The organism is Aliiroseovarius sp. D2-2, assembly GCF_055809455.1.
In genome coordinates this window covers 1-57,671 of the sequence record NZ_CM147913.1, presented here as the reverse complement: position 1 = coordinate 57,671, position 57,671 = coordinate 1, and the positions used below count along the sequence as shown (strand labels likewise).

Here is a 57,671-nt window from a genome sequence, read left to right as displayed (position 1 = left end):
GAACGCTATGACTATGACTGGCACAACGATCACGCATCAGACGTGTTGGACGGTGGGGACGGCAACGATACATTGATTTTTGGCGCATCGGACGTGGCGACCGGTGGCGAAGGCGACGATGTATTCTGGCTGTATCCCGAAGGTGATGATCACCAACGAGTCGCCGAGATTACGGATTTCGAAACGGGAAAAGACTTTCTGAAGAATCTCATTGGATCCAGAATCAGATAATTCTGACCTTAGTGTTGTGGTTCAGGCGTCTGAGAATGGGCAAGATGGCGAGGTGACAATCGGAGGCCAGATGGTCGCCATTCTGAAGGGGGCTCCCAACGCTTCGGTGCATGATATTTTCGTCGAAGTGCGGCCAGACGTATTTGCTTAGGAGATGCGCTCAGAACCAGCGTTCTGGCTGTTGGGCATAAGCGATATAGAGTGGATGTTTTGGATGCCCGGCTTTGGTTAGCCCAAGATGAAATGACGGACGGTTTGTGTTGCGCAGTAACGCTTCGACTTGCGGGCCACGTGACAGGTGTTCTCCGTGTGTGCCCCAACCGCATATGATCTGATCTGCCCAAGGGCAGCTGTCCAAAATGGCGGTATCATTCTCAGGCCCAACGGGATCAGACGCCGCGCGCATCTTTCGCGGATCAGTGTCGCGCCACGCGAAAATATTGGTGACCCGAAACGCCCCGAATCCAAGCGTGCGTGCACGACGCTCGCAACGCTCGACGGTGGGATCGTTCTGTACCTCGGTCGCGGTCGACGGGTTCAGCATAATGAACAACGCCTTGCGCCCTGCGGGTTCCCAAACGCGGGTCAAAGTATAGCGGTATTTCTCGCAATCCGAATAAACGGCGGTGGACTGGGCATCACCCTTTTGAAACTCTCGCGTAATCATGATTGCTTTGTGATCGGGGACTTGATCCTTGGCAACCCCTTGCGTTGCTGCGGGATTGGTCCGAAGGTGAAGAAAACGGAGCAGACAATGCTGATTTCCGAAGTCATCCGCAAGAAACGCGACGGTCAAATCCTGACCGGTGAAGACATCTCTGTCATGGTGGAAGGTATCGCCAAAGGTGGGGCCAGCGACGCGCAGGTTGCGGCGTTTGCCATGGCCAGTTGGCTAAAGGGCCTGACGCCGGACGAAACCGCAGCACTAACGTTAGCGATGCGCGATAGCGGTGATGTATTTTCCTGGCCAGATCTGCCAGGCCCGGTTGTCGACAAACACTCGACGGGCGGAGTGGGGGATAATGTCAGTCTGATGCTTGCCCCAATCTTAGCTGCTTGCGGTGCGTTTGTGCCGATGATTTCCGGGCGTGGGCTTGGTCATACTGGTGGTACATTGGATAAAATGGACGCGATTCCGGGGTATGTTTCGCAGCCAGATAACAAGCTGTTCGACCGGGTGGTGCGCGATGTGGGCTGCGCCATCATTGGCCAGACCGGCGACTTGGCCCCGGCGGACAAACGCCTTTATGCGATTCGCGATGTGACAGCGACGGTCGAAAGCATTCCTTTAATTACGGCCTCGATCCTATCGAAAAAACTGGCAGCCGGGCTGGGGTCACTGGTGATGGATGTGAAGTTCGGCAGTGGTGCGTTCATGTCCAATTATGAAGATGCGCGCGCGCTGGCGCTATCTATCCAAAGGGTGTCGAACCTTGCCGGGCTTCCGTGCCACGCGCTGTTGACCGATATGAATGAACCCCTTGCGGATGCAGCAGGGAATGCGGTCGAGACACTGAATGCGATCGAGTTCCTGACGGGTGCACGCCGCACAGAGCGGCTGGAGGCCGTTGTGATTGCACTTTGTGCACAGATGCTTTTGGCATCAGGGGTCGAGACTGAAACAGAACAGGCGCAAAGGCGGGTCCGCGCGGTGTTAGACAGCGGTGCCGCAGCAGAGAGGTTTGCAAAGATGGTGGCCGCACTTGGTGGCCCCTCGGACGTGATGGAGAGGCCAGAAAAATATCTGAGCGCCGCACCCGTCATCACTGAATTGCGCGCCGCGAAATCCGGTTTCGTCAACACCATCGACACAAGAGCTGTCGGGATGAGCGTTGTTGAACTTGGTGGCGGACGTCGCCGTTCATCGGACGTTATTGATCCGTCAGTGGGACTGACCAGATTGGCACCGCTGGGCGCGCAACTTGAACGCGGGGATGCCATTGCAGTGATCCATGCGGCCAACATGGATGATGCAGAGGCTGCGATGGAACAGCTATCGGCGGCTTATCACATTGGGGAAGCTCCAGAAGTGACCCCGGTCGTGAAAGAGATTCTGACCTGATTGGCTGGGTGGTGTTTTAGGCTGAAAGGCCCAGAACATCCAACATGCTGTATTCGCCGGGTTTTTTATCCTGACCCCAAAGCGCTGCCTTAACGGCGCCGCGCGCGAAGATGGCGCGATCTGTGGCCAGATGGCGCAGTACAATCCGTTCCCCTGCGGCGGCAAATAGCACGTCGTGCTCGCCCACGATGTCACCGCCACGTACTGCGTGGAATCCAATATCACCGCGTTTGCGCGCGCCGGTAATGCCATCGCGTCCACGGTCTGAAACCTCGGGCAGATCCACGCCGCGACCTTCCGCGGCGGCTTCGCCGAGCATTAATGCGGTGCCCGAGGGTGCGTCGACCTTGTGGTGGTGGTGAGCCTCAACGATCTCGATATCGAAATCTTCGTCCAATGCAGCGGCGACTTGCTTGGTCAATTGGACAAGAAGGTTGACCCCAAGGCTCATATTCCCAGCGCGAACAATGGTCGCGTGACGTCCTGCCAGCGCAATCTGTTCAAGATCGGCATCCGACAATCCGGTTGTACCAATCACATGCACAGCGCGGGCTTGGGCGGCAATTTCAGCCATGTCGACAGTTGCCGCGGGTGCGGTGAAATCGATTACGGCCTGTGCCTTGGACATGGTTTCAAGAGGGTCATCCGATACGGTGACACCCATTGGCTGACCACCCATGCATTCACCCACATCGCGGCCAACCCAGTCATTCCCTGGGCGCTCCAACGCGCCGACCAGACGGGCGCCATCGTTGGACTGTATCTCTTTGATCAGCATTTGACCCATTCGGCCAGATGCTCCCATCACCACAATGCCCGGCAAATCGCTCATGATTGGTCTCCGTTTTTTGTTGAAGCTGTCTAACCTGCGCAAGGCCACTTGGCAAAGCCCTGTTGCACCCGCGCCTTTCAGCGCATAAATGGCGCATATGGCAAAGAACAGATTTGATGACCAACGTGGCCCCAACCAGCGACAGCTGCGCGTGGCTGAACTGATCCGCCGGACCCTGTCCGAAGCCCTGATGCGTGGCGATGTGCATGACCCCGACCTGTCACGCATGTCCATCACCATTGGCGAGGTGCGTCTGTCCGCAGATCTATCGATTGCAACCGTCTATGCGCTGCCTTTGGGTGGCAAGGGCGGGGCCGAGGCCGTGAAGGCCTTGGCGCGCAACAAAGGTGAACTACGTCGCCTTGTTGGGCGTGCGATCAAGATCAAGCACACACCGGAACTGCGGTTCTTGATGGACGAGACGTTTGACCAGATGGATCACACCCATCGCCTGTTGCAGCAGGAAGATGTGCAGCGTGATCTGCGCAAGCCTGACACCGACGAGGCCGGAGAAGACTGATGGGACGCCGCAAGAAGGGGCGCGATATTCACGGCTGGCTGGTTGTGGACAAGCCCGCTGGTATCAGCTCGAGTGCTGTCGTGAACAAGGTGCGCTGGGCGATGGATGCCAAGAAGGCAGGCCATGCGGGCACGTTGGACCCTGAAGCGACGGGTGTTCTGGCGGTCGCGTTGGGTGAGGCTACGAAGACGGTGCCTTACATCACAGATGCGCTGAAAGCTTACGAATTTACGGTTCGGTTGGGGCAAGCCACCAACACCGATGACGCCGAAGGCAAGGTTGTTTCTGAAAGTGACCAACGCCCTTCGGATGACGAAATCACCGCTGCTTTGGGGCAATTCACTGGTGATATCATGCAGGTGCCGCCCAAGTTCTCGGCCGTGAAAATTGATGGCGAGCGTGCTTATAAGCTTGCCCGCGACGGTGAGGATGTGGAGATCGCAGCCCGCCCGTTGTGGGTCGAGGAACTTGTGATGGTGTCCCGCCCGGACGCTGATCATGTCACGCTTGCAATGACGTGCGGAAAGGGCGGCTATGTTCGTTCGATTGCGCGCGATCTTGGCGAAGCGCTGGGCTGTCACGGTCACGTGCGCAACCTGCGCCGCATCTGGTCCGGGCCGTTTGACGCAGAAGATGGTGTGACCATCGAGTTGATCGAGGAGCTGGCCAAAACCGGAGAGCTGGACGCCTATCTGCGCCCGCTCGAGGAAGGCTTGCAGGAGCTGCCTGAATTGAAAGCCAGTTCCGAAGGCGCAACCCGGTTGCGGCACGGCAATCCCGGTATGGTTCTAACGTCTGATGCCGAATATGGCGACGAGGCCTGGGCATCTTATGACGGCAAAGCTGTCGCCGTAGGTATCTATCGGGCAGGAGAGTTGCACCCCAGTCGGGTGTTCAACCAGTAACCCCATCACCATCGCTTAGAAGTCGATGGCGATGCCTTTCTTTTCCCAATCACCAAAGCGCACAGCCTCAGGGCCATCGCGACCGCCCAGTTCAGTGGGCAGAGGTTTCGCCTCGGCCTCGGCCTTTTTGCGACGTTCCTCTGCTTCGGCAAGGGCGCGAATAGCGGCGGGCGGCAAGTCGCGCTTTGAGCTTTCAGCTGCGGCTTTTTCCGATTGCGGGACCTTGGGGCTATCGTCTGACATGCGGCGATCCTTGTGATGGTGTTGGGGATGATATAGGCCGCAACACAGCGAAACGCAAAGGACAGGCAATGAGCAACCCGAAAGATGTGCGGTATGTTGTGGTGGATCTTCTGGATGACGTCACAATCGAAAAACGGTTGTTGTCCGAAGCATTGCCCAAACGGTTGGCAAAACTGTCTGGCGAAGAACGTGCGCGCGCCCAACGGCTGGTGATGCAGACATTGCGCGATATGGATCGTTGTGACCGGATGCTTGGACCGTTTCTGCGACAGCGCCCTGTGCTGAGGGTTTTGAACACTCTGCGCCTTGGCGTGTCTGAGATTTGCAATGGCGGGGCAGCACATGGCGTGGTGAATGCCTGTGTAAATATTGTTGGTGGGCATGCCGAAACCGAACATGCACGTGGATTGGTCAATGCAGTCTTGCGCAACATTGATCGGGAGCGTGCGAAGTGGGATACGCTTCCCATTCCCCGTTTGCCAAAGTGGCTTCGTAAGCCCTTGTTGGCGGATTATGGAAAGGAAGCCGTCGCCGCGATGGAAACGGCGCAGTTTGCCGGTGCTCCTGTCGATCTCACCGCGAAAACTGATGCAAAGGCCTTGGCGAAAACCCTGAAAGGTGTGGTGCTTCCCACTGGATCGGTGCGACTGGCAGAACATGGTCAGATCACCAATCTGCCGGGATATGAGGCTGGCGATTGGTGGGTGCAGGACGTGGCTGCGGCATTGCCGGCCAAAGTATTGGCCCCGAAAGCTGGCGAATCCGTTCTGGATCTGTGCGCCGCGCCGGGTGGTAAAACCATGCAGCTGGCCGCGATGGGCGCAAAGGTCACCGCGCTTGATATTTCCGCTGGACGGATGAAGCGGGTCGAGGAAAATCTGACACGCACCAAACTGTCTGCCGAACTGGTCACCAGTGATGCTTTGGAATTCGAGGACGGACCGTTTGATGCGGTTTTGCTGGATGCGCCCTGTACCGCAACCGGCACCATCCGGCGGCATCCGGACTTGCCTTACGCCAAAGACGGAAGTGATTTTCCGGGTCTGTTTGAACTTCAGGAGCATTTGATTGATCGCGCGCTTGGGCTTTTGAAGCCCGGTGGGCGTCTGGTCTATTGCACGTGCAGCCTTTTGATTGACGAAGGTGAAGAGCAAGTGCGCGATGCGATGGGGCGGCACGAAAACCTGACTTTGGACCTTGATGCCTTGCGTTTGCCAGGCGTTGATCCCGATTGGATCGGGCCGGAAGGCTTGCGCGTGTTTCCGCATTATATGTCGGATCAAGGCGGCATGGATGGGTTCTTTATCACGTGTTTTCGCCGGAAATAATCAATCGGCTTTGATTTCGTCATGACAGGCGCGGACGAGCATAGTATGCTTACCTCAAGCTCCCACAGAGGGGTGGACCAAAAGGTCCGGGCAAGATGAATGAGGCGAGGCAGTCGCAGTGGCTCCACAGATCGGTTCTTCCGGGTTAGGTACCCGTTTCGCAAATCGTTGGCACGCAATGCGCGCGGCCAAGGCACGGTCTGCGGCTGGGTTTGTGTCGCAACCAGAACCGCGCACCATTGGATCATTTGCACGCGGCAGGCAGCTTCTGGCTGGGAATTTTCTGTTTGCGGGTCATCTGGTGAACGCGCCGGATCACATGCTGTGGGACATCAAGCCACCCAACCCCGCCTTCATTGAAGAGACGCAAGGATTTGCTTGGCTGGATGATTTGGCCAGTGTTGGCGATCACGAGGCGCGCAGCCGCGCCCAAGACTGGGTCTTTGGTTGGATCGACGCATATGGCAATGGACGCGGCGAAGGTTGGACCCCCGATTTGACCGGCAGACGTCTGATCCGGTGGATCAGCCATGCACTTTTCCTGATGGGCGGCATGACTTCTGAGCAAAGCGAACGGTTCTTCCGGTCGCTTGGGCAGCAGACATTGTTTTTAGCCCGGCGTTGGGGTGGTGCCACCCCCGGTTTGCCTAGGTTCGAGGCGCTTACAGGCCTTATCTATGCAGGCTTCAGCTTGACGGGCGTCAAGGTTCGGCTGGACGCAGCAATTCGCGCTTTGGCGCAGGAATGTGTTGAACAAATTGACGCGCAGGGCGGAATTCCGACGCGCAACCCGGAAGAGCTTCTTGAAGTTTTCACGCTGCTGAATTGGGCTTCTTTGACTTTGCGTGAAAGTGGTCGCGAGCCTGATGCAGAGCTCTTGGATGCAATCAATCGAATTGCCCCAACGCTGCGGTCCCTACGTCATTCTGATGGCAGCCTTGCGCGCTTCCACGGGGGTGGGCGCGGTTTGGATGGTTGGCTGGATCACGCCTTGGCGAATTCAGGTGTGCGTGCGGCCGCGAACGAAGATCTTTCAATGGGCTATGCCCGTCTTTCCGCTGGTCGGACGAGCGTTATTATTGACGGTGCGCCTCCTCCTGTCGGGAATGCATCTGCCAATGGCCATGCATCGACCTTGGCGATCGAGCTGACGTCGGGGCGTAGGCCGGTGATCGTGAATTGCGGGTCCGGGCTGCAATTCGGTCAAGAGTGGCATAAGGCCGGCCGCGCAACACCTTCGCATTCGGTGTTGGGCTTGTCGGGGCAGTCGTCTTCACGCCTGTCTCAACCGATGGTTCTGGATGGGATCGAGCGTACATTTCTGGTGCAAACGCCCAAGCAGGTTCCTTTACAGTATGTGGTGGGAACGGGCACGACCGGGATCGTTGCCGCGCATGACGGCTATATCGGTTCACATGGGCTAACCCATATGCGCAAGCTTGAGCTTGCCGTATCTGGTCGCGAACTTTCTGGTGAAGACACTCTGACCGCTGTATCCGCAGCAGATCAGCAGAAATTCGATGCCATGCTGGACGAAACCTCGCTTCAGGGTGTGCCGTATTCGGTTCGTTTTCATCTGCATCCAGAAGTCGATGCCACTTTGGATTTGGGCGGCACTGCGGTGTCGCTTTCGCTCAGATCCGGTGAAATCTGGGTGTTCCGCTTCGAAGGGCGCGGCGAATTGGCGCTGGAAAGTAGCGTTTATTTAGAAAAGACGCGTCTTAAGCCCCGAAAAACAAAACAAGTGGTTCTATCTGGCGTCGCAATGGACTATGCGACACGCATTCGCTGGACGCTGGCCAAAGCGCAGGAAACCTCGACTGTTCTGCGCGATCTGGAAACAGGCGACCGGGCGGAGCTGCCAGAAGCGTTTTGACTTATCATTGGGAACAATGATGAGGCGAAACGCGCGAATCAAAATTGATGCTGCGAGCGTTTCGAAATCAAGTTGTGATCCAACTTAATCCCGAAACGCTTCCAGTTAAACGACTTCAGGCCTTGGGGGGCCAACTGACATGACCGACCTTCATCCCGTGCGCCGCGCGCTAATTTCCGTATCCGATAAAACTGGCTTGATCGAGCTGGGACAGGCGTTGGAGGCCCGCGGGGTCGAAATCCTGTCCACCGGGGGCTCTGCCAAAGCATTGCGTGACGCCGGTGTTGCCGTGAAGGACGTCGCCGACGTCACCGGGTTCCCCGAGATGATGGATGGCCGCGTAAAAACGCTGCACCCGATGGTACATGGCGGTCTGCTGGCGCTGCGTGACAATGACGCCCACGTTGCCTCGATGGAGGAACACGGCATCGGCGCGATCGATTTGCTGGTGGTGAACCTTTATCCGTTTGAAGAAACCGTCGCCAAGGGTGCCGACTATGACACCTGTATCGAGAACATCGATATCGGCGGTCCTGCGATGATCCGTGCGGCAGCCAAGAACCATGCGTTTGTGAACGTGGTGGTGGACGTGCAGGATTACGACAAGCTTCTGGGCGACATGGACCAGCATGATGGTAAAACCTGCCCGAATTTCCGTAAGAAACTGTCCCAACGTGCCTATGCCCGGACCGCTGCCTATGACGCGGCTGTGTCCACCTGGATGGCGGATGCGCTTGAGCTGGAGGCCCCGCGCCGCCGCGCTTTCGCAGGTGAGCTGAAGCAGACGCTGCGCTATGGTGAAAACAGCCATCAGAAAGCAAGCTTCTACGTTGATGGTTCGAACCGTCCCGGCGTGGCCACTGCCGCTCAGCTGCAAGGTAAAGAACTGAGCTACAATAACATCAATGACACCGATGCGGCGTTCGAATTGGTCGCCGAGTTTGACCCCGCCGTCAGCCCCGCTGTTGCTATCATCAAGCACGCCAACCCTTGTGGTGTTGCGCAAGGAGCGACGCTGGTCGAGGCGTATCAAAAGGCGTTTGACTGCGACCGGACCTCAGCCTTTGGCGGGATCGTTGCTTTGAATCAGCCATTGGATGCAGAAACTGCCTCCAAGATTGTCGAGATATTCACCGAGGTTGTGATCGCTCCGGGTGCATCGGATGAGGCGAAAGAGATCTTCGCAGCTAAGAAGAACCTGCGCCTTCTGCTGACCGATGGTCTGCCCGACACACGCGCAGCCCTGACGGCTTACAAGCAAGTCGCCGGCGGTCTTCTTGTGCAGGATAAAGACGTGGGTTTTGTCGGCATGGACGATCTGAAAGTGGTAACCGAAAAGGCACCGACGGACGCGCAGATGCAAGACCTTCTGTTTGCATGGAAAGTGGCCAAGCACGTGAAGTCAAACGCCATCGTTTACGTGAAAGATCAGGCCACCGTGGGTGTGGGCGCGGGTCAGATGAGCCGCTTGGACAGCGCCAATGTCGCGGCCTCGAAAGCTGCGCGCATGGCCGCTGAGCTGGGATTGGACGAAAGCCTTGCCAAAGGGTCAGCCGTGGCATCGGACGCGTTCTTCCCATTCCCCGACGGTCTGTTGGAAGCCGCCGCAGCGGGTGGCACTTGTGTGATCCAGCCGGGTGGTTCGATGCGCGACAAAGAAGTGATCGACGCGGCAAACGAAGCTGGCCTTGCCATGGTGTTCACCGGCATGCGCCACTTCCGGCACTAAATCATGATGCGCGTGATCGGCATATCGGCGCTGGTGGCGTTCCTTTTGGATCAGCTGACCAAATATCACGCGTTGTACGTTCTTGATCTGGACCGCGTTGGCGTGGTTCAGATCTGGCCGCCTTATCTGGTTTATCAGATGGGGTGGAACACTGGGATCAATTTTGGCCTGTTCGGATCAGATACCAGCGTCACCCGCTGGTTCCTGATCGCGTTGGCCTTGATTATTGCCGCATGGGTGGTCTGGTGGGTCCGAAAAGAACAGGTCGGCAAGTTAGGCCAGATATCTACCGGATTGTTGGTTGGTGGCGCGCTGGGCAATGTGGTGGACCGCATCTACTACGGGGCAGTGGTCGATTTTCTGAACACCTCGTGCTGCGGTATCCAGAACCCGTATTCCTTCAATGTAGCGGATGTTTTCGTCTTTGCGGGGGCGATTGGGCTGGTTCTTTTTACATCAACCAACAAGACCCCGTGACGCGGCTTTCTATATGGGCTAATAAACCCATAGATTACCTTGGGGATTGGACGTGAAATGCGTGTATCGTCTGTGAAATTTCTGACACTTAGCGCCGTTATTTTGGCGCTGACTGCATGTTCTGATAGCGATCCGTCGCTGATGAATTTGCGTGCAACGCAAGATGGGCCGGATGAATTTGCCATTCTGCCAACCAAGCCTTTGCAAGAGCCCAAAAACTACGCAGATCTGCCTGCACCGACACCCGGAAAAGCCAATTTGTCCGACCCCACACCGAAGGCGGATGCCGTTGCTGCTTTGGGCGGCAATCTAGGTTCTGGCAAACTTCGCGGGGGTGAAGGGGCTGTGGTCAGCGCGGCCAGCCGTTACGGTGTATCATCGAATATTCGCCAAACATTGGCGGCCTCGGACCTTGAGTGGCGCAAAGACAATCGCGGCCGCGTACTAGAGCGGTTGTTTAACGTGAATGTCTACTATCGCGCCTATGAGGCAATGCATCTGGATCAACACCGCGAGCTTGAACGCCTGCGTCGTTTGGGGCTTTGGACACCAGCTGCACCGCCCGAAGCAGTGACCGATCAATAGCAAGGGGCCTTCGGGCCCTTTTTTCATTGTTTGGCGCGCGCGCGTTGAATACTGATCACATCTCCGTTGCCAAGGCTTGAAGAGCACGCAAGCGCGCGTAAATTTAACCCGTCACTGAAGGAGCATTGGATGCGTTTCATTTTAGCAGGATTGCTGGCGCTTGGGCTGAGTACACCATTGTCAGCAAAAGACGATGTCAGCAGTTACACGCTGGATAATGGGTTAGAAGTTGTCGTTATCGAAGACCATCGGGCGCCAGTTGTTGTACACATGCTTTGGTACCGCGCGGGTGCTGCAGATGAGCAATCCGGTGTCTCGGGCGTCGCACATTTTCTAGAGCACCTTCTGTTTAAGGCAACCGAGGACTGACGAGGCCGGAGCGCTAAGTCGAACAGTGGCTGAAAATGGCGAATCCGACAACGCGTTCACCTCGCAGGATTACACGGCATATTTTCAGCGTGTTGCGTCAGACCGTCTAGGTTTGATGATGGAAATGGAATCGGGCCGTGTACGTGATTTGATTTTATCGGAAGATGATATTGCGACCGAACGTGATGTGATTTTGGAAGAACGTGCCCAGCGTACCGACAGCGAACCAGCAGCCCTGTTTCGCGAGCAGTTGAATGCAGCGGCCTATCTGAACCATCCTTACGGGATTCCTGTGATCGGTTGGCGTCATGAAATGGAGCAATTGTCCCGCGAAGACGCATTGGCGTTTTACGAGCGGTTTTATGCACCAAACAATGCAGTACTTGTCGTGGCAGGTGACGTCGTCCCGGAAGAGGTTCTGGAGCTTGCTAAGACGCATTATGGACCTCTGGAACCCACTCCAGATTTGGGTCAGCGCGAGCGGGTGCAAGAGCCCCCGCAATTGGCAGAACGACGCCTTCGCTTTTCCGACCCACGCGTTGCGCAACCGTATGTGTTGCGGAACTACCAAGCCCCCGAACGCGACAGTGGCGCGCAGGAAGAAGCTGCGGCGCTTGTTTATCTTGCCGAGATTCTGGGCGGCAACGGAGCGACATCGGTTCTGGGTCGCGCGTTGCAATTTGACGAACAGCTCGCCGTGTATGCAGGGGCAGGATATCGATCGGTTTCGCTGGACGACACCAGTTTCACTTTGATTTTTGTGCCGACCCCTGAGGTGTCGTTGAAAGACGCCGAAGCCGCACTGGATCGCGAGATTGCTGAGTTTTTGGAAACCGGCATCGATCCCGAACAATTTGAGCGCGTGAAGTTCCAAATCCGAGCGGGCGATGTGTATGCGCAAGACAATGTCATGTCGCGTGCTGAACGCTACGGCGAGGCGCTGACCTCGGGATTGACGGTCGAGGACGTTATGGCTTGGCCGGATGTGCTTCAGGCTGTCACGCCCGAAGACGTAATGAATGCCGCGCGCGCGGTGTTTGATGAACGCAAAGCGGTGACCGGGTGGCTTGTGCCCGAAGGTGGAGACGAAATGTGATGAAACAGTTTGCCCTCATTTTGGCGGCATTCGCCGCCCTGACCTTGCCTGCTCGTGCAGAAGTTCCAATTCAGGAAGTCGTGTCAGAGAATGGCCATACCGCTTGGTTGGTTGAAGAACCGGCGCTGCCCTTTACCGCGCTTGAGATCCGGTTTCGTGGGGGGACAGTTTTGGACCGTCCTGGCAAACGCGGAATCCGTGAACCTGATGATGGGTTTGCTGGAAGAAGGCGCAGGTGATCTGGATGCGCAAGGGTTTGCCGAAGCACGCGAGGCTTTAGCAGCTTCTTATGGCTTTGATGCCGGGGAAGACACGATTTCGATTTCGGCGCAGTTCCTGACCGAAAACCGGGACGAAGCGGTCGCGTTGCTGCACAAGGCGCTGACGACACCGCGTTTTGATGACACGGCGATTGAGCGGGTGCGCCAGCAAGTTCTGTCTCACCTTTCATCGCGTGCGACCGATCCTAACTCGATGGTCGGTGATGCGTTCGATGCCGCTGCCTATGGGGATCATCCTTATGGTAGCTATGATGGCGGAACCGTTGAAACTGTTACCGCGCTGGCGCGTGAAGACATCCTGACTGCCTACAAGGATACCTTGGCGTTGGATCGCATCTATGTGGCAGCCGTTGGGGACATCACAGCCGCGCAGCTTGGCCCCCTTCTGGATCGTCTGTTTGATGGGTTGCCTCAGAACGGTGCGGCGTTGCCCGATCGGGTCGGATTTGGGTTGCCGGGCGGAACCACTGTTGTGCCCTTTGACACCCCGCAATCGGTTGCCCTTTTCGGCCATGACGGGATCAAACGCGAAGATCCCGACTTCTTCGCCGCCTATGTGGTCAATACCGTTCTTGGTGGGCCCAGCTCGATCTCTCGTCTGATGAATGAGGTGCGTGAAGAGCGTGGTTTGACCTATGGGATCGGTTCGTATCTGGTGCCGGCGGAGTGGACTGAGAGCGTTCTTGGGCAATTCTCAAGCCAAAACGCGGTGATCGGTGAAGCGATCAACGTGGTGCGCGATGAATGGGCGAAGATCGCCAGTGAAGGCATCACGGCAGAGGAATTGAAGGCAGCGCAAACCTATCTGACTGGGTCGTACCCGCTACGTTTTGACGGCAATGCCAACATCGCCAACATCATGGTTGCGATGCAGTTGGAGGGGCTTCCCATCGACTATATTGCCACCCGTAATGATCAGGTGATGGCGGTCACATTGGATGAAGCCAATCGCGTCGCAAGCGAGGTCTATCACCCCGATGCGCTTCATTTTGTGGTGGTTGGCCAGCCCGATGGTGTCGTGTCGAACTAAGCCTTTTTCCGTAATGGTCGAATCGGGCGTGGTTATGCTAAGTTTTGTGCCATGCCCGAAGGAAACCCCCAGATAAGCCCGGAAACTGCCGTGAACCGTCCTGTTATCCGACAATTGGATGATGCTGCAATCAATCGGATTGCGGCAGGTGAAGTGGTGGAACGCCCGGCTTCGGCGGTGAAAGAACTGGTGGAAAACGCCATCGATGCGGGTGCGACCCGGATCGAGGTTTCTTATGCCGATGGGGGCAAAACCCTGATCCGCGTGACGGATGATGGCTGCGGGATCGCGCCGGATGATCTGGCGCTGGCGATGTCGCGTCATGCGACGTCGAAAATTGATGGGTCCGACCTTTTGGACATCCACACATTCGGCTTCAGGGGCGAGGCTTTGCCGTCGTTGGGCGCTGTCGGTCGGCTGACAATCACATCGCGCACCGATGGGTTTGACGCTGCAATGATCCGCGTGGCTGGTGGCAAGACGGACCCGGTGAAACCGGCAGCGTTGTCGGCGGGCACGGTGGTTGAACTGCGCGACCTATTCTACGCCACACCCGCCCGCCTGAAATTCCTGCGCACGGATCGGGCCGAGGCGCAGGCGATCAGTGATGTGGTCAAACGTCTTGCCATGGCCGAGCCTCATATCGGCTTTACCTTGCGCGATGTGTCCGGTGGTGGCGAGGGTCGCGTGACCTTCCGGGCCGATCCCGAAACGGGCGACATGTTTGATGCGCTTTCAGGCCGCCTGTCGACCATTCTGGGCCGAGATTTCGCCGAAAACGCTATTCCCATTGATGCTGAGCGCGAGGGGCTGCGGCTGACCGGCTTTGCAGCGCTTCCCACCTATTCGCGTGGCGCTGCGGTGGCGCAATTCCTGTTCGTGAATGGCCGTCCGGTGAAAGACAAACTGCTGACCGGTGCGCTTCGGGCCGCTTATTTCGATTTCCTCAGCCGCGACCGCCATCCAGCAGCGGCGCTGTTCGTATCCTGTGATCCGCATCTGGTCGACGTAAACGTGCACCCTGCGAAATCCGAGGTTCGGTTCCGCGAACCCGGCATCGCGCGCGGGCTGATCGTGTCGGGCCTGCGCCATGCGTTGGCCAATGCAGGGCATCGGGCGTCGACCACTGTGGCGGGCGCAACGCTGGGCGCGATGCGACCGGAACAGACCGAACCGCGTATTTATCAAATGGATCGTCCAAATGCAGGGGCGATGCGGACGGCCTATTCGGCCCAAGCGCCCATGTCCGACACCCCGGGATTTGCCGAGATGTCCGCGCCTTCGGCCAGGTTTGATCCGGTTATCGAGCCGGAACAGGACACCCCGCAAGAGGCTTTGCCACTTGGGGCTGCCCGGGCGCAGGTGCATGAGAACTATATCGTCGCCCAAACCGAAACGGGTATGGTGATTGTTGATCAGCACGCCGCCCATGAACGTCTGGTCTATGAGAAACTCAAGCGCCAAATGACTGACAACGGCGTGGCCCGTCAGGCACTTTTGATCCCCGAGATTGTCGAATTGTCAGCGGGTGACGTGGCGCGTCTGCTCGAAGTGTCCGAGAATCTCGCCAATATGGGCCTGGTCATCGAACCCTTCGGAGGGGACGCCGTCGCTGTGCGTGAAACTCCGGCTATTTTGGGCGAGATCAACGCCACCGCGATGATCAAGGACGTGCTGGATGAACTGGCCGATTTGGGCGACAGCAACATGGTGCAGGCCAAGATCGAAGCGGTCTTGTCGCGCGTCGCCTGCCACGGCTCGATCCGATCCGGTCGTTGGATGCGCCCCGAAGAAATGAACGCCCTACTGCGCGAGATGGAGGCCACGCCTCATTCCGGCCAGTGCAACCACGGGCGCCCCACTTATGTCGAGCTGAAGCTCGCTGATATCGAAAGGCTGTTTGGACGCACATGATCCAGATCGGTGACACAACTTATGACCTTTCCGACCCGTTGGTGTTGTTGACCCTTGGGGGCATCGTGCTGGCGCTTCTGATGTTCATCTTGCTGATCGTCGTTCTGCGCCGTGCGGGCCGGTCGACCCAAGTGTCCGAGGATACTGGTCCGTCAAATGGGCGGCCTTGGGCAGGCAGTTCAGGTTTTGGGCGCGGGGCAAGATCAGCTTTCTGGCGGGTTGCGCACTGTGTCGGATGCACAGTCCACCGGGCAAACGCAGGTCTTGCAAGCGATGGAAAGCCGACTGGCCCATGTCCAGCAGCAGATGAACGACCGGCTGCACGACAACGCGATGAAATCCGCCCGCGCCATGTCCGAGCTGCAGGAACGTATGAAGGAAAGCCTTCAGGGCAACACGGTGAAGACGACCCAAAGCCTGACGCAATTGCAGGAACGGCTGGCGGTGATCGACAAGGCGCAGGATAACATCACGCGGCTGTCGGGCGATGTGCTAAGCCTTCAGGACATCCTGTCGAACAAACAGACCCGCGGCGCGTTTGGGGAAATCCAACTGACCGATATCGTGTCGAAGGCACTGCCGAAAGACAGCTATGACCTGCAACAGACACTCTCGAACGGGAAGCGTGCGGATTGCTTGATCCACCTGCCGAACCCTCCGGGACCGATCGTGATCGACTCCAAGTTTCCACTGGAAGCTTACGAACAGCTGCGCAAAGCCGACACGCAATACGAATTGAATGAGGCTGCCAAGGCGATGAAGGTCGCGGTGAAGGCGCACATCAAAGCGATATCCGAGAAGTATATCCTTGAAGGCGAAACCGCCGACGGTGCGTTGATGTTCCTGCCGTCCGAGGCCGTCTATGCCGAGCTGCACGCCAACTTCCCCGAACTGGTCCGCGAAGGGTTCGAAGCGCGCGTCTGGATCGTCTCGCCCACCACCTGCATGGCGACGCTGAACACCATGCGCGCGATCCTGAAAGACGCCCGGATGCGTGAACAAGCGGGCGAGATCCGCAAGATGTTGAAGAACCTGCACCGCGACGTGGAACTGGTGGTCGAACGCGCAGGCAAGCTGGAGACGCATTTCGATCAGGCGCGCCGCGATGTCGAGGGGATCACAACGGCTGCGGAACGCGCCGGGAAACGAGCGGCACGGTTGGACAACTTTGATTTTGAAGAGCTATCGGACGGGGCCGAAAATGTTGTTCCGATTGGGAAGGGGTGAGGTTGTCATATACTAGTGCAGAATATCAGCAATGAACTCAGAGTGGCGGATGCTGCACATTGTCGAAATTTCTGCTATTCCCTGATTGTCCCAAAAAGATAGCAAAGAGATTTTCGACTGGAGCAATGATTTGGCCAGAAAAGATTGGTTCGATGCAGGAAACAAGCTCACTGATGACCCTAGCTACAATGAGCTATGCGAAATTCAAACGTGGCTAATGGATAGCGACCTTGAACAACTCGAGTTTGCATCTCAGGCGGTGGATAGTTTTCCTTACGAAATGGACAGCTGTTATGGATCGCCTTGGATCGTGCATGCAGTATCAAGTGGCTCAATAAGATCCGTCAAATGGATGATTGAAAAAGGTGTTAATCTTCAACCAATTGCCACTGATGGGTACCCTCTAGTGATCAGTTGCATAGAAGTTGAGGGAAAAGAAAAGTATGAAATACAGCGCGTGTTGATCGACAATGGTGCCGACATAAACGAACGTGGGATCAACGGTTGGACCCCGTTACACTTGGCGGCCGTTCGAGACGATGAAAAGTCTATGCGCATACTATTGGAGGCGGGTGCGGACCGGACCATCACCACCGAAATAGACGATGATGCAACCGCGGAGGAAGAAGCTCGCAACTTGGGCCACCTAAAATCCGCTGACTTCATTGCTAGTTTCGTTTCCTGACCCACAGTGGTCATTTGTTCAGCCTGAACAAACACCAAACAGTCCGCAAAGTCGACGCTGGGCGCACTTAGGTTGTCGCGCTGAGCCCGCTCACCCCTCCCGCACCTCATTCAACTCCATATGCCCCTCTGATCGACTGAACACGCGGCGCAGGATCGGCTCGAAGAACTCCAGCGGCTTCGTTGGATAGTCCGGATCGAACGAGTTCTGGTCGTACTCGTGGCAGAATTTCACGCAGGCGTCGTAGTGCGGGCTGTCTTTGTATTTTTCGCGCGCAAAGCGGTCTCCGCCAAGGTGGTGGTTATAGTAGTAGCCTTGGAAAACGCAGTGGTGTTGCAAGATCCAGTGGGTGCGTTCGCTTACATAGGGTTTCACGATGGCTGCGGCCAATTCGCCATGGTTGAAGGGCGACAGCGTGTCGCCCAGATCGTGCAGAAGGGCGGCGATGACAAGGTCTTCTGGCTCGCCTGCTTCATGGGCGCGGGTCGCGGTTTGCAGTGAGTGCTGATAGCGGTTGATCGGGTAGGGCGTGTCTTCCTCGTCCAGATCTTTCAACGCATCCAGCAGACGGTCGGCGACCGCGTTTGCATAAGCCTCGTCATATTCCATGACGGCAAGGAAATCTTCCTTGGTGGCGGTCTCGAAACTTGTCCAAGTCGGTTTTGATTTGTCCAGCATGGCGGCCTCCCTTTTGGGTCAACCTAACACGGTAGAACCGCCATACTGGTTCGTTTGCGACGTCGTGATCAGGCGGAGTGATCAACCACAGCCACGTGCTGGGCCAGTTCCTTCACGTGACCCATCCAAGTCTCGATCAGTTCGGGGTCGGCAGTGGCGGCGGTGACGCCGGCAGGGGCCTTGCCGTCCAAAACCATGTCGATGGCCAGCGATACGGGGGTCGAGACAAGCCGCGCCATGGCGGTGCCGCGATCGTCGCCCCAAGCGTCCATGACATAGGTTTTGTGATAGGCGTTTGCGCCGTCCTTCTGGGCCTTCAGTGCCACGCACATGATCACGCGGTCGGGTTCGCCATCGTCATACGAGTTCTCGTCCCAGAACTGGTCGGACATCTCTTTCAACCGGGCGTCGCCGGATGCGCCTTCCAGCGTTTCAACCTCGGCAAATACGTCTTTCCACGCGTTGGCCCAGCCGTTCAGGCGCAGGGTGCCGCGCACGAAGGTGTCGACGTTCCATGCTGGGTCGAACTTGTAGTCTTCCATAAAGGGGATCGAGTCGCGGTTCGGGTAGACCTCGAAGCTTTCGGCCTGTTGCAGCGGGGCGTCATAGCTGCTGATTGCATCCCACGGGCGGGCCACGTCGTACGGCTGGCCGTCTTTGATGGATTTTGACGGCGAGCGCAGGGCTTTCAGCACGCCCAGCGGGGACCAGCTGAACTTGTATCGGAAGGGGTTCGCGATCTTCGGAACGCCACCGCAATAGGATATGAAGCTAAGCTTATTGCCCGCGTCATAGGCATCGGACGCGCGGTAGTCCGCTACCAACCAATGGGCCATCAGGTGGTCGATGCCGGGGTCCAACCCGATCTCGTTCACGCAGGCGAGACCTGCGTCGTTGAACGCCTCATCCAGCGCTTTCATCTCGGGCGCGATGTAGCTTGAAGATACGAAATGCGCACCTTTCTCAAGGCAAAGTTTGGCGACAGGGACGTGTAAATCTCCAGGCAGCATTGAAACGGCGATGTCGCCGGGTTTCAGCGCCTCGGCTAAAGCGTCCAGCGAAAATGCGCGGATGTCCTTCGTCAGGTCGCCCACAGCTTCTTCAGCCTTCTCGACGGTCCGGTTCCAGACAGTGACTTCGCGCTCGTTTTCGATCAGGCGACGCAGGCCGGGGATGGCCGACAGGCCGGTGCCACACCAATGGATGGTCATAAGAGAATTTCCTTTCAACCGAATTTTAGTTTTGCGACGATGATCGACCCGACCAGCGCGATTGCGATAGCGTTGGCAATTACCATGGGCCACGCGGCCAGCATGACGCCATAGATCAGCCAAAGCGTGACCGACAGAAGCACCAAAAGGTTGGTGGACAGCGATAGGTCTTTGGTTTGGCGGGTGCGCCATGTGCGTAGGGTTTGGGGCATCCAGCAGATTGTGCTGACGATCCCGGCAAGGCTACCAATCAGGGTTTCCATCTTAGATGTCCTTCATATGGGTGCGGAAGGTGTCCTCGGCCCGGCCCCAGACGCCTGTGGTCAGATCGGTGAGCGTCGCAAGCGAGGGCAGAAGCTGTCCTGCGTAGTCAATTGAACTTTCAAGCGGCAGCATCGAGGGCAGGTTGTCGATGGCCATCACGTCCAGAATTGGGTCGTTGGCCACGCGCAACGCGGGCGCGTCCCAACTGGTGGCTTTGTCATAGACCGGCACTGGGTTGTAGTCGCTGTCCGGATCGCAAGCGATGTCGCCAATGGCTGTTAGTTTGCGATCCGCAGTCATCGCGCTTTTCGGGACAAACACGGGTGTCTGTGGACCCGCAAGGATGCAGTTGATGAACAGGTTGTGGTCAAGGATCTGTGGGAAGGGGCCACCGCTGGCGGTTTCTGCCATGTCCCATTTGGTGACAGTGACGCCCATCGCCTCCATCAGGTCCGAGGCGCCGGTGCCCACGCGGCCCAAAGCGCCAATCACGATGGCGTTAGGACGGGGGGCTTTGGTGGCGTCGAGTTCGGCCAGCAATTCGCCCAGCAGCGCGTCTTTGTTTTTGTAAGCACCCACTGCGCCACAAAGCTTGTCGTGCTGTTGCGCAGCCCAAGCCTTCAGCGTCACGGCTGCGCCAGCAAATCCTGCCCAATATCCAAAGGCAGCCACGCGGCGCCCGGTTTCATCGACAAGATATTCAAGGTCATAAAGCGTGCCGCCTCCGGCCTTGAAGCGCTCCAGCAGGGCGCGACCGGAGTGCTGGCCCTTGAAGGCGTGACCGAACATGATGTGACGATGAGGCAGGGGTGTGCCGTCCTCGGGCAGTTCTTTTAGACCAAAGATGATTGCGTCATGCGGTGCATCAGGCCAGCTGTTTTCAGGCGCGATCTCGCAGCCCGCATCGCGGTAACCGTCGATGCCGATGGCACGCACGCGACTTTCTTCGACGGTAACGCGAATGCCTGCTTTGATCAGGTCCGCAGCACCCTCGGGCGTTAGTCCAACCCGATCTTCATTTAGGCGTTGTTCGGCCCGAACCCATAGATGTGTCATCTTGTTCCCCTAAAAATGTGTCTGCGCGTGGTGGCGGTCTGTTGGTTCCAGATGCGGCACCGCGTTGAATTGGGTCAGCGTCAATCCGGCGGGCATCAGCCGCATCCGATGGATCGAGCTGTTCATGATCGGCAGGATCGCCCGCGTGAAAGGGCCAATATCCAACCCCATCACCACCCGTGTGGCCATGCCAATGAACCCGCCCGAGGTGAAGATGATCGCATCTTCGCCACTTTCGGCGATCTCGTGAATCACCTCAGACACGCGCGTTTGGAAGTCGTGAAAGGTTTCAGGCGCACCTTCGATCTTGCCTTCTTGCCAAGCGGCGAAGGTCAGTGGCAGGTGGTCGATGAAATCTGTATGCCCAGTCGGGTGCGGAATGCCGAATTGCGCGTGCATGCGTTCGGACAGATCGAAATATCGCACCTCGTCCAGACGGGCGTCGGCGGTGAAGCTTTCGGCCCCCCATTCCTGCGCCGTTTGTTGATGGCGGGTTAGCGTGCCTGCGTAAATCCGTTCGTATCGTTGTCCGGTATCGCGCATATGCTGCCCCAACCAACGTGCCTGCTGGCGACCCAAATCGGACAGCCGGTCATATCCAGCTTCGTCGGTGGCCGTATTGTTGGCCTGTCCGTGGCGGATCAGAGTGATGGTGGTCATGAAAGACTCCTTTGACCCATTGCTAGGGAATTGTATCCAATTCGAAAAGGGGGGCTGGCGCAAAAACGATGACTTGCGTCGGGAATGGCGAACTGACGTCGCGCCGCACATGGTTTATACTACATCTCGAATGACGGAGGAACAGATGAGCGACGGTATCAAATTCACCCTTGATGGGCGCGAAGTTGTGGCCCGCGAAGGCGAAAGTATCTGGGATGTGGCCAAGCGTGAGGGCACGCTGATTCCGCATCTGTGCCACAAGGATGTTCCGAATCTGCGCGCCGACGGTAATTGCCGCGCTTGCGTGGTCGAGATTGAGGGCGAGCGTACGCTGGCGGCCTCGTGTATCCGTGAACCCGCTGATGGCATGGTGGTCGTCACCGACAATGCCCGCGCGAAATCGGCCCGTAAAATGGTGGTCGAGCTTCTGATGACCGACCAGCCGGATCAGGCGCATGATACCTCGTCGCATTTGCTGGACATGGCCGCGCTAAACGAAGTTGAGCAAAGCCGTTTTCCGAAGCTGGAAGAAGGCCGCGTGCCGCTTTTGGATGACAGCCACGTTGCGATGAGCGTCAATCTGGACGCGTGCATCCAATGTAACCTCTGTGTACGGGCCTGCCGCGAAGTACAGGTGAATGACGTGATCGGTATGGCCGGACGTGGTCATGACGCCTATCCGGTCTTCGACATCGATGACCCGATGGGTGCGTCGACATGTGTGGCTTGCGGTGAATGCGTACAGGCCTGCCCGACTGGCGCTTTGATGCCGGCGAAGGTTCAGGACACCTCCGATTTCGACAAAGAGGTCGAAAGCATTTGCCCCTTCTGCGGTGTTGGCTGTCAGGTCAGCTTGAAGGTGAAGGGCGACAAGGTGGTTTATGCCGAGGGCATTAACGGCCCTGCGAACGAAGGGCGTCTATGTGTGAAGGGGCGTTTTGGTTTTGATTACATCAACCACCCGCACCGCCTGACCAAGCCGCTGATTCGAAAAGAGGGCGCTGAGAAGGGCCTGAACGTCGATCCAGCTGATCCGTTCACCCATTTCCGCGAAGCCACATGGGACGAGGCGCTGGATGTGGCTGCCAAAGGCCTAATGGATCTGCGCGATGAGCATGGTGGCGAAGCCGTTGCTGGCTTCGGTTCGGCGAAATGTACAAACGAGGAAGCATACCTTTTCCAGAAGTTCATCCGTCAGGGCTTTACCCACAACAACGTGGACCACTGCACGCGTCTTTGTCACGCATCGTCGGTTGTGGCATTGTTGGAAAATGTCGGCTCCGGCGCAGTGACCGCGACCTTTAACGAGATCGAAAACGCCGACGTTGCCATCGTTATTGGGTCAAACCCGATCGAAAACCACCCGGTTGCAGCGACCTATTTCAAGCAGTTCACCCAACGCGGTGGAAAGCTGATCGTTATGGATCCGCGCGGCGTGGGCATGGGCCGTTTTGCGACTCACCGTTTGCAGTTCAAGCCCGGCGCGGATGTGTCGATGCTGAACGCGATCATGCATGTGATCGCCGAAGAAGGTTTGCAAGACGACGCATACATTGTCGAGCACACCGAGAACTGGGAAGCGATGCGCGAGCATCTGAAAGCCTTTACACCAGAAGCGATGGAGGAGGTTTGCGGCATCCCGGCTGATGAGTTGCGCGCCGCCGCCCGCACTTTTGCCGCCGGCAAGAACGGCATGATTTTCTGGGGCATGGGTATTAGCCAACATGTGCACGGCACGGACAACTCGCGTTGCCTGATCGCGCTGGCGCTTATGACCGGCAATGTTGGGCGTTCCGGCACCGGGTTGCACCCGTTGCGGGGTCAAAACAACGTGCAGGGTGCGTCGGATGCTGGTCTAATCCCAATGTTCTATCCGGACTATAAGTCGGTGAAGGATGAAGGCGTTCAAGCGCTCTATCGTGATGTTTGGGGTGTAGACGGATCTGAACCCTAACCCTGGCCTGACCGTGGTTGAAATCATGGACGCTGTTTATGATCGCAAGATCAAAGGCATGTATATTCTGGGTGAAAACCCGGCCATGTCCGATCCTGATGTGAACCACGTGCGCGAAGCGTTGCGCCGGATGGAGTTCCTTGTCAGCCAAGATATCTTCCTGACGGAAACCGCTTGTTATGCGGATGTGATTTTTCCTGCGGCAGCACTGGCCGAGAAAACCGGCACAACCTCAAACACGAACCGTCAGGTTCAGATGTGTCGCCCTGCTGTGCCTTCCCCGGGTGAGGCGAAGGAGGATTGGTGGATCACCACCGAGCTGGCCAAACGGATGGGCATGGGTTGGACATATGACCACCCAAGTCAGGTTTATGCCGAAATGGAACTGGTGATGCCGTCGTTGTCACACATCACATGGGACCGATTGGAAACGCAGAACGCTGTGACCTATCCGTCGCTTTCGCCGGAAGATCCGGGACAAGCGGTCGTGTTTGGTGACAAGTTCCCGCGCGAAAATGGCCGCGCACGCTTCGCGCCTGCGTCGATCATTCCACCCGCAGAAGTTCCCGATGACGAGTTCCCGATGGTTCTGACCACAGGCCGTCAGTTGGAGCACTGGCATACAGGGTCCATGACCCGCCGTGCGACCGTCCTGGATGCGATCGAACCCGAGGCGAACTGTTCCATGAACCCCAAAACCCTGCGCGACATGGGTTTGGAAGCTGGGGATATGGTGCGCCTGACGACCCGGCGCGGCACGATCGACGTGATGGCGCGGGCCGACTACGCGGTTGCCGACAACATGGTGTTCTTGCCGTTTGCCTATGTCGAAGCGGCAGCCAATCTTCTGACCAATCCCGCGCTCGATCCCTATGGCAAGATCGCCGAGATGAAGTTCTGTGCCGTTAAGGTCGAAAAGACCAATCAGATCGCCGCAGAATAATTGTTTAGCAAACTATGAGCGCCGGTCTGCCCTTTTGGTCAGGCCGGCGTTTTCTGTTGTGACCGCATCCAGCCGTCGATGGTCGCCACTTGATCCACGTCCAACAAAAGACCCAGCTTGCTGCGCCGCCAGATAACATCCTCGACCTTTTGGGCGTATTCCTTGTCCATCAGCCAGCGAATTTCAGCCTCGGTCAGCGTGGCACCGTAGTCTTTGCCCAGGTCGCCTGCGGATCTCGCGTCCCCAAGTATCAACCGCGCATCCGTACCATAAGCGCGTGCAAGCCGTTTGGCGTGGCGCTGGGTCAGGAAGGGATAGTCTTTCTGAATGTCCGCCACCAAAGCGTCAAAGCCATCCACGGGGAAGTCGCCCCCGGGCAAAGCAACTCCGGCTGTCCAGTTATCCGACACCGGGCCAAGTTCGGCTCCAACTTTTTTCAGGGCGCTTTCCGCAAGACGACGATAGGTGGTGATCTTGCCGCCGAAAATGTTCAGGACCGGTGCGCCCTGCACGTGATCGGTGCGCAGAACGTAGTCGCGCGTCGCGGCGCTTGCGTCACCTTCGCCGTCATTGAACAGCGGACGAACGCCTGAATATGTCCAAACAACGTCATCCTTGGTGACCTGGTCTTTGATGTAGTGGTTGATGAAGGTGATCAGATAATCACGTTCCTCGTCGCTGCATCTGGGGGGAGTATCTGGATCAACATGATCCGCATCGGTTGTGCCAATCAGGGTGAAATCCGTTTCATACGGGATAGCAAAGATGATGCGACCGTCCTGGCCTTGAAAGAAATAGCATTTGTCATGTGAGAACAGGCGCTTGGTGACGATATGGCTGCCGCGCACAAGGCGGATGTTGGCCTTCGCGTTGCTGCCAAGTGTTTGGCCTAAGGTATCTGCCACCCAAGGCCCCGCCGCATTCACCAGCATTCGGGCAGTTACCTGCCGTTCGGCCCCGGTGTCCGAGTGGGTGAGTGTCACATGCCAGATGCCATCTTTCACCAAAGCCTGAGTGACTTTGTGGCGTGGATTGATTTCGGCCCCGCGGTCGTCTGCGTCACGGGCATTCAGCGCCACCAACCGGGCGTCTTCGACCCAGCAATCAGAATACTCGAATGCGTTCTCGAACATCGGATTCAAAGGCTGACCTTCCGGGCTGTTGCGCAGATCGACCCGCGATGTGCCCGGTAGGATTTTGCGCCCTCCAAGATTGTCGTAAAGGAACAACCCCAAACGGATCAACCAACCGGGGCGACGGCCTTTCATCCATGGCATCACGGTGTTCAAAAGACGTGATGTGGGCGTCGTGCTGTCGAACCGCATGCTGGGGTGATAGGGCAGGACAAACCGCATCGGCCACGAGATATGAGGCATGGCGCGCAGGAGCGTCTCACGCTCGACCAGCGCTTCGCGCACAAGGCGGATTTCGAAATACTCCAAGTACCGCAATCCACCGTGAAACAGTTTGGTCGATGCCGAGGAGGTCGCGCCGCCGATATCCCCCATCTCGGCCAAACAGACGGACAGGCCACGGCCTGCCGCATCACGGGCAATCCCGCAGCCGTTTATTCCGCCGCCGATAATCAGAAGATCGAAGTCGCTTTGCATGACGTTGCCTTCACATGAGTCGTATTCACGCGGAAAATGCGTGAAAATGGCGCAAATTAGAAGGGAAAAATATTCGTTTGTGTTCGTTTTGGTGGAATTGTGTACTATAAATGGCAATTGAAACGCTTCAATCGCTGTGAAAAAGCTGGATTCTCAACGCTCCGGCGGCGCATATGTATTTGAAACGAACATGAAACCTTTCGAGTTGGTGTCGAATGACCATCACATTGCGCAAGCCTGAAATCATCGCGATCGCCCGGCGTGAGGGGAAAGTGACCGTCGACATGCTGGTCGACCATTTCGGTGTCACGCCACAAACGATTCGCCGCGATCTGACCGAATTGGCAGATGAGGGCGCGTTAGAGCGCGTGCACGGAGGGGCCATTCTTCCCTCGACCACTGCGAATATTGGCTATGACGAACGCCGCCAGTTGAACCAGTCCGCCAAGGTGGATATCGCGCGTGCCTGCGCGCGGCAGATCCCGAATGACTGCTCGGTCTTTTTAAACATCGGCACCACGACCGAGGCTGTTGCCGCAGAGCTTTTACACCACAAGGGGCTGCTGGTTGTGACGAACAACCTGAACATTGCCGTGATCCTGTCCGCCAACCCGGATATTCAGGTGATTGTCTCGGGTGGCAGCCTGCGCAGATCCGATGGTGGGCTTGTCGGAGAACTTGCCACAGACCTGATCCGGAACTTCCGGTTTGATATCTCGGTGATCGGGTGCTCTGCCTTGAACGACGCGGGTGATATTCTAGATTTCGACCTGCACGAGGTCAGCGTCAGCCAAGCCATCATCGCGCAAAGCGACAAGGTGTGGCTGGTGGCTGATCACAGCAAGTTTGATCGCAAAGCGCCTGTACGAATTGGGACGCTGGCAGATGTGGAGATGATGTTCACGGATCAGCCATTGCCGGAAAACAGTGCAAACTTGTGTGCGGCAAGCGATACTAAGATTGCGCTTGTGACGCGTTAGCCCCAGCGCACATCCCCCAAGAAGATATACCCGGCCCCGTAGATCGTTTTAATCAGGCGCGGGTTCTTGGGGTCTTCGCGCAGTTTTGTGCGCAGGCGCGAAATGCGGACATCCATCGCGCGATCAAAGCTTTCGCCAGCCATTCCGCCCAGTGTTTCCTGCATCTGCGCCCGTGAAATCAGGCGTTTTGGGGCATCAAGGAACAGGCGCAAGACTTCCCCTTCCGCATGTGAAAAGGCGGTTTCTTCGCCATTCTCATCTTCCAGTACATAGCGGTCGAAATGTGCGGTCCAGCCGTTGAAATATGCTGTGTTCAAAGACGTGTTACCCGGTTTCTGATCGCGCAGGCGCGCGCGAACACGGGCGACGACCTCAGCGGGCTCAAAGGGTTTCACGATGTAGTCATCCGCCCCAAGCTCTAACCCAGTGATCCGATCCTGTACCATCGTGCGGCCCGAAATGATGATGATCGAAGCCCCGCTTTCCAAGGCCAGCCGGTGCACAAGTGTCAGGCCATCACGATCGGGCAGCCCCAGATCCACCAGACAAACATCAGGTGACATGCTGTTTAATGCAGCTTCAAATTCGGTCGCGCGGGCGAAGGCTGCGGTGCGAAATCCGGCCTCTTCCAACGCGTGGGATAACATGCGGCGGATTTCGGGTTCGTCATCCAGAATGGCGATCATGGGTTGGGTCAAGATGGAACCTCTTGCGACAGGAAAGTGGCGAGCTCACCAGTGGTGAACGGCTTGGGCAGGACCGGGAAGGGTGTATCTTTGCGTCGCGCGTCACCCGGCGGAAGCGATGTCATAAGTAGCATAGGTACGTTCATCCCCGACTGAGACAGCGCGTCCAGAAACTCCGGCCCCGTTTGCGCGCCTTCAAGTATAACATCTGACAAGATCAGGCCCAGCCCCTCGATCCCTGTCAACCCCAGCGCTTCTTCAGCCGAGCTGGCTTCGATCACTTGATGGCCCATGCTGATTAGCATTTCACGGACAGAGGTACGGATGTCGTCGCTGTCTTCGATCAGCAATACCAGACGCGGAGAGATCGGCTGTGCAGGAATGCGAAGCGGCAGGCGGATCGAAACCACTGCCCCGCCGGTTTCGTCTCTGTTGAAGATCTTAACGCGACCACCTGCGACAGTGGTTTGGTCATAGACCATGGACAGACCCAGCCCGGACCCTTCACCGCCTTTGGTGGTGAAAAACGGGTCCAATGCGTGCTCCAACGCTTCGGGTGCAAACCCTGATCCGGTATCAGTCACGCGAAACTCGATCCAAGTTTCGCGGATCGGTCGGGCGGTCAGAAGGATATCCCCACCAGCATCGCCCAAAGCGTGGGTTGCATTGATGATGAGGTTCAGCAGCCCATCCTGAATTGCACCGGCATCCAGAACAACGAGCTTGTCCAGATCGGTCACGCTTACGGTCAGGTTGATGTTTTGTGGAAGGGTTGGACCAGCAAGGCTTTCCAGCCCTTTCAGCATTTCGGGGACGCTTACCGGTTCCATATGCACATCGCGCCGCCCCGAAATCGTGGCGATACGTTCCAACAGTGTGCCACCCCGACGAACGGCGGCATTGGTGGCCTGCACCAATTCCTGTGCATCATCACCAATCTTCATCTGAGCCAGACGGCTTTGCAGCCCCATGATGATGGTTAGCAAATTCGAAAAATCATGCGCCACGCCCGAGGTGAGCTGCGCCGCCAGCTCGCGTTTGCGGGTCTGGGCAAGGGCGGCGCGCGATTGGGCTTCTTCCGTAACATCCATCGACAGGATGTAGACGCCGGTGATCTGATCTTCGTTCCGATCAGGGGTCAGAGCGACACGAATTCTTCGGCCCGAGGTTTCATGCGTGAATTCAAACACGCTGGATTCACCTTTGAAGGCGCGCGAGAAATAGGGACTGATCTGCGCATAGGCTTCGGTGCCCAAGGCCTCGCTTGCGTGGAGCCCAAGCAGGTCCGTAGGTTGGCCCGGAATGACTTTGCCCAGTCTGCGGTTTGAAAACGTGTAATGAAGATCGTGATCAATGCGTGCGATATGCGCGGGCATCATTTCGGCTGTTAGGCGCGTTCGGCTTTCCATTACGGTCAGCTGCCGTTTGGTTTCCTCAAGCGCGATGTTGGAAGAGGTCAGCGCCCGGTTGGTCTGGGCCAATTCTTCAGTGTAATTCAGAACCTGATCTGACAGCTCTTCTGAACGGGCGCGCAGCAGGGATTCCTGCCGTTTGATCGGAGTGATGTCAGTGTAAACAGTCACCCACCCGCCTTGTGGAAGCGGGTGTCCTTCGACCGAGATCACGCGACCATTGGCCCGCGTGCGTTCCATATAGTGCGGTTGAAAGTCCAGCGCCTGATCGACGCGGGATTTCACAAAGTCTTCGATATCGTCAACTTCGCCATAGTCGCCGCGTTTGGCCAAAAAGCGAATTGTTTCCGAAAAGGCAGCGCCAGGTTGTGCTAGCTTGTCGGGCAGGCCGAACATGTCTTGAAACTGCCGATTCCCAATCACCAAAGTCAGCCGTCGGTCATAGATGGACAGCGCCTGTTGGATCAGGTTCAACCCAGCTTGGGTCAAAATGGCTGTTTCAGTCGACTGTAAGGGCAAGCAGAGTTCTCCTGCCTCTATCGCTAGCACCTGATTTACCTAGGGAAAAGAGGAATGACTGCGGGTCTTCGCATTAAAATCGATCCTGTAACAATTCGATGGGATTGCGAAAAAGTGCCGAAACCTTTGACCGCGAAGTTTTTTTAGTCAGGGTTGTCAGGCAAGAATCGCTTGGCGACCGGGAACGTTGGCCAACCGACGGTGGGAGGAAAATTTGTCACAGGATCAAGTCGCTTCAGGGGCATTCGCCTCAATTCCAGCGCTACTCGCACGGAATGTGAAGGAATATGGTGATCGCCCGGCCTATCGGGAGAAAGAATTCGGAATCTGGCAAAGCTGGACCTGGGCAGAGGCCGCTGAAGAAATTCACAACCTCGCGCTGGGCCTTTTGGCTTTGGGGATCAACCGCGGAGACCACGTGGCCATTATTGGCCGTAACCGTCCGGCCCACTACTGGGCCATGGTTGCAGCAGAGAAAGTGGGCGCTGTCCCAGTGCCGCTGTACCAAGACGCCGTGGTCGAAGAGATGGAATACGTGCTGGAGCATTGCGGTGCGCGTTTCGTCATCTGTGGAGATCAGGAACAAGTCGATAAAGTGATCGAGGTGCAGGACAAGATCCATCACATCGAACACGTGCTGTACTATGACAAGCGTGGCCTGCGGAAATACGACCACAGCCACCTGCATTGGTATGTCGACATTCAGGAAGAAGGCCGCGTGGCCCATGCCCGTCTGGAAGACGAGATGGCCGCCCGCGAAGCCGAGCTGGATTATGACAGCACTTGCGTGATGCTTTACACGTCGGGCACCACGGGTCGCCCCAAGGGCGTGGTTCTGTCGAACCGCAACATCATCGAAAGCGCCAAGAACTCGTCCGAGTTCGACAACCTGGGTCTGAACGAAGACATCCTTGCCTATCTACCGATGGCATGGGTGGGTGACTTCATCTTCTCGCTTGGTCAGGCCATGTGGACTGGTTTCTGCGTGAACTGCCCGGAATTGGCGGACACAATGATGACCGACCTGCGCGAAATCGGGCCGACCTACTACTTCGCCCCACCGCGCGTGTTCGAAACTCAATTGACCAACGTGATGATCCGGATGGAGGACAGCGGCGATCTGAAATATGCCATTTTCCACCATTTCATGGATTACGCAAAAGGTGGTGCTGGCGAAAAATTCGGTATGCCGAAGCGCAAAGTCACGACCGAGAAGAAGACGCTGGAACAGAAAATCCGTCACGGGTTCAACTATGCGATGGGGATCGGCTTTGCGGCGGAAACCATCATCGAAAACGGTATCCGTCTTGCTTTCGCCAAGATGCGTCACGGCAAAGACGTGCGTAAGCATTTCAAAGCCAAGGATGCGCTGGGTCTGAAACTGTATCGCGGTAATCTGCAGGAATACTTCAAGTATCGCTGTGGTGACGTGCTGGTTTATGGCCCGTTGAAAGACACGCTGGGCTTTGGCCGTATTCGTGTGGGTTACACCGCTGGTGAAGCCATCGGGCCCGAGATCTTTGCGTTCTATCGCTCGATGGGGATCAACCTCAAACAGCTTTACGGTCAAACCGAAGCCACTGTGTTCATCACCGTCCAACCGGATGGAGAAGTGCGCAATGACACTGTTGGTGTTCCGGCTCCGGGTGTTGAAGTTCGCATCGAAGACAATGGTGAGATCTTCTACCGCTCGCCTGGTACGTTTGTTGAGTACTACAACAACGCCGAAAGCACCGCTGACACCAAAGACCCCGAGGGTTGGGTGGCAACAGGCGACGCTGGTTTCTTCGACAAGAACAATGGTCACCTGCGCATCATCGACCGTGCAAAGGACGTTGGCAAAATGGCCGATGGCCGGATGTTTGCGCCGAAGTATGTTGAGAACAAACTGAAGTTCTACCCGGACATTCTTGAGGCAGTTGTCTTCGGCAATGATCGTGACATGTGCACGGCCTTCATCAACATCGACCTGACTGCCGTCGGCAACTGGGCCGAGCGTAACAACGTGGCTTATGGCTCCTATCAGGAACTTGCTGGTCATCCAGATGTGGTTTCGACCATTCAGGAACACGTTGAAACGGTCAACAAATCGGTTGCTGAAGACGAAATGCTCTCGGGCTGTCAGATTCACCGCTTCCTGATCTTGCACAAAGAACTGGATGCCGATGACGGTGAGATGACTCGTACCCGTAAAGTGCGTCGTAAGATCGTCGAGGAGAAATACGCCCCGCTGATCGACGCATTCTATAGCGGTAAGTCCGAGCAATATATCGAAACCGAGGTCACCTATGAGGATGGCCGCAAGGGTTCGATCAACGCCACCCTGGAAATCCGCGATGCGGCTGTGGTGGGTAACACTCAGGGGATGGCGGCAGAATGACGACCGATATGAACGCCGACAGCTACGTCACTGAAGACGGGCGCACCATTGGCCCCGTGGTTATGGACCTTAAAAACATCACGCTGCGGTTTGGCGGTGTGGTTGCAATCAAAGACATCAGCTTTGACATCCGTGAAGGCGAGATCCGCGCGATCATCGGCCCGAACGGTGCAGGTAAGTCTTCGATGCTGAACGTCATCTCGGGGTTTTATAAACCCCAAGAAGGCGAGGTTTACTTCCGCGGATCAAAACGCCCCCCTATGCGCCCCTATCAGGTGGCACAACAGGGTCTGGCACGTACCTTCCAGAACATCGCGTTGTTTGACGGCATGACCGTGCTGGACAACATCATGACGGGTCGCCTGAACAAGATGAAAGCAAACATCTTTCAGCAGGCGATCTGGAAAGGCAAAGCAGAACGCGAAGAGATCGAGAACCGCGAAGCCTGCGAGAAGGTCATCGACTTTCTTGAAATTCAGCACATTCGCAAAACTCCAGTTGGGCGTCTGCCTTACGGTTTGAAGAAACGTGTGGAACTTGCCCGCGCTTTGGCCGCCGAGCCGTCGTTGCTTTTGCTCGACGAACCGATGGCCGGCATGAACGTTGAGGAAAAAGAGGACATGTCCCGCTTTATCCTCGACATGAATGACGAGTTCGGAACCACCATCGCCCTGATCGAACACGATATGGGCGTGGTCATGGACCTGTCCGACCGCGTGGTCGTGATGGATTACGGCAAGAAAATTGGGGACGGCACACCAGACGAAGTGCGCAACAACCAGGATGTGATCGACGCCTATCTCGGCGTGTCGCACGACTAAGGGGGGAGATCATGCCTGAACAACTACTCTTTGCGATTGAGGTTACCCTGAACGGTCTGATGGCCGGGGTTCTCTACGCACTCGTCGCGCTGGGCTTTGTCTTGATCTTCAAGGCGTCCGGTATCTTTAACTATGCCCAAGGTGTTATGGCGCTGTTCGCAGCCCTTACGCTGGTGGGTATTCAGCAAGGCCAAGTGCCTTTCAGCCACCTGATCAACGCGATCTTTGGCACCCATATTCACCACTTCCCGTGGCAAGTGCCCTCGATCATCGCGATCGTATTGGCGGCAGGGGTCATGGTGCTCTTTGCGTGGCTGGTTGAGAAATACATCCTGCAACACCTGATTGGTCAGCCCGACATCATCCTGTTTATGGCGACCATTGGTCTGGCCTATTTCATGGAAGGCTTCGGCGACATGATGTGGGGGTCCGAGATCAAGACGCTTGACGTTGGACTGCCGCAGGGCATGAACATGGCCATTGACGAAACGACCTATGGCTGGTTCGGCTATGGCTTCTTCATCGACAACCTCGACCTTGTGGCAACAATGGTGGCGATCGTCCTAGTGACTGTGCTGGTGATCTTCTCGCAATACACCAAGCAGGGCCGCGCGCTTCGTGCGGTGGCAGATGATCACTCGGCCGCACTGTCGGTAGGCATCTCGCTTCGGTTCATCTGGGTGCTGGTCTGGTCGATCGCAGGATTTGTGGCCTTGGTCGCAGGCATCATGTGGGGCGCCAAGTCGGGCGTGCAGTTCTCGCTGTCACTGATTGCGCTGAAAGCTCTGCCGGTTCTGATGCTGGGTGGCTTTACCTCGATCCCGGGCGCCATCATCGGCGGTCTGATCATCGGTGTGGGCGAGCAGCTTTTCGAGTTCGCAATCGGCCCGATGGTCGGCGGCGCTACCCAGAACTGGTTCGCCTATGTCCTAGCACTCGTCTTCCTGATCTTCAGGCCCCAAGGCCTGTTTGGCGAAAAAATCATCGAGAGGGTTTGATCTATGTTTTACCGTGAAGCCGGTGATTTCAAAACGTCCTACAAAGACGACAACCAGACCTTCCCGATCCGCCTTGATCGGATGGGCTACTATATCGTGATGTTCGTGGCCTTCTGCGTCGTTCCGTTCTTCGTGAATGACTATTGGGTAAACTCGGTCTTTGCGCCTTTCCTGATCTACGCGATCGCGGCGCTGGGCCTGAACATTCTGACCGGATATGCCGGTCAGGTGTCACTGGGTACAGGCGGGTTCATGGCTGTGGGCGCTTATGCGGTCTACAAGCTGATGGTTGCCTTCCCGGATATCTCGATCGTGATCCACGTTCTGCTGGCTGGTGGCGTCACTGCCGTCGTGGGCGTGCTCTTTGGTCTACCTTCGTTGCGCATCAAGGGGTTCTACCTGGCGGTGGCAACACTTGCCGCGCAGTTCTTCCTTGTATGGGTCTTCAACAAAGTGCCGTGGTTCTACAACTACTCGGCATCAGGTCAGATCAACGCACCAGAACGTTCAGTCTTTGGCGTGATCGTAACCGGACCGCATACTGAGGCTTGGGCAAAATACATGATCTGCCTTGTCTTTGTTGTGGTGTTGGCTTGGGTTGCACGCAACCTGACCCGCGGCATGATGGGACGTAAGTGGATGGGCATCCGCGATATGGACATCGCGGCCGAGATCATCGGGGTGAACCCGCTGATGGCCAAGATGACAGCCTTCGCTGTATCGTCCTTCTTCATTGGCGTTGCTGGCGCGTTGTTCTTTGCAGTTTATCTTGGAGCCGCCGAGGCTGGGGAAAGCTTTGGTATCGCCAAATCGTTCCTGATCCTCTTCATGATCATCATCGGTGGTCTGGGGTCGATCTTCGGGTCCTTCGCCGGTGCCGCTTTCATGGTACTGTTGCCAGTGCTTTTGAAGAACGTGCTGGTGGGTGGTCTTGGATGGCCAACCGATCTGGCGGCCCACCTTGAGTTCATGGTGGTTGGCGGATTGATTGTGATCTTCTTGATCCTTGAACCGCACGGCCTGGCGCAACTGTGGCGCTTGACGAAAGAGAAACTACGCTTGTGGCCCTTCCCGCACTAAGGGCCCACGCACTCCAATATCCTGCGTGTCACGAGGAGACGGCGCGCAGGATTTAACCAACGTGACCCATAACGGGCACAACAATTTGCTAATCTAGGGAGGAAGCAAATGAAATTTACGAAAATCGCCGCGGCCAGTGTTACGGCCCTTATGGTGGCAACCCCGGTTCTTGCTGACCTGGTGTTCCCGTCGCTGTCTTACCGCACCGGCCCTTACGCCGCCGGCGGCATTCCATACGCAGACGGCTTTGCTGATTACTTCACCCTGCTGAACGAGCGTGACGGTGGCATCGGTGGCGCAGCCATCCAAGTGCCCGAGTGTGAAACCGCCTACAACACCGAAAAGGGTGTTGAGTGCTATGAATCGACCAAAGGTCAGGGCGCACTTGCCTATAACCCGCTGTCGACTGGCATCACCTATCAGCTGATCCCCAAAGTGACTGCTGACAACATCCCGCTGTACACGCCTGGTTACGGTCGTACCTCGGCTGCGAACGGTAAAGTGTTCTCGAACGTCTTTAACTTCCCGGCCAACTACTGGAACGCGGCTTCGTTGGCTGTGAACCACCTGCTGGAGATCAACGGTGGCGACATCAAGGGCAAGAAAATTGCTCTGGTTTACCACAACTCGGCCTACGGCAAAGAACCGATCCGCACCTTGGAAGGTCTGGCTGAAAAGCACGGTTTCGAACTTCTGGCGATCCCAGTTGATCACCCGGGTCAGGAACAGAAAGCTCAGTGGCTGCAGATCCGCCGCGAGAAGCCTGACAATGTCTTGATGTGGGGCTGGGGCGTTATGAACCAGGTTGCCATTCAGGAAGCCGCCAACATCCGCTTCCCGATGGAAAACTTCATCGGCGTTTGGTGGTCAGGTGGTGACCACGACGTGACGCCAGCTGGCGACAAGTCGAATGGCTATAAGGCTGTTACCTTCCACGGTGTTGGTGATGACTATCCGGTCTTTGGCGACATCCAGAAATACGTTGTGGATTCAGGCAAAGCAGCCGGTGCTGGCGACAACATCGGTAAGGCTATCTACAACCGTGGAGTTTACGCCGCGATGTTGCTGGCCGAGGCCGCGAAGAAAGCACAGGAAATCCACGGCACAGCCGACATTACCGCAGCGCAAATGCGTGACGGTATGGAAGCACTGGAAATCACCGAAGCACGCATGACCGAACTGGGCATGGGCGGCTTTGGTCCAGAGTTCACCGTAAGCTGTGAAAACCACGGTGGCCCGGGTACCGGTGCGATCCAGCAATGGGACGCAGCCGCTGGTTCTTGGAAGCTGATTTCGGACTTCGGTGCTTCGGACATGGAAGTGATCCAGCCGCTGATCGACGCAGACTCGGCAGCCTATGCTTCGGAAAACAACATCACTCCCGGCTGTAACTAAGCTGGCGTGAGCGAAAACGTCCGGGCCTTCGGGCCCGGGCGACCCCAACGAAACGAATTCAAACAGGACGACCTGATATGCTGGACGCTGTTAAGACCGACGAGACCCTGCTTGAGGTCAACAATATCGAGGTCATCTACAATCACGTGATCCTCGTGCTGAAAGGCGTAAGCCTGTCTGTTCCCAAGGGCGGTATCACCGCATTGCTTGGTGGTAACGGTGCAGGAAAGACGACGACCCTTAAGGCGATTTCGAACTTGCTTCAGGCTGAACGCGGTGAAGTAACCAAAGGTACGATCGACCACATGGGCGAAAATATCGCCGAGTTGAATCCTTCCGATCTGGTGAAGCGTGGTGTCATTCAGGTGATGGAAGGCCGTCACTGCTTTGAGCACCTGACCGTGGAAGAAAATCTTTTGACCGGTGCTTATACACGCACCGATGGCCGCGCCGCGATCGCGAAAGATCTGGACATGGTCTATCAATATTTCCCCCGCTTAGCCGAACGCCGCAAATCGCAGGCTGGCTACACTTCGGGTGGTGAACAACAGATGGTGGCCATGGGCCGCGCGCTAATGTCCAACCCTGACATGATCCTTTTGGACGAACCCTCGATGGGTCTGGCCCCACAGCTGGTGGAGCAGATTTTCGAGATTGTGAAGCGTCTGAATGAAGAGCAGGGCGTGACCTTCCTATTGGCTGAACAAAACACCAATGTGGCGCTGAAGTACGCCCACTATGGTTACATTCTGGAAAATGGTCGCATCGTGATGGACGGCCCTGCTGCCGAACTGCGCGAAAACCCAGACGTTAAAGAATTCTACCTTGGTATGTCGGATGAGGGCCGTAAGAGCTTCCGCGATGTACGCTCGTATCGCCGCCGTAAGCGTTGGCTGGCCTAATTCGGCCTGCCTTCTCAGGTGACAAATAATTTTCACGATTAAACCGCCGATCACCGTCGGCGCAGACAGAGGCTATGCTCATGTCCAACTATTTTGACGCGCTCGAGACCCGTTCGGAAGATGAACGCACAGCAGGCATCGCCGCCGCTTTGCCCGAACAGATTGCCCGCGCAAAGGCGCTGACCGGATATGCCAGCCTTCTGGCGGACGTCGATGCAGCAAGCGTATCCTCGTCACAGGCGTTGTCGACGCTGCCAGTCCTGCGCAAGTCCGAGATTGGCAAAGCGCAGGCGGCCAGTGGACCGCTTGGTGGGTTCGGCGCGCTACCAACTCATGAGTTCGCACATATCTTCCAAAGCCCCGGTCCGATTTATGAACCCGGCGGTGTCGGCCATAACTGGTGGCGCATGGGGCGTTTCTTGAATGCATGTGGCATCGGGAAGGGCGACATTGTTCAGAACTGCTTCGGCTATCATCTGACCCCGGCTGGCATGATTTTTGAAAATGGTGCACGCGCTGTTGGGGCGGCTGTTGTGCCCGCAGGTGTTGGTCAGACTGAACTGCAAGTGCGTGCGGCGGCTGATATCGGCACCACTGCCTACGCTGGCACGCCGGATTATCTGAAGATCATCCTTGATCGTGCAGATGCAGACGGCGTGAAGCTGAAAATCACCAAAGCTGCCGTGGGTGGCGGGGCACTTTTCCCCAGCCTGCGTCAGGAATATGCAGATCGCGGCATCACCTGCCTGCAAAGCTACGCCACAGCCGATCTTGGCAACGTTGCGTATGAAAGCGACGCGATGGAAGGCATGATTATTGACGAAGGTGTGATCGTCGAAATCGTCCGCCCCGGCACCGGGGACCCGGTTGCTCCTGGTGAAGTGGGCGAGGTTGTTGTGACATCGCTGAACCCTGACTATCCGCTGATCCGCTTTGCCACCGGCGATCTATCTGCCGTGCTTCCGGGTGTCAGCCCCTGTGGCCGTACCAACATGCGGATCAAGGGTTGGATGGGACGCGCCGATCAGACCGCCAAGATCAAGGGCATGTTTGTGCGCCCGGAACAGGTTGCGGATTTCGTGTCCAAACACGCCGAGATCTCGAAGGCGCGTGTGGTGGCCACACGTGACGGCGAGATGGATGCAATGACCGTGAAGGTTGAGGCCGACGGAGGCAACGCAGACGCCTACGCCAAATCGGTCGCCGAGACGTTGAAGCTGAAAGGCAAGATCGAACTGGTTGCGCCGGGCAGCCTGCCCAATGACGGTATCGTCATCGACGATCAACGCGTCTACGACTGATCATCGGATCACTGTCTGAATTTGCGTTTGGCCAGCCTTTTGGTCTTCAGTGCTGTGAATAGAATTGTTTTCCCCTTTGAGATAAAAGGGAATGCCGCCACAATGTCTGTGAGACGCGCCTTTGGGCGCGATAGATTGGTGGAGGCAGTCAGTATGAATTTTCGGAAAACAATTTCAGTTGTTGCGCTCTTGAGCGCTGCAACGCAGGCGAACGCTCAGGATGCGGCGCTTATCGTTTCACAAGAAGACTATCGATATTATGATGGCGTGCCGGGTGTGGAGCGGGCCGACGTTCTTGCTGATCGTCTTGAGCAAGCTGGCTTTGACCTTCAGCTCAGCGAATCTGAACGTGCCGAAAACACTTGGGACACCATCGCGGAGTTTCGTGAAGATGCACAAGACGCCGAGCGTGTGTTGATTATGCTTGCTGGTCGCTTTGCCACGGATGGAGAAGAAACCTGGCTGATCACGCGCTATGGGGATGCACCATCTGATCTTAGTATTGGTGCGACAGCAGTTCCGCTAAGCGCGGTTTTGAACACGGCCTCAAACTTCCCAGCAAGCGCTTTGGTATTGCTTGCGCCACAAGGCCAGGGAACTGATTTGGGTCAAGGGCTTACACCAGGAATTGGCGAAATTGATGCCCCTGAAGGTGTAACGGTTCTGGTCGGACCAGCAAAAGGATTGGCGCGTTTTGTTGATCGGGTTGCGTTGGTTGAAGGCACGCGCATGGCAAGCAGACTGCGCGCGAACTTTCCGGCCGTAACCCCTTACGGCTACCTGTCCGATGCTTCACCTTATACGAAACCTGAGATTTCAAAGGCCGAACGGTTGGAGCGTGAGTTGAATCTGACGCGCAAAGACCGCCGCAACGTTCAACGTGATCTTGCATTGCTTGGTTATGATCCGGGGTCGATTGATGGGATTTTCGGACGTGGGACACGTACAGCCATCGCGGATTGGCAGCGGGATGCAGACAAGCGGGATAGTGGCTTTCTTAACCTGCGACAGATCCGTTTGCTGGGGTCTATGGCCGATAAACGCGCAGCGATCCTTGAAGAAGAGGCTCGCAAACGGCAGGAAGCACTAGAGCGAGAAGACCGTGCCTATTGGAACAAAACCGGCAAAAACGGTGACATACGTGGCCTGTTTGCCTACCTGAAACGTTATCCAGATGGTCTGTTCGCAAACAAAGCGCAGACCAAGCTTGATGAATGGGAGCGGACTTCGGAATCCGGCGTGGGTCAGAAAGAGCGTCGTGCTTGGAATAAAGCCAAAGAGGTAAACACGCTTAAGTCTTATCAGTCCTATCTGAAGACCTATCCGAAAGGTAAATTTGCTGACCTGGCGACCAAGAAGGTAGCAGATCTGAAGCGTAAGCGAGATCGAAAAGCAGCGCTCGCAGTCGAAAAGAAAGTACTGAAGAATGCGCAGATGCGATCGCTTGTTGAAACACGTCTCGCTGGCATGGGTTTTAAGCCCGGCCCGGTAGATGGGACATTCAACGCAAAGACGCGCACAGCTATACGGCAGTTCCAGAAAAGCCGTGGATTGAAATCCACGGGCTTTATCAACAAAGAGACTTTGGTCAGATTGCTTATTGGAGTTCGTTGACCTGTAAGTAATTCCTTGAACCCAAAACAAAAAAGCCGCCCACTGGGCGGCTTTTTCTGTAACGCTGCTGAAGCGATTAGCCCTGACGGGCTTTGAACCGACGCTGCGTTTTGTTGATCACGTACACGCGGCCTTTACGGCGCACGACGCGGCAATCGCGGTGACGATTTTTCAGCGAGCGGAGCGAGTTGCGAACTTTCATGGTCCTTCTCCTTCTACGCGGCGCTGCGGTTGCGCCTTGGCTTCAGTTAACCTTTCGACCTTATGGCCGTCAGGCGGTTCATGGTGGGCGATACTGGGATCGAACCAGTGACCCCTTCGATGTCAACGAAGTGCTCTACCGCTGAGCTAATCGCCCTGAAATCTTCTTTGAACCAGCCACCGAAGACCGATCCAAACAACGAGACGCGGGAATTCCCGCGCCGGTTCGGGTTGCTATAAAAGGAGTCGGGGTGCTGCGCAAGGGCTTTTGGCAAGAGATTTTTACTTTATAAAGAACGTAGGAGGCAAAGATGCTCGAACAGACATTTTCGTTATATCGCCCGAGGTTCCGGGACACGAGCGTCATTTTTGCGTCGCCTCATAGCGGTCGGAATTATGAAGTCTCATTCCTGAATGAATCCGTTCTGGATGAGCGTACTATTCGATCCTCCGAGGACGCCTTCGTTGATCAGCTTTACACCTTTGCCACTGAATGCGGTGCGCCGTTTCTTTGCGCGAATACTCCGCGCGCATATGTTGATTTGAATCGCGGGGCGGATGAACTTGATCCTGCATTGATTGCCGGGCTGCGGCGCACAACATTAAACCCGCGGATTTCTTCGGGTCTTGGCGTGATTCCCCGTGTCGTCGCCGGTGGGCGCGCGATATATCGCGGCAAGATGACGTTGGGGGCCGCACAGAAGCGTTTGAACGCGCATTGGCACCCTTATCACAACATGCTGAAGCAGTTGATGGATCAAAGCGTAGCTCAGCACGGCCAATCCATTTTGTTGGATTGCCATTCGATGCCGAACGAGGCGCTGTCGAATTTGTGCCGGGCCAAAAAGGAGACGCCCGAGATTGTCTTGGGTGATCGGTTTGGGGCTTCTGCCAATTCGGAAATCGTCGATTCTGTGGAAGCTGCTTTCCAAGCAGCCGGGTTCAGGACGGCACGCAATATTCCGTTTGCCGGTGCGTATATGGTTCAGCACTATGGGCGACCAAATCGTGGGCATCATGTTGTCCAGATCGAGATCGACCGCTCCCTTTATATGAATGAAGTTACAATAGAGCCGAACCATCGATTTGCAGAGCTGCAACAACGTCTGTTTTCTGTGATCGCTCAGATTGCTGAGATTGGCCGTCAAGACACTGCGCTTGCCGCAGAATAGCGCGCCTAACGCAATCCACGCCCTTTGATGATGGCATCCTTGCCAAATCGCGACCGTATCTTGTCGGTCGCTTTTTCGGCCTGTCGACGCTGTTCGGCATTGGGATCCAAAAGGTCTTGGGTGACGTCGGTTTCGGTCGCTGGACCAATATGGCTTAGTCCAACCCCGATCAAACGGAATGGGCCCTTGTCCAGAACGGTATTCAAAAGCGCGCGTACCGTTCGATAGATCCGGTCTGCAGATTGCGTCATGTCCCCTAGATTGCTCTGACGGCTAAGCGCCCGGAAGTCGGCGCGTTTCAGTTTTAGAGTAACCACTTGCCCGGCCATATCCCGTGCCTTTGCCCGGTCCGAGACGCTCTCGGACAAGCGCCAAAGGTGGCCGTCCAGCAAGTCTGGGTCTGCGGTATCCTCGAAGAACGTGGTTTCGTTTGAGATCGATTTGATCGGCGCATGGGCCGACACGCGCCGCCTGTCCTGTCCGCGTGCCAGATGCCACAAGCGTTCCCCCATGCCGCCAAACCGCGCGATCAGATCCTCTTTTTCCCATCTCAGAAGATCCTCAAATGTGTGAACGCCTGCTTTTTCAAGCTGCGCTTGGCTTACGCCTCCGACACCCCAGATCAGCCCAACGGGTTTGTCACGCAAAAACTCCATGGTCTCGGATTTGCCAATCACAGAAAACCCGCGGGGTTTGTCCAGGTCGGATGCGACTTTTGCTAGGAATTTGTTGTGGCTTAACCCGATGGAACCGGTCAGGCCCACTTCCTCCTCCATCCGGTTCACCAAACGGGCAAGCATAACTGCAGGTGGTGCGCCGTGTAATTGAGCCGTGCCAGTCATGTCCAGAAACGCTTCGTCCAGTGACAGGGGTTCAATGGCAGGGGAAAGTTCGTCCATAATCGCGCGGATTTGTTTGGACACGGCGGCATAGTGGCTGCCGCGCGGGCGGATCACGACCGCGTCTGGGCAAAGCTTTAGGGCCTGAAACATTGGCATCGCGGATTTAACACCACGAATGCGCGCGACATAACATGCTGTCGAAACAACCCCACGCTTGCCGCCCCCAATGATAACGGGCTTGTCCGCCAAATCCGGGTTGTCGCGTTTTTCGACCGACGCGTAGAACGCGTCGCAATCCATATGCGCGATGCTTAGATCAAACAGTTCCGGGTGAGAAAGCACACGCGGACTGCGACAGGACGGGCATCGGCGGCCCGTTTCGAACTGGGTAAGGCATTTACGACATAACGACGGCATGCCGTGAAATTAGCGGATGCATGACGCGGGGAACAGGCCTAGTCTGCAGCCAATGCGTGCCAATGACTACATAGGGGCAAAACTGGTTTTGCTGATTGACGGGCAGCTTGTCTCGCTTCTACGGGATGATCGTCCGGATATCCCGTTTCCTGACATGTGGGACCTTCCCGGCGGTGGGCCAGAAGGGAATGAAAGCCCCGAAGCCTGTGTTTTGCGCGAAACGAAGGAAGAGCTTTCTTTGAAGATCGAACCAGATCAATTGATCTGGAAGAAAAGCTTTGAAAGCCCGCATGAGCCGGGACGGTTTTCATGGTGGTTCGGGGCGATTTTACCCAGCGAAGCTCAAGATCAAATAAAGCTGGGTGACGAGGGCCAATGCTGGCGCCTTTTTACCCCGGAAGACTGGCTGAACGACCCACGCGCCATTGCGCATTTCAAACCGCGTGTTCGGGCGGGTTTGAAGGCGATTTCGCGCATTAGCAGTTGAAATTCAGGCATTTCATCCCCATTTATCAACCAGACGTGGACAGTGAAAGGCAATCTTAATGGACGAGATTATTACCGGTATGAGCGGCGGCAGTATTGTTTTGCTACTGCTGGCCGCATTTCTGATTATTACAGTATTTCGGGGCGTAAAAATCGTTCCTCAAAGTGAGAAATATGTGGTCGAACGATTCGGCCGCCTGCAGTCTGTTCTTGGGCCGGGCATTAACTTTATCGTGCCGTTTCTGGATCGGGTGCGTCACAAGGTGTCGATCCTTGAGCGCCAGTTGCCAACAGCCAGTCAGGACGCCATCACCTCGGACAACGTGCTGGTGCAGGTTGAAACCAGTGTGTTTTACCGCATCCTTGAACCGGAAAAGACTGTTTACCGGATTCGTGACGTCGATGCAGCGATTGCAACGACTGTTGCCGGTATCGTTCGTGCAGGGATCGGTGAGATGGAGCTGGACGAAGTTCAGTCTAACCGTCAGCAGCTGATCTCTCAGATCAAGAAGCAAGTTGCAGATTCAGTGGATGATTGGGGTATCGAAGTCACCCGGGCCGAGATTCTGGATGTGAACCTTGATACCGCCACGCGTGAAGCGATGTTGCAGCAGTTGAATGCTGAACGTGCCCGTCGCGCACAGGTGACTGAAGCCGAAGGTACGCGCCGCGCCGTTGAATTGAACGCCGACGCCGAGCTATACGCCGCTCAGAAAGAGGCTGAAGCCCGCCGTATCTCTGCGGATGCAGAAGCCTATGCGACCGAGGTCGTGGCGAAGGCGATCAAGGAAAACGGTATCGAAGCTGCACAATATCAAGTTGCCCTGAAACAAGTCGAAGCTCTGACTGCTGTGGGTGCAGGTGAAGGTAAGCAAACCATTATCCTGCCTGCCCACGCGCTTGATGCCTTTGGCGATGCGTTCAAACTGTTGAAAGGAAAAGCGTGATGCTTTGGTCAGTCTGGTGGGCGTGGATCGCAGCCGCGATTGCGTTGGGAATCTTAGAGATTTTGGCGCCCGGTTTCATCTTCCTTGGATTTGCGGTTGGCGCCGCGATTGTCGGGTTGCTTTTGCTGCTTGGGCTGACAACCGGACTGCCGTTGCTTTTGGTGATCTTTGCCGTGATCTCTCTGCTGGCATGGCTTGGCATGCGCCGCGCCTTTGGTGTGCGCAAAGGGCAGGCTAAAACATGGGACACTGACATCAACGAGATGTAAGGCCGATCAAAACTAAGAAAAAACGCCCCGTCTTTTGGCGGGGCGTTTCAGTTTAAGCGTTGGGTTTTTGCGCTTGCGGGGACGCCATCTCGGCCAAAATGGCCTGTGCCGCTGCGCGAGGGTCTTTTGCGTTGCAAACGGGCCGGCCAACCACGATGTGATCCACACCATCCGCAATCGCCTGCGCTGGTGTTGCGATCCGTTTCTGGTCCCCTAGATCCGCACCTGCTGGGCGCACGCCGGGGGTGACAATCAGCTTCCCAGCCGCCTCGGGCAGGGCGCGGATCAGTGCAGCCTCTTGTGGGGAGGCGATCACACCATCGGCTCCTGCTTCCATGGCGCGGGCGGCGCGTTCCAAGACTAGGTCCTGGATGTCACCGGGTTTGATCAGGCCTGCATCCAGATCACTGCGATCCAGAGATGTCAGGATGGTCACGGCAAGGATCTTCATGTCTTTGCCACCTTTGCCTTCTGCGGCGGCACGCACCACATGTGGGTCGCCATGCACCGTCAGAAAATCCAGATCGAACTGAGCCAATCCGCGCACGGCAGCCTCGACTGTGTTGCCGATGTCAAAAAGCTTCATGTCCAAGAAGATCTTCTTGCCCATCTCGGCCTTCAGCTCATTGGCCAGTGCAAGTCCACCACCCGTCAGCATGCCAAGGCCGATCTTGTAAAAGCCCACATCATCGCCAAGCGTTTCCGCCAGTTTCAACCCGTCTAGGGCGTTGGGCACATCAAGGGCTACAATCAAACGATCATCGGTCATGTCTGGGGTCTCCGTTCCGGTTCGCGAGTTCCTACGCCTATGCACCGAAAAACGCAAATCTGTCGCACATAATCGTCTTGAATTTCACCTTCCAAACCCCATTTTAATCTCAAGGCCCTAATAGATGTGCTGCATAGGCGGGCATCTGCAAGAAGGGCGCTTGAAAAGGAGAGTGACATGGATTTGTCGAAGTTCACTGAGCGGTCGCGCGGCTTCATTCAGGCTGCACAGACCATCGCCATGCGCGAAAATCACCAAAGACTGGTTCCCGAACATTTGCTGAAAGCCCTCATGGACGATGAAGAGGGCATGAGCGCCAACTTGATCACCAAGGCGGGCGGTGCGCCGGATCGCGTGCGCGCGGCTGTGGATGCGGCGATTGGTAAGCTGGCCAAGGTCACCGGCGATGGTGCCCAAGTTTATATGGATAACAAAACCGCCAGCGTGATTGACGAAGCGCAGAAGCTGGCCAAAAAGGCGGGCGACAGTTTTGTTCCGGTCGAACGGCTGTTGACGGCCTTGGCAGTCGTGAAATCCGGCGCGCGTGACGCGTTGGATGCAGGTGCCATTGACGCCATGAAATTGAACGCCGCTATCAATCAGGTGCGCCAAGGCCGCACAGCGGACAGTGCCAGCGCCGAAGATAGCTATGAAGCCCTGTCGAAATACGCACACGATCTGACCGTGGCGGCTGAAGAGGGCAAAATTGACCCCATCATCGGGCGTGACGAAGAAATTCGCCGCACGATGCAGGTTCTGTCGCGACGCACCAAGAACAACCCGGTTTTGATCGGGGAGCCCGGCGTGGGTAAAACAGCGATCGCCGAAGGCTTGGCCTTGCGCATCATCAATGGTGATGTGCCTGAAAGCCTGCGCAACAAAAAGCTGATGGCTTTGGATATGGGCGCGTTGATTGCGGGTGCGAAATACCGCGGTGAGTTCGAGGAACGCCTTAAGGCTGTTCTAAACGAGGTTACCGATGCTGCGGGTGAAATCATTCTGTTCATCGACGAGATGCACACTCTGGTTGGCGCCGGTAAATCGGATGGCGCGATGGATGCGGCCAACCTGATCAAACCTGCGCTTGCACGGGGTGAATTGCACTGTGTGGGCGCCACAACGCTGGATGAATACCGCAAATATGTCGAGAAAGACGCGGCTTTGGCCCGTCGCTTCCAGCCTGTGATGGTTGAAGAACCGACCGTCGAGGATACGATCTCGATCCTGCGGGGCATTAAAGAGAAGTACGAGCTTCACCACGGGGTTCGGATTTCCGACAGCGCTTTGGTTTCCGCTTCCACGCTTTCGCATCGTTACATTACGGACCGTTTCTTGCCGGATAAGGCCATCGACCTTGTGGATGAGGCCGCCAGCCGTTTGCGCATGGAAGTGGATTCGAAACCGGAAGAGCTGGACGCGCTGGATCGTCAGATCCTGCAAATGCAGATCGAGGCAGAAGCGCTGCGCGTCGAAGATGACAAGGCGTCGAAAGACCGTCTTGAAAAGCTTGAGGCCGAACTGTCGGACTTGAACGAAAAGTCTTCCAGCCTGACTGCGAAGTGGCAGTCAGAGCGCGACAAGCTGGAAGGTGCGCGTGATCTGAAAGAGCAACTGGACCGTGCCCGTGCGGAACTGGATAGCGCCAAACGTGAAGGCAATCTGGCGAAAGCAGGAGAGCTGTCTTACGGCGTTATCCCTGAGCTTGAGAAAAAGCTTGAGGACGCAGAAGGCGCTGAGGCCGACATGATGGTCGAAGAAGCCGTGCGCCCTGAACAGATCGCATCTGTCGTCGAACGCTGGACGGGTATCCCGACCTCGAAAATGCTGGAAGGCGAACGTGAAAAGCTTCTGCGTATGGAAGAAGAGCTTGGACGCCGTGTGATCGGTCAAAACTCGGCTGTGACTGCACTGTCGAATGCCGTGCGTCGCGCCCGCGCAGGCCTGAATGATGAGAACCGTCCGCTGGGATCGTTCTTGTTCCTTGGACCAACGGGTGTCGGTAAGACTGAACTGACAAAGGCCGTTGCTGAGTATCTGTTTGACGATGACAGCGCGATGGTGCGCATTGATATGTCAGAGTTCATGGAGAAACACGCGGTCGCCCGTCTGATCGGTGCGCCTCCGGGCTATGTTGGATATGACGAAGGTGGTGTTCTGACCGAAGCCGTACGGCGCAGGCCGTATCAGGTTGTGTTGTTTGACGAAGTCGAAAAGGCACACCCGGACGTGTTCAACGTGCTCTTGCAGGTTCTGGACGACGGCGTCCTGACCGACGGGCAGGGGCGCACGGTCGACTTTAAGCAGACGCTGATCATACTGACGTCGAACCTTGGTGCGCAGGCACTGAGCCAGCTGCCGGATGGGGCGGATGCTTCTGATGCGAAGCGCGATGTGATGGACGCGGTACGGGCACATTTCCGTCCCGAGTTCCTGAACCGTCTGGATGAAACGATCATCTTCGATCGCCTCAGCCGCGAGGACATGGACGGTATCGTTGAAATCCAGCTGGGTCGCTTGACCAAACGCCTGGGTCGCCGCAACATCTCGCTTGAGTTGGATGCGGCCGCGATGAAGTGGTTGGCCGATGAAGGCTATGATCCGGTCTTTGGCGCACGTCCTTTGAAGCGCGTCATTCAACGGGCACTGCAAAACCAGTTGGCAGAGATGCTGCTGGCCGGTGACGTCATGGATGGCGACACCATTACGGTCAGTGCCGGCGCGGATGGATTGCTTGTGGGTGATCGGGTGTCTAGCTCGAACCGACAACCGCCCGAGGACGCAGTGGTTCACTAAAAAGATGCGCCCGCCAGAGGAATCTGGCGGACGCTTTCATTTGAGAGTGGTGGGCGGGAAATTAGGTTTCGTTCGGGATCAAACCAGCTTCTTGCGCAGCGGCCAGTTCCTCGGCGTCCAGAACGCCGTCATCATTGGCATCTGCGGTCGAGAACGCTTCTGGTGTGAGGTCCGGGTGCATTGCGACGGCTTCATCCACCGTCACCACTCCGTCACCGTCGGCATCAATGCCTTCGGCAAAAGCGGCGGTTGCTGCGGTCAATACGATGACGCTGGTCAGGGTTGCGAGTTTCATGTTTAGCTCCATGAGTTAGGATTATGTCTGTTGCGCTTGAGTAAACGCAGGGGCAAGACAACACGGCGATCTGTGCGATGCAGGGGCAAATGCGAAAACGTATGAAACCGGCAGAGCGTCGCGGTTTTTCCCTCTACCGATAGGCGAAGTTCGGCACGTGCAAACAGCGGATGCGGTCGAAAGCGAGGCTCCACCGATCCCAGATCCAGTTTTCGGCAAGGCATCGCCCAACAATCCCTTAACGTGTGGTTGAGCGGAAATCGCCACCGCCGAATCCCCCGCACATAAAAGTCAGCATCTGTGTCTTCCCCCCACAGATATGCGCGCTACACTCGCCGCCAACACGGAGGGAATGTGATGCAGTCGATGTTCTGGGCAATCGAACTTTTGGCGCAGGTTTTGATATTCGCAGTTGGCGTTTTGCTGGCGGTCGTCATTGTGCTGTATTTTGTTGATCGGTTCCAAACACATGACGCGGTTCGCAGGAACTATCCTGTGATTGGGCGTTTCCGGTCGCTGTTTTCAAATCTGGGCGAGTTCTTTCGGCAGTATTTCTTTGCGATGGATCGTGAAGAGCTGCCGTTTAACCGTGCGCAACGGCATTGGGTTGAACATACAGCTGCGGGGCATGGCAATACTTTGGCCTTTGGGTCGACCAGGAATCTGAATGTGGTGGGAACACCGGTTTTTGTGAATGCTGCCTTTCCACCGCTGGACAATCAGTTCGCTCAAACCGCCCCAATGATCATCGGCCCCAATGCGCGTTCACCTTACGAAGCGCGTTCCATCTTTAATCTGTCCGGTATGAGCTTTGGTGCCCTGTCACGTCCCGCGATCGAGGCTTTGTCGATTGGCACTGCCAAGGCTGGCATCTGGATGAATACGGGCGAAGGCGGCATGTCTCCGTATCATTTGAAAGGTGGCGGGGACGTTGTGTTCCAAATCGGTACTGCAAAATACGGCGTACGCGATCACGACGGGAACCTTTCGGATGACAAACTTCGCGAGGCTGCAGCGCATCCCGAAGTAAAGATGTTCGAATTGAAATTGGCGCAGGGGGCCAAGCCGGGCAAAGGCGGCATTCTACCGGCCGAGAAAGTATCACCCGAGATTGCAGAGATACGAGGCATCCGCGAGGGCGAGGCTTCGATCTCGCCCAACCGGCATCCCGAAATTGATGACTGGGATGATCTGCTGGACATGGTGGCCCATATTCGTGAGGTCACCGGGAAACCCGTCGGGTTCAAAACCGTTGTGGGTGCGGTCGAGCCCTTTGCTGATCTGTTTGACCGGATCAAAGCGCGTGGTCCCGAAGCTGCGCCCGACTTTATTACAATTGATGGCGGCGAAGGTGGAACCGGGGCCGCGCCAATGCCGCTGATGGATCTGGTTGGGATGCCCATTCGTGAAGCCTTGCCGTTGATCGTTGACCAGCGGGATAAGCATGGCTTGCACGACCGGATCAGAATCATTGCTTCGGGCAAGTTGGTAAATCCCGGTGATGTGGCTTGGGCGATCTGCGCCGGGGCGGATTTCGTGGTCTCGGCGCGTGGGTTCATGTTCTCTCTTGGCTGCATTCAGGCGCTGAAGTGTAACAAGAACACCTGTCCCACAGGCATCACCACACATGATCCGCGATTCCAAAAGGGTCTGGTGCCAGAAGACAAATGTGTAAAGGTCGCTCGCTATGCCAAGGGAATCGTCAAAGAGGTCGAAACCATCGCGCATTCAGTTGGCGTGTCCGAGCCGCGCCAGATGCGTCGGCGGCATGTGCGGTTGGTGCAGGACAGCGGGCGATCTGTTCCGATGAACGAGATTTACCCCTCTGTTCAGCTGCCGACCTCGTGAATTGTTACAAACCTCTGGCGAGGACGTGAGCCATTGTGCTTTGGCTTTGCACGCCCGGCGTCTTAGATCAGGATTAGATCAAAAGACGAGGTGCCCGTGATGGCCTATAAGAATGTGCTGAAATATTCGGATGTGACGCCTAAGGCGGACTATATGAATCGCCGCCAATTGATGGGCGGGGCTGCAGGGTTGTTTGCCGGCATGGCGATTGGCCCGGCATTGGGTGCGTCGAAGTATTCAACTGATGCCGAACCAAACACGTTTGAGGAAATCTCGGGCTACAACAACTTTTATGAGTTTGGCACAGGTAAAGAAGACCCGGCCAAATATGCCCATCGTCTGACGATTGACCCTTGGTCTGTTCAGATCGATGGCATGGTCGACAAGCCGGGCAGCTACGGTCTTGAGGATATTCTGAAGGCGGTTACGCAAGAGGAACGTATCTATCGTTTCCGTTGCGTTGAGGCCTGGTCGATGGTCATTCCGTGGTACGGGTTCGAGTTGAAACAGCTGCTGAATATGGCAGGTGTGCAATCGGGCGCTAAGTATGTGGCGTTTGAAACGCTTGTGCGTGAAGAAGAGATGCCCGGCATCCGCACGGTCAATGTCGAATGGCCTTACCGCGAGGGATTGCGTCTGGACGAAGCGATGCACCCGCTGACGATTATGGCGACGGGCATCTATGATCAGCCCATGCCGAAACAAAACGGCGCGCCGCTGCGTCTGGTGGTGCCTTGGAAGTACGGCTTCAAATCGATCAAATCGATCGTGCGCGTCACACTGACCGACAAGCAGCCGCAAACCTCTTGGAACATGTTGCAGCCGCGTGAATACGGGTTCTATTCGAATGTTAACCCCGAGGTCAGCCACCCGCGTTGGTCGCAAGCCACTGAACGTACGATTGGTGGTGGGCTGTTTGCCAAGCGCAAAGAGACGCTGATGTTCAATGGATATGAAGAAGAAGTCGCTGGTCTGTATGCTGGTATGGATCTTTCTAAGAACTTCTGATGAGCATGATGACCAGCCATATCAACACAGCTGCTCGCAAGCTTCCCGTGTGGGCCGTATATACGGTGGGGCTGCTTTGGCCTGCTTGGCTGTTCTACTTGGCGGTCAGCGGGGCGATGGGCATCGATCCGGTGAAGTCTCTTGAGCACGAACTGGGCGAGCTGGGTTTGCAGGCCTTGATCCTTGGATTGGCGATCACACCGCTCAGAGCGATCACAGGTATCAACCTGATTCGCTTTCGACGCGCCATCGGAGTTCTAACCTTCTATTTTATTTCGGCACATCTATTGGTTTGGCTTGTGCTGGATGTTCAGATCTTGTCCGAGATCTGGAAGGACATTGTTAAACGGCCATACATTACGGTGGGCATGGGCGCGTTTATTCTGATGGCGCCTTTGGCGATCACCTCGAACAATATGTCCGTTCGTAAATTGGGACCACGTTGGCGCAAGCTTCATAAGCTGGTTTACCCAACCGCTGCTTTGGGCGGCATTCACTATATCATGGTGGGGAAGACGTGGGAGTTGGAGTCACTTCTATATATGGCTGTCATTCTAGCTCTGCTGGGATGGCGGGTATACGACTCGCGCCGGAAACAGCGTGCTCGCAATTTCCCAGCCCGTGATTCAGCCAATCCTGCTTAGAATCTGGCACGCAGATCCTAAACCCTGATTCATCGCAGGTGATTCAGCTGATTTTGTCCGGAGATTCCTTCGAGTCTCAGCAAATTCAGCACTGAGTCTGTGGATAACATCATGAATGCTGGGTTTCCTGACATGTGAGCGTAAACTTTATTGCGCTCAGGCGGCCTCTTGCTTGTCATTGATTGCCGCAAGCCCCCATTTTTAAAGAAAAAACTGGGATCATCGAAAAAAATGCACATTTCTGAAAAAAAGCACTTGCGGCTTCCGGCGCACAAGCCTAGAACCCACTTCACCGGCGGCGCTGAGGCGCAGGACGGGACGCTAAGTGGCGCGGACGACGGGGTCGAGAGACGCAAGAGACTGCAAAGTTTGGTTAAAAATCAGAGGTTTAGTTGGCAGGTTGCGCTACAAGATTTGGGCGCTTCCGGTTGATTTTGTCTCGGTTCCTTCGGGGGCCACGCTCTTTGACATTGATGGTATCTGAAGAGATATGTGGGCGGTTTGGTTCATTTCGATGAACAAACAACTGCACATATATCCAACTACCTAGCGAGGCTTTTCGGAGCTAAGCGATGATGGATAGTCAGCTTCACTGTTTGGACGGCTTTTGTTTACTTTTGTAAACTTTAGCACAACAAACAGAAGTAGATCCGACCAGCCGGTCGGATCGGAACGTTCCCAACCTACCCTGGTTGGGACACAGTATGTGCAGAGGTTCGAACGTCAAGGATAAGCAAGCAATTGCTTTTCAACTTGAGAGTTTGATCCTGGCTCAGAACGAACGCTGGCGGCAGGCCTAACACATGCAAGTCGAGCGCACTCTTCGGAGTGAGCGGCGGACGGGTTAGTAACGCGTGGGAATATACCCAGATCTAAGGAATAGCCTCGGGAAACTGAGAGTAATACCTTATACGCCCTTCGGGGGAAAGATTTATCGGATTTGGATTAGCCCGCGTTAGATTAGATAGTTGGTGGGGTAATGGCCTACCAAGTCTACGATCTATAGCTGGTTTGAGAGGATGATCAGCAACACTGGGACTGAGACACGGCCCAGACTCCTACGGGAGGCAGCAGTGGGGAATCTTAGACAATGGGCGCAAGCCTGATCTAGCCATGCCGCGTGAGTGATGAAGGCCTTAGGGTCGTAAAGCTCTTTCGCCAGAGATGATAATGACAGTATCTGGTAAAGAAACCCCGGCTAACTCCGTGCCAGCAGCCGCGGTAATACGGAGGGGGTTAGCGTTGTTCGGAATTACTGGGCGTAAAGCGTACGTAGGCGGATTAGTCAGTTAGGGGTGAAATCCCAGGGCTCAACCCTGGAACTGCCCTTAATACTGCTAGTCTTGAGTTCGAGAGAGGTGAGTGGAATTCCGAGTGTAGAGGTGAAATTCGTAGATATTCGGAGGAACACCAGTGGCGAAGGCGGCTCACTGGCTCGATACTGACGCTGAGGTACGAAAGTGTGGGGAGCAAACAGGATTAGATACCCTGGTAGTCCACACCGTAAACGATGAATGCCAGTCGTCGGGTAGTATACTATTCGGTGACACACCTAACGGATTAAGCATTCCGCCTGGGGAGTACGGTCGCAAGATTAAAACTCAAAGGAATTGACGGGGGCCCGCACAAGCGGTGGAGCATGTGGTTTAATTCGAAGCAACGCGCAGAACCTTACCAACCCTTGACATCCTGATCGCGGTTTAGAGAGATCTATTCCTTCAGTTCGGCTGGATCAGTGACAGGTGCTGCATGGCTGTCGTCAGCTCGTGTCGTGAGATGTTCGGTTAAGTCCGGCAACGAGCGCAACCCACATCTTTAGTTGCCAGCAGTTCGGCTGGGCACTCTAGAGAAACTGCCCGTGATAAGCGGGAGGAAGGTGTGGATGACGTCAAGTCCTCATGGCCCTTACGGGTTGGGCTACACACGTGCTACAATGGCATCTACAGTGGGTTAATCCCCAAAAGATGTCTCAGTTCGGATTGGGGTCTGCAACTCGACCCCATGAAGTCGGAATCGCTAGTAATCGCGTAACAGCATGACGCGGTGAATACGTTCCCGGGCCTTGTACACACCGCCCGTCACACCATGGGAGTTGGTTCTACCTGACGGCCGTGCGCTAACCTTCGGGAGGCAGCGGACCACGGTAGGATCAGCGACTGGGGTGAAGTCGTAACAAGGTAGCCGTAGGGGAACCTGCGGCTGGATCACCTCCTTTCTAAGGATGTACCTAGTATGATCGGTTCGCCGATTATCGTGGATACACTTAGCAACAGATCGGTACCTTTGCCGATCTATATCAGACGGACCAGGCCGTCCTCATATCTCTTCAGTGCAATACATATCAAAGACAGACCTGCCGGTCTGGTAAGGGTCGGTAGCTCAGGTGGTTAGAGCGCACGCCTGATAAGCGTGAGGTCGGAGGTTCAAGTCCTCCTCGACCCACCATTTATATGGGGCCTTAGCTCAGTTGGTAGAGCGCCTGCTTTGCAAGCAGGATGTCAGGAGTTCGAATCTCCTAGGCTCCACCATTCCCTGCCTGTCGATTTGACCGTTAAGAACCTTTGGGTTTTTAACCGTCCAATCGGACGTTCGTCCAAGTCACCCGCAAGGATGACGGACACACTGATTTACATCGTTTAGAGAGAATACAATAAACAACACTGTTGGTCCCACAAGTGCGTGGTGCCTCAGCGGTTCTTCCTTCGGGAAGCGGTTGATTTTGGTCCCTTTCCTCGGACCTTCTTCGATATCGCTGCTGAAATGACGGTGTTGTCCAAGTCAAGTACACTAACCAACACTCAAGCCCTGCACGGACTTGAGTGTGTTTGAACGTAAGTTTGAACAAATGTGCTTCTTAACGGATCAAAGACCGACATCTGCGATCCAGTTCTTCGGAACAGTTAGGAAGCGCGGGAAAGTATGCTTTTGGTCCAGTTTGCCCTTCGGGGTAAGACGGCAGATATACAAAAGGTCTGTCTTCTTCTGGATCAAATCAAGCGCGAGAAGGGCGTTTGGTGAATGCCTTGGCAGTAAGAGGCGATGAAGGACGTGATACTCTGCGATAAGCTTTGGGAAGGTGAGAATAGCCGTTATACCCAGAGATTTCCGAATGGGGGAACCCACCTGACAGTTCATTATAATAACTTCGGTTATTTATAGTGTTCTGAAACAGGTATTTATAGACTGAATACATAGGTTTATAAAAGCAAACCCGGGGAACTGAAACATCTAAGTACCCGGAGGAAAGGAAATCAATTGATACTCCCCTAGTAGCGGCGAGCGAACGGGGACCAGCCGAGCCATGAGTGTGGATAGAATGCGTTGGGAAGCGCAACCATAGTGGGTGATAGTCCCGTATATGAAGCATGATTGGACGTATTAAGTAGGGCGGAACACGTGAAATTCTGTCTGAAGATCGGAGGACCACCTTCGAAGGCTAAGTACTCCTTACTGACCGATAGTGAACCAGTACCGTGAGGGAAAGGTGAAAAGCACCCCGACGAGGGGAGTGAAACAGTACCTGAAACCGAACGCCTACAATCAGTCGGAGGCCCCTTGAGGGCTGACGGCGTACCTTTTGTATAATGGGTCATCGACTTGGTCTATCTAGCAAGCTTAAGCCGTTAGGTGTAGGCGCAGCGAAAGCGAGTCTTAATAGGGCGAATGAGTTAGGTGGATCAGACCCGAAACCGAGTGATCTAGGCATGGCCAGGTTGAAGGTGCAGTAACATGCACTGGAGGACCGAACCCACATCTGTTGAAAAAGATCGGGATGAGCTGTGCCTAGGGGTGAAAGGCCAATCAAACTCGGAGATAGCTGGTTCTCTGCGAAATCTATTTAGGTAGAGCGTCATACGAATACTCCCGGGGGTAGAGCACTGAATGGGTAATGGGGGCATACAGCCTTACTGATCCTAATCAAACTCCGAATACCGGGAAGTACTATATGGCAGACACACAGCGGATGCTAACGTCCGTTGTGGAGAGGGAAACAACCCTGACCTACAGCTAAGGCCCCTAATTCATGGCTAAGTGGGAAAGCAGGTGAGACGACCAAAACAACCAGGAGGTTGGCTTAGAAGCAGCCATCCTTTAAAGATAGCGTAACAGCTCACTGGTCTAAATAAGTTGTCTTGCGGCGAAGATGTACCGGGGCTCAAGCCATGAGCCGAAGCTTAGGGTGTGCACTTATGTGTACGCGGTAGCAGAGCGTAGTGTGACATAGTTCCATTCCTCATTAGATCTGTTCGCAGATCCTTTGAGGATAGGAGCTTTCGATGAAGCGGGCGTGTGAGCGATCCCGTGGAGAGATCACTAGTGAGAATGATGACATGAGTAGCGACAAAGGGGGTGAGAGACCCCCTCGCCGAAAATCCAAGGGTTCCTGCTTAAAGCTAATCTGAGCAGGGTAAGCCGGCCCCTAAGCCGAGGCCGAAAGGCGTAGGCGATGGGAACCAGGTTAATATTCCTGGGCCGTGGAGTGGTGACGGATCTCGAAGGTAGTTCATCCTTATCGGATTGAATGGGCTGCTAAGAGGTTCCTGGAAATAGCCCTCCTGCAAGACCGTACCCTAAACCGACACAGGTGGATAGGTAGAGTATACCAAGGCGCTTGAGAGAACGATGTTGAAGGAACTCGGCAAAATACCTCCGTAAGTTCGCGAGAAGGAGGCCCAGTTTCTACGCAAGTATTGACTGGGGGCACAAACTAGGGGGTGGCGACTGTTTACTAAAAACACAGGGCTCTGCGAAGTCGCAAGACGACGTATAGGGTCTGACGCCTGCCCGGTGCCTGAAGGTTAAAAGGAGGAGTGCAAGCTCCGAATTGAAGCCCAGGTAAACGGCGGCCGTAACTATAACGGTCCTAAGGTAGCGAAATTCCTTGTCGGGTAAGTTCCGACCTGCACGAATGGCGTAACGACTTCCCCGCTGTCTCCAACATCGACTCAGCGAAATTGAATTGCCTGTCAAGATGCAGGCTTCCCGCGGTTAGACGGAAAGACCCCGTGCACCTTTACTACAGCTTCACATTGGCATTAGGCCGAGCATGTGCAGGATAGGTGGTGGGCTTTGAAACTGTAACGCCAGTTACAGTGGAGCCTCCCTTGAGATACCACCCTTGCTCTGCTTGATGTCTAACCGCGGTCCGTTATCCGGATCCGGGACCCTGTGTGGCGGGTAGTTTGACTGGGGCGGTCGCCTCCTAAAGAGTAACGGAGGCGCGCGAAGGTTGGCTCAGAGCGGTCGGAAATCGCTCGTTGAGTGCAATGGCAGAAGCCAGCCTGACTGCGAGACTGACAAGTCGAGCAGAGTCGAAAGACGGCCATAGTGATCCGGTGGTCCCGAGTGGAAGGGCCATCGCTCAACGGATAAAAGGTACGCCGGGGATAACAGGCTGATACTGCCCAAGAGTCCATATCGACGGCAGTGTTTGGCACCTCGATGTCGGCTCATCTCATCCTGGGGCTGGAGCAGGTCCCAAGGGTACGGCTGTTCGCCGTTTAAAGAGGTACGTGAGCTGGGTTTAGAACGTCGTGAGACAGTTCGGTCCCTATCTGCCGTGGGTGTAGGATACTTGAGAGGAGTTGCCCCTAGTACGAGAGGACCGGGGTGAACGTTCCACTGGTGGACCAGTTATCGTGCCAACGGTAGTGCTGGGTAGCTATGAACGGACAGGATAACCGCTGAAGGCATCTAAGCGGGAAGCCCCCCTCAAAACAAGGTATCCCTGAGGACCGAGGTAGACTACCTCGTCGATAGGCCAGAGGTGTAAGCGTGGCAACACGTTCAGCTGACTGGTACTAATGGTCCGATAGGCTTGATTTGATCCAGTAGAAGTTAGACCTCTACGGATAATCAAAAGCATACATCACAGTAAGACTTGACTTGGATTGGTTCTTTATTCGGTTTGGTGGTCACAGCACCAGTGAAACACCCGATCCCTTCCCGAACTCGGCCGTTAAGCACGGTTGCGCCAATGGTACTGCATCTTAAGGTGTGGGAGAGTAGGTCACCGCCAAACCTAATAAAGAACCAATAACGTATCCTCTCAAAACGATGATAAAACATACAAAACGCCGCTAACGGACCCCCGTTGGCGGCGTCTTGCGTTCCGGGGGAGGGAAG

44 protein-coding genes, 3 tRNA genes, 3 rRNA genes and 4 pseudogenes (1 of these 54 running past the window's edge) are annotated in these 57,671 nt (G+C 55.8%); 38 read left to right on the top strand and 16 right to left on the bottom strand.

Annotated features, from left to right (window positions below):
* Both AC0L6A_RS00270 and AC0L6A_RS00265 read left to right on the top strand, forming a co-directional pair.
* Window positions 1-231, top strand: partial view of a calcium-binding protein gene (locus AC0L6A_RS00270; RefSeq protein ID WP_473291441.1) — the 3' end only. The gene continues 822 nt to the left of window position 1, outside the view; only the last 231 of its 1,053 coding nucleotides appear in the window; its start codon lies beyond the left edge, outside the window; its stop codon occupies window positions 229-231.
* Entirely contained in the window at window positions 212-382 is a 171-nt protein-coding gene (locus AC0L6A_RS00265) for a hypothetical protein (RefSeq protein ID WP_473291439.1), read from the top strand. Before AC0L6A_RS00270 ends, AC0L6A_RS00265 begins: the two co-directional genes overlap by 20 nt.
* Window positions 383-391: 9 nt before the next feature.
* Here AC0L6A_RS00265 and AC0L6A_RS00260 read toward each other — a convergent pair whose 3' ends face one another.
* Complete coding sequence (locus tag AC0L6A_RS00260; protein ID WP_473291438.1) at window positions 392-898, bottom strand: DUF1643 domain-containing protein; 507 nt, start codon at window positions 896-898, stop codon at window positions 392-394.
* A gap of 87 nt (window positions 899-985) precedes the next feature.
* On the opposite strand from AC0L6A_RS00260, the gene deoA reads away from it, so the two are divergent.
* Window positions 986-2,293, top strand: a complete 1,308-nt coding sequence (gene deoA / locus AC0L6A_RS00255) for a thymidine phosphorylase (RefSeq protein ID WP_473291436.1) — start codon at window positions 986-988, stop codon at window positions 2,291-2,293.
* Between the two features lie 16 nt (window positions 2,294-2,309).
* Here deoA and dapB read toward each other — a convergent pair whose 3' ends face one another.
* The gene (gene dapB / locus AC0L6A_RS00250; RefSeq protein ID WP_473291434.1) at window positions 2,310-3,125 is read right to left on the bottom strand and encodes a 4-hydroxy-tetrahydrodipicolinate reductase; all 816 of its coding nucleotides are present in this window, start codon (window positions 3,123-3,125) and stop codon (window positions 2,310-2,312) included.
* Between the two features lie 97 nt (window positions 3,126-3,222).
* On the opposite strand from dapB, the gene rbfA reads away from it, so the two are divergent.
* Entirely contained in the window at window positions 3,223-3,645 is a 423-nt protein-coding gene (gene rbfA / locus AC0L6A_RS00245) for a 30S ribosome-binding factor RbfA (protein ID WP_473291432.1), read from the top strand.
* The gene (gene truB / locus AC0L6A_RS00240; protein WP_473291431.1) at window positions 3,645-4,550 is read left to right on the top strand and encodes a tRNA pseudouridine(55) synthase TruB; all 906 of its coding nucleotides are present in this window, start codon (window positions 3,645-3,647) and stop codon (window positions 4,548-4,550) included. Before rbfA ends, truB begins: the two co-directional genes overlap by 1 nt.
* 15 nt (window positions 4,551-4,565) lie before the next feature.
* Here the strand turns inward: truB and AC0L6A_RS00235 are convergent, their stop codons facing one another.
* The gene (locus tag AC0L6A_RS00235; RefSeq protein ID WP_473291429.1) at window positions 4,566-4,793 is read right to left on the bottom strand and encodes a DUF1674 domain-containing protein; all 228 of its coding nucleotides are present in this window, start codon (window positions 4,791-4,793) and stop codon (window positions 4,566-4,568) included.
* Between the two features lie 68 nt (window positions 4,794-4,861).
* Here AC0L6A_RS00235 and AC0L6A_RS00230 point away from each other — a divergent pair, with 68 nt between their 5' ends.
* The 10 genes and pseudogenes from AC0L6A_RS00230 to AC0L6A_RS00185 all read left to right on the top strand — a co-directional run bounded on the left by AC0L6A_RS00230 (window position 4,862) and on the right by AC0L6A_RS00185 (window position 17,390).
* Window positions 4,862-6,121: an RsmB/NOP family class I SAM-dependent RNA methyltransferase gene (locus AC0L6A_RS00230; RefSeq protein ID WP_473291427.1), complete on the top strand. Its 1,260-nt coding sequence runs from the start codon at window positions 4,862-4,864 to the stop codon at window positions 6,119-6,121.
* A 178-nt stretch (window positions 6,122-6,299) separates the two neighbouring features.
* A complete protein-coding gene (locus AC0L6A_RS00225) occupies window positions 6,300-7,997 on the top strand; it encodes a heparinase II/III family protein (RefSeq protein WP_473291426.1) in 1,698 nt (565 codons plus the stop codon).
* 139 nt (window positions 7,998-8,136) lie between these two features.
* Window positions 8,137-9,726, top strand: a complete 1,590-nt coding sequence (purH, locus tag AC0L6A_RS00220) for a bifunctional phosphoribosylaminoimidazolecarboxamide formyltransferase/IMP cyclohydrolase (RefSeq protein WP_473291424.1) — start codon at window positions 8,137-8,139, stop codon at window positions 9,724-9,726.
* 3 nt (window positions 9,727-9,729) lie between these two features.
* Window positions 9,730-10,203 (top strand): signal peptidase II, encoded by a 474-nt coding sequence (gene lspA / locus AC0L6A_RS00215; RefSeq protein WP_473291423.1) that lies wholly within the window; start codon window positions 9,730-9,732, stop codon window positions 10,201-10,203.
* A gap of 57 nt (window positions 10,204-10,260) precedes the next feature.
* The gene (locus tag AC0L6A_RS00210) at window positions 10,261-10,788 is read left to right on the top strand and encodes a DUF3035 domain-containing protein (protein ID WP_473291421.1); all 528 of its coding nucleotides are present in this window, start codon (window positions 10,261-10,263) and stop codon (window positions 10,786-10,788) included.
* Between the two features lie 129 nt (window positions 10,789-10,917).
* Window positions 10,918-12,253: pseudogene (locus AC0L6A_RS00205) on the top strand (M16 family metallopeptidase).
* A pseudogene (locus AC0L6A_RS00200) lies at window positions 12,253-13,564 on the top strand (M16 family metallopeptidase). The pseudogenes AC0L6A_RS00205 and AC0L6A_RS00200 overlap by 1 nt, the downstream one beginning before the upstream one ends.
* Window positions 13,565-13,615: 51 nt before the next feature.
* Window positions 13,616-15,478, top strand: a complete 1,863-nt coding sequence (mutL, locus tag AC0L6A_RS00195; RefSeq protein WP_473291420.1) for a DNA mismatch repair endonuclease MutL — start codon at window positions 13,616-13,618, stop codon at window positions 15,476-15,478.
* A pseudogene (locus AC0L6A_RS00190) lies at window positions 15,475-16,705 on the top strand (DNA recombination protein RmuC). Before mutL ends, AC0L6A_RS00190 begins: the two are co-directional and overlap by 4 nt.
* 85 nt (window positions 16,706-16,790) lie before the next feature.
* Window positions 16,791-17,390 carry an ankyrin repeat domain-containing protein gene (locus AC0L6A_RS00185; RefSeq protein WP_473291418.1) on the top strand — a complete coding sequence of 200 codons (600 nt, stop codon included), beginning with the start codon at window positions 16,791-16,793 and terminating at the stop codon, window positions 17,388-17,390.
* Between the two features lie 90 nt (window positions 17,391-17,480).
* Here AC0L6A_RS00185 and AC0L6A_RS00180 read toward each other — a convergent pair whose 3' ends face one another.
* From AC0L6A_RS00180 to AC0L6A_RS00160, 5 genes are all read right to left on the bottom strand, one after another.
* Window positions 17,481-18,068, bottom strand: a complete 588-nt coding sequence (locus AC0L6A_RS00180; RefSeq protein WP_473291416.1) for an HD domain-containing protein — start codon at window positions 18,066-18,068, stop codon at window positions 17,481-17,483.
* Between the two features lie 68 nt (window positions 18,069-18,136).
* On the bottom strand, window positions 18,137-19,279 hold the full coding sequence (locus tag AC0L6A_RS00175) for a saccharopine dehydrogenase family protein (protein ID WP_473291415.1): 1,143 nt from the start codon (window positions 19,277-19,279) through the stop codon (window positions 18,137-18,139).
* 14 nt (window positions 19,280-19,293) lie between these two features.
* On the bottom strand, window positions 19,294-19,542 hold the full coding sequence (locus tag AC0L6A_RS00170; protein ID WP_262920863.1) for a SemiSWEET transporter: 249 nt from the start codon (window positions 19,540-19,542) through the stop codon (window positions 19,294-19,296).
* 1 nt (window position 19,543) lies between these two features.
* Complete coding sequence (locus tag AC0L6A_RS00165; protein WP_473291413.1) at window positions 19,544-20,599, bottom strand: saccharopine dehydrogenase; 1,056 nt, start codon at window positions 20,597-20,599, stop codon at window positions 19,544-19,546.
* Between the two features lie 9 nt (window positions 20,600-20,608).
* The gene (locus AC0L6A_RS00160) at window positions 20,609-21,259 is read right to left on the bottom strand and encodes a histidine phosphatase family protein (protein ID WP_473291412.1); all 651 of its coding nucleotides are present in this window, start codon (window positions 21,257-21,259) and stop codon (window positions 20,609-20,611) included.
* A gap of 145 nt (window positions 21,260-21,404) precedes the next feature.
* Between AC0L6A_RS00160 and fdhF the strand changes: the two are divergent.
* Window positions 21,405-24,156: pseudogene (gene fdhF, locus AC0L6A_RS00155) on the top strand (formate dehydrogenase subunit alpha).
* 38 nt (window positions 24,157-24,194) lie between these two features.
* On the opposite strand, the gene glpD reads toward fdhF, so the two are convergent.
* Window positions 24,195-25,766, bottom strand: a complete 1,572-nt coding sequence (glpD, locus tag AC0L6A_RS00150) for a glycerol-3-phosphate dehydrogenase (protein WP_473291410.1) — start codon at window positions 25,764-25,766, stop codon at window positions 24,195-24,197.
* 215 nt (window positions 25,767-25,981) lie between these two features.
* Between glpD and AC0L6A_RS00145 the strand changes: the two genes are divergently transcribed.
* On the top strand, window positions 25,982-26,746 hold the full coding sequence (locus tag AC0L6A_RS00145) for a DeoR/GlpR family DNA-binding transcription regulator (RefSeq protein WP_473291409.1): 765 nt from the start codon (window positions 25,982-25,984) through the stop codon (window positions 26,744-26,746).
* On the opposite strand, the gene AC0L6A_RS00140 is transcribed toward AC0L6A_RS00145, so the two are convergent.
* On the bottom strand, window positions 26,743-27,432 hold the full coding sequence (locus AC0L6A_RS00140) for a response regulator transcription factor (protein ID WP_473291408.1): 690 nt from the start codon (window positions 27,430-27,432) through the stop codon (window positions 26,743-26,745). The genes AC0L6A_RS00145 and AC0L6A_RS00140 overlap by 4 nt on opposite strands.
* Window positions 27,433-27,440: 8 nt before the next feature.
* Window positions 27,441-29,363 (bottom strand): hybrid sensor histidine kinase/response regulator, encoded by a 1,923-nt coding sequence (locus tag AC0L6A_RS00135; RefSeq protein WP_473291407.1) that lies wholly within the window; start codon window positions 29,361-29,363, stop codon window positions 27,441-27,443.
* A 214-nt stretch (window positions 29,364-29,577) separates the two neighbouring features.
* Between AC0L6A_RS00135 and AC0L6A_RS00130 the strand changes: the two genes are divergently transcribed.
* The 8 genes from AC0L6A_RS00130 (at window position 29,578) to AC0L6A_RS00095 (ending at window position 39,854) form a co-directional block, all read left to right on the top strand.
* Entirely contained in the window at window positions 29,578-31,743 is a 2,166-nt protein-coding gene (locus AC0L6A_RS00130; RefSeq protein ID WP_473291406.1) for an AMP-binding protein, read from the top strand.
* Complete coding sequence (locus tag AC0L6A_RS00125; RefSeq protein ID WP_473291405.1) at window positions 31,740-32,564, top strand: ABC transporter ATP-binding protein; 825 nt, start codon at window positions 31,740-31,742, stop codon at window positions 32,562-32,564. Before AC0L6A_RS00130 ends, AC0L6A_RS00125 begins: the two co-directional genes overlap by 4 nt.
* A gap of 11 nt (window positions 32,565-32,575) precedes the next feature.
* Window positions 32,576-33,562 (top strand): branched-chain amino acid ABC transporter permease, encoded by a 987-nt coding sequence (locus tag AC0L6A_RS00120; RefSeq protein WP_473291404.1) that lies wholly within the window; start codon window positions 32,576-32,578, stop codon window positions 33,560-33,562.
* A gap of 3 nt (window positions 33,563-33,565) precedes the next feature.
* The gene (locus AC0L6A_RS00115) at window positions 33,566-34,642 is read left to right on the top strand and encodes a branched-chain amino acid ABC transporter permease (RefSeq protein ID WP_473291403.1); all 1,077 of its coding nucleotides are present in this window, start codon (window positions 33,566-33,568) and stop codon (window positions 34,640-34,642) included.
* Between the two features lie 108 nt (window positions 34,643-34,750).
* Entirely contained in the window at window positions 34,751-36,037 is a 1,287-nt protein-coding gene (locus tag AC0L6A_RS00110; protein ID WP_473291402.1) for an ABC transporter substrate-binding protein, read from the top strand.
* A 77-nt stretch (window positions 36,038-36,114) separates the two neighbouring features.
* A complete protein-coding gene (locus tag AC0L6A_RS00105) occupies window positions 36,115-36,939 on the top strand; it encodes an ABC transporter ATP-binding protein (protein WP_473291400.1) in 825 nt (274 codons plus the stop codon).
* 80 nt (window positions 36,940-37,019) lie between these two features.
* The gene (locus tag AC0L6A_RS00100) at window positions 37,020-38,240 is read left to right on the top strand and encodes a phenylacetate--CoA ligase family protein (RefSeq protein ID WP_473291399.1); all 1,221 of its coding nucleotides are present in this window, start codon (window positions 37,020-37,022) and stop codon (window positions 38,238-38,240) included.
* Between the two features lie 153 nt (window positions 38,241-38,393).
* On the top strand, window positions 38,394-39,854 hold the full coding sequence (locus AC0L6A_RS00095) for a peptidoglycan-binding domain-containing protein (RefSeq protein ID WP_473291397.1): 1,461 nt from the start codon (window positions 38,394-38,396) through the stop codon (window positions 39,852-39,854).
* A 76-nt stretch (window positions 39,855-39,930) separates the two neighbouring features.
* On the opposite strand, the gene ykgO is transcribed toward AC0L6A_RS00095, so the two are convergent.
* Both ykgO and AC0L6A_RS00085 read right to left on the bottom strand, forming a co-directional pair.
* A complete protein-coding gene (ykgO, locus tag AC0L6A_RS00090) occupies window positions 39,931-40,056 on the bottom strand; it encodes a type B 50S ribosomal protein L36 (RefSeq protein WP_005850168.1) in 126 nt (41 codons plus the stop codon).
* Window positions 40,057-40,137: 81 nt separating this feature from the next.
* Window positions 40,138-40,212, bottom strand: a tRNA-Val gene (locus AC0L6A_RS00085).
* A gap of 154 nt (window positions 40,213-40,366) precedes the next feature.
* Between AC0L6A_RS00085 and AC0L6A_RS00080 the strand changes: the two genes are divergently transcribed.
* Window positions 40,367-41,227: an N-formylglutamate amidohydrolase gene (locus tag AC0L6A_RS00080; RefSeq protein WP_473291394.1), complete on the top strand. Its 861-nt coding sequence runs from the start codon at window positions 40,367-40,369 to the stop codon at window positions 41,225-41,227.
* Window positions 41,228-41,232: 5 nt separating this feature from the next.
* On the opposite strand, the gene AC0L6A_RS00075 is transcribed toward AC0L6A_RS00080, so the two are convergent.
* Entirely contained in the window at window positions 41,233-42,486 is a 1,254-nt protein-coding gene (locus AC0L6A_RS00075; RefSeq protein ID WP_473291392.1) for a DNA polymerase IV, read from the bottom strand.
* Window positions 42,487-42,538: 52 nt separating this feature from the next.
* Here AC0L6A_RS00075 and AC0L6A_RS00070 point away from each other — a divergent pair, with 52 nt between their 5' ends.
* Genes AC0L6A_RS00070 through AC0L6A_RS00060 form a run of 3 tightly spaced genes read left to right on the top strand, consistent with a single transcriptional unit; the run spans window position 42,539 to window position 44,188 of the window.
* Window positions 42,539-42,973 carry an NUDIX hydrolase gene (locus tag AC0L6A_RS00070; protein ID WP_473291391.1) on the top strand — a complete coding sequence of 145 codons (435 nt, stop codon included), beginning with the start codon at window positions 42,539-42,541 and terminating at the stop codon, window positions 42,971-42,973.
* 58 nt (window positions 42,974-43,031) lie between these two features.
* Entirely contained in the window at window positions 43,032-43,919 is an 888-nt protein-coding gene (locus AC0L6A_RS00065) for an SPFH domain-containing protein (protein WP_473291390.1), read from the top strand.
* Complete coding sequence (locus AC0L6A_RS00060; protein WP_473291388.1) at window positions 43,919-44,188, top strand: NfeD family protein; 270 nt, start codon at window positions 43,919-43,921, stop codon at window positions 44,186-44,188. The genes AC0L6A_RS00065 and AC0L6A_RS00060 overlap by 1 nt, the downstream gene beginning before the upstream one ends.
* A 52-nt stretch (window positions 44,189-44,240) precedes the next feature.
* Here AC0L6A_RS00060 and pyrF read toward each other — a convergent pair whose 3' ends face one another.
* The gene (pyrF, locus tag AC0L6A_RS00055) at window positions 44,241-44,957 is read right to left on the bottom strand and encodes an orotidine-5'-phosphate decarboxylase (protein WP_473291387.1); all 717 of its coding nucleotides are present in this window, start codon (window positions 44,955-44,957) and stop codon (window positions 44,241-44,243) included.
* 177 nt (window positions 44,958-45,134) lie between these two features.
* Between pyrF and clpB the strand changes: the two genes are divergently transcribed.
* The gene (clpB, locus tag AC0L6A_RS00050) at window positions 45,135-47,750 is read left to right on the top strand and encodes an ATP-dependent chaperone ClpB (protein WP_473291386.1); all 2,616 of its coding nucleotides are present in this window, start codon (window positions 45,135-45,137) and stop codon (window positions 47,748-47,750) included.
* 61 nt (window positions 47,751-47,811) lie between these two features.
* Here the strand turns inward: clpB and AC0L6A_RS00045 are convergent, their stop codons facing one another.
* Window positions 47,812-48,045: an EF-hand domain-containing protein gene (locus tag AC0L6A_RS00045; protein ID WP_473291384.1), complete on the bottom strand. Its 234-nt coding sequence runs from the start codon at window positions 48,043-48,045 to the stop codon at window positions 47,812-47,814.
* Window positions 48,046-48,402: 357 nt separating this feature from the next.
* On the opposite strand from AC0L6A_RS00045, the gene AC0L6A_RS00040 reads away from it, so the two are divergent.
* From AC0L6A_RS00040 to rrf, 8 genes are all read left to right on the top strand, one after another.
* On the top strand, window positions 48,403-49,893 hold the full coding sequence (locus AC0L6A_RS00040; RefSeq protein ID WP_473291383.1) for an FMN-binding glutamate synthase family protein: 1,491 nt from the start codon (window positions 48,403-48,405) through the stop codon (window positions 49,891-49,893).
* Between the two features lie 99 nt (window positions 49,894-49,992).
* On the top strand, window positions 49,993-50,901 hold the full coding sequence (gene msrP / locus AC0L6A_RS00035) for a protein-methionine-sulfoxide reductase catalytic subunit MsrP (protein WP_473291382.1): 909 nt from the start codon (window positions 49,993-49,995) through the stop codon (window positions 50,899-50,901).
* Window positions 50,901-51,545 (top strand): protein-methionine-sulfoxide reductase heme-binding subunit MsrQ, encoded by a 645-nt coding sequence (gene msrQ, locus AC0L6A_RS00030; protein ID WP_473291380.1) that lies wholly within the window; start codon window positions 50,901-50,903, stop codon window positions 51,543-51,545. Before msrP ends, msrQ begins: the two co-directional genes overlap by 1 nt.
* A gap of 749 nt (window positions 51,546-52,294) precedes the next feature.
* Window positions 52,295-53,760 (top strand): 16S ribosomal RNA (locus AC0L6A_RS00025).
* Between the two features lie 153 nt (window positions 53,761-53,913).
* Window positions 53,914-53,990: transfer RNA gene (locus tag AC0L6A_RS00020), tRNA-Ile, on the top strand.
* A gap of 7 nt (window positions 53,991-53,997) precedes the next feature.
* Window positions 53,998-54,073: transfer RNA gene (locus AC0L6A_RS00015), tRNA-Ala, on the top strand.
* 462 nt (window positions 54,074-54,535) lie between these two features.
* A 23S ribosomal RNA gene (locus AC0L6A_RS00010) occupies window positions 54,536-57,371 on the top strand.
* An 81-nt stretch (window positions 57,372-57,452) separates the two neighbouring features.
* Window positions 57,453-57,567: ribosomal RNA gene (gene rrf / locus AC0L6A_RS00005) — 5S ribosomal RNA — on the top strand.
* Together the 16S, 23S and 5S rRNA genes with 2 tRNA genes alongside form the textbook arrangement of a ribosomal RNA operon.
* Window positions 57,568-57,671 lie beyond the last annotated feature (104 nt).

What these genes read in the sequence shown, in the direction of transcription:
- AC0L6A_RS00105 (WP_473291400.1), top strand. Translation starts at nt 36,115, where the DNA reads ATGCTGGACGCTGTTAAGACCGACGAGACCCTGCTTGAGGTCAACAAT.
- AC0L6A_RS00045 (WP_473291384.1), bottom strand. Translation starts at nt 48,045, where the DNA reads ATGAAACTCGCAACCCTGACCAGCGTCATCGTATTGACCGCAGCAACC.
- AC0L6A_RS00235 (WP_473291429.1), bottom strand. Translation starts at nt 4,793, where the DNA reads ATGTCAGACGATAGCCCCAAGGTCCCGCAATCGGAAAAAGCCGCAGCT.
- glpD (WP_473291410.1), bottom strand. Translation starts at nt 25,766, where the DNA reads ATGCAAAGCGACTTCGATCTTCTGATTATCGGCGGCGGAATAAACGGC.
- AC0L6A_RS00210 (WP_473291421.1), top strand. Translation starts at nt 10,261, where the DNA reads ATGCGTGTATCGTCTGTGAAATTTCTGACACTTAGCGCCGTTATTTTG.
- dapB (WP_473291434.1), bottom strand. Translation starts at nt 3,125, where the DNA reads ATGAGCGATTTGCCGGGCATTGTGGTGATGGGAGCATCTGGCCGAATG.
- lspA (WP_473291423.1), top strand. Translation starts at nt 9,730, where the DNA reads ATGATGCGCGTGATCGGCATATCGGCGCTGGTGGCGTTCCTTTTGGAT.
- AC0L6A_RS00080 (WP_473291394.1), top strand. Translation starts at nt 40,367, where the DNA reads ATGCTCGAACAGACATTTTCGTTATATCGCCCGAGGTTCCGGGACACG.
- AC0L6A_RS00230 (WP_473291427.1), top strand. Translation starts at nt 4,862, where the DNA reads ATGAGCAACCCGAAAGATGTGCGGTATGTTGTGGTGGATCTTCTGGAT.
- msrQ (WP_473291380.1), top strand. Translation starts at nt 50,901, where the DNA reads ATGAGCATGATGACCAGCCATATCAACACAGCTGCTCGCAAGCTTCCC.
- AC0L6A_RS00165 (WP_473291413.1), bottom strand. Translation starts at nt 20,599, where the DNA reads ATGACACATCTATGGGTTCGGGCCGAACAACGCCTAAATGAAGATCGG.
- truB (WP_473291431.1), top strand. Translation starts at nt 3,645, where the DNA reads ATGGGACGCCGCAAGAAGGGGCGCGATATTCACGGCTGGCTGGTTGTG.
- AC0L6A_RS00175 (WP_473291415.1), bottom strand. Translation starts at nt 19,279, where the DNA reads ATGACCATCCATTGGTGTGGCACCGGCCTGTCGGCCATCCCCGGCCTG.
- AC0L6A_RS00095 (WP_473291397.1), top strand. Translation starts at nt 38,394, where the DNA reads ATGAATTTTCGGAAAACAATTTCAGTTGTTGCGCTCTTGAGCGCTGCA.
- AC0L6A_RS00120 (WP_473291404.1), top strand. Translation starts at nt 32,576, where the DNA reads ATGCCTGAACAACTACTCTTTGCGATTGAGGTTACCCTGAACGGTCTG.
- AC0L6A_RS00115 (WP_473291403.1), top strand. Translation starts at nt 33,566, where the DNA reads ATGTTTTACCGTGAAGCCGGTGATTTCAAAACGTCCTACAAAGACGAC.
- deoA (WP_473291436.1), top strand. Translation starts at nt 986, where the DNA reads ATGCTGATTTCCGAAGTCATCCGCAAGAAACGCGACGGTCAAATCCTG.
- AC0L6A_RS00110 (WP_473291402.1), top strand. Translation starts at nt 34,751, where the DNA reads ATGAAATTTACGAAAATCGCCGCGGCCAGTGTTACGGCCCTTATGGTG.
- AC0L6A_RS00170 (WP_262920863.1), bottom strand. Translation starts at nt 19,542, where the DNA reads ATGGAAACCCTGATTGGTAGCCTTGCCGGGATCGTCAGCACAATCTGC.
- AC0L6A_RS00065 (WP_473291390.1), top strand. Translation starts at nt 43,032, where the DNA reads ATGGACGAGATTATTACCGGTATGAGCGGCGGCAGTATTGTTTTGCTA.
- msrP (WP_473291382.1), top strand. Translation starts at nt 49,993, where the DNA reads ATGGCCTATAAGAATGTGCTGAAATATTCGGATGTGACGCCTAAGGCG.
- clpB (WP_473291386.1), top strand. Translation starts at nt 45,135, where the DNA reads ATGGATTTGTCGAAGTTCACTGAGCGGTCGCGCGGCTTCATTCAGGCT.
- AC0L6A_RS00145 (WP_473291409.1), top strand. Translation starts at nt 25,982, where the DNA reads ATGACCATCACATTGCGCAAGCCTGAAATCATCGCGATCGCCCGGCGT.
- AC0L6A_RS00125 (WP_473291405.1), top strand. Translation starts at nt 31,740, where the DNA reads ATGACGACCGATATGAACGCCGACAGCTACGTCACTGAAGACGGGCGC.
- AC0L6A_RS00070 (WP_473291391.1), top strand. Translation starts at nt 42,539, where the DNA reads ATGCGTGCCAATGACTACATAGGGGCAAAACTGGTTTTGCTGATTGAC.
- rbfA (WP_473291432.1), top strand. Translation starts at nt 3,223, where the DNA reads ATGGCAAAGAACAGATTTGATGACCAACGTGGCCCCAACCAGCGACAG.
- AC0L6A_RS00075 (WP_473291392.1), bottom strand. Translation starts at nt 42,486, where the DNA reads ATGCCGTCGTTATGTCGTAAATGCCTTACCCAGTTCGAAACGGGCCGC.
- AC0L6A_RS00040 (WP_473291383.1), top strand. Translation starts at nt 48,403, where the DNA reads ATGCAGTCGATGTTCTGGGCAATCGAACTTTTGGCGCAGGTTTTGATA.
- mutL (WP_473291420.1), top strand. Translation starts at nt 13,616, where the DNA reads ATGCCCGAAGGAAACCCCCAGATAAGCCCGGAAACTGCCGTGAACCGT.
- AC0L6A_RS00100 (WP_473291399.1), top strand. Translation starts at nt 37,020, where the DNA reads ATGTCCAACTATTTTGACGCGCTCGAGACCCGTTCGGAAGATGAACGC.
- AC0L6A_RS00160 (WP_473291412.1), bottom strand. Translation starts at nt 21,259, where the DNA reads ATGACCACCATCACTCTGATCCGCCACGGACAGGCCAACAATACGGCC.
- purH (WP_473291424.1), top strand. Translation starts at nt 8,137, where the DNA reads ATGACCGACCTTCATCCCGTGCGCCGCGCGCTAATTTCCGTATCCGAT.
- AC0L6A_RS00180 (WP_473291416.1), bottom strand. Translation starts at nt 18,068, where the DNA reads ATGCTGGACAAATCAAAACCGACTTGGACAAGTTTCGAGACCGCCACC.
- AC0L6A_RS00260 (WP_473291438.1), bottom strand. Translation starts at nt 898, where the DNA reads ATGATTACGCGAGAGTTTCAAAAGGGTGATGCCCAGTCCACCGCCGTT.
- pyrF (WP_473291387.1), bottom strand. Translation starts at nt 44,957, where the DNA reads ATGACCGATGATCGTTTGATTGTAGCCCTTGATGTGCCCAACGCCCTA.
- AC0L6A_RS00060 (WP_473291388.1), top strand. Translation starts at nt 43,919, where the DNA reads ATGCTTTGGTCAGTCTGGTGGGCGTGGATCGCAGCCGCGATTGCGTTG.
- AC0L6A_RS00140 (WP_473291408.1), bottom strand. Translation starts at nt 27,432, where the DNA reads ATGATCGCCATTCTGGATGACGAACCCGAAATCCGCCGCATGTTATCC.
- AC0L6A_RS00225 (WP_473291426.1), top strand. Translation starts at nt 6,300, where the DNA reads ATGCGCGCGGCCAAGGCACGGTCTGCGGCTGGGTTTGTGTCGCAACCA.
- ykgO (WP_005850168.1), bottom strand. Translation starts at nt 40,056, where the DNA reads ATGAAAGTTCGCAACTCGCTCCGCTCGCTGAAAAATCGTCACCGCGAT.